The organism is Desulfatibacillum aliphaticivorans DSM 15576 (genome assembly GCF_000429905.1).
GTDB classification, from domain to species: domain Bacteria; phylum Desulfobacterota; class Desulfobacteria; order Desulfobacterales; family Desulfatibacillaceae; genus Desulfatibacillum; species Desulfatibacillum aliphaticivorans.
The window spans coordinates 57,271-114,941 of sequence record NZ_AUCT01000006.1 but is presented as its reverse complement, the minus strand read 5'-3'; the positions used below and the strand labels follow the sequence as shown (position 1 = coordinate 114,941).

Annotated in this window: 44 protein-coding genes (2 of these 44 only partly in view); 25 read left to right on the top strand and 19 right to left on the bottom strand. The window is 54.8% G+C overall.

Annotated features, from left to right (window positions below; genetic code table 11):
- Positions 1-273 carry the 3' end of an MMPL family transporter gene (locus tag G491_RS29745; protein ID WP_051327081.1) on the top strand. Its footprint begins 2,925 nt before the window's first position, so the window shows 273 of its 3,198 coding nt (coding positions 2,926-3,198); its start codon lies beyond the left edge, outside the window; it ends in the stop codon at positions 271-273.
- A 24-nt stretch (positions 274-297) separates the two neighbouring features.
- On the opposite strand, the gene G491_RS0106750 is transcribed toward G491_RS29745, so the two are convergent.
- Entirely contained in the window at positions 298-666 is a 369-nt protein-coding gene (locus G491_RS0106750) for a hypothetical protein (protein ID WP_028314033.1), read from the bottom strand.
- A 2-nt stretch (positions 667-668) separates the two neighbouring features.
- Positions 669-2,354, bottom strand: coding sequence for a GmrSD restriction endonuclease domain-containing protein (locus G491_RS0106745; RefSeq protein ID WP_028314032.1), 1,686 nt, complete (start codon positions 2,352-2,354; stop codon positions 669-671).
- A 275-nt stretch (positions 2,355-2,629) separates the two neighbouring features.
- Here G491_RS0106745 and G491_RS36510 point away from each other — a divergent pair, with 275 nt between their 5' ends.
- A complete protein-coding gene (locus G491_RS36510) occupies positions 2,630-2,752 on the top strand; it encodes a hypothetical protein (RefSeq protein ID WP_282705979.1) in 123 nt (40 codons plus the stop codon).
- 162 nt (positions 2,753-2,914) lie between these two features.
- Here the strand turns inward: G491_RS36510 and G491_RS29740 are convergent, their stop codons facing one another.
- Positions 2,915-3,724 carry a DAPG hydrolase family protein gene (locus G491_RS29740; protein WP_028314030.1) on the bottom strand — a complete coding sequence of 270 codons (810 nt, stop codon included), beginning with the start codon at positions 3,722-3,724 and terminating at the stop codon, positions 2,915-2,917.
- 666 nt (positions 3,725-4,390) lie between these two features.
- Here G491_RS29740 and G491_RS0106730 point away from each other — a divergent pair.
- On the top strand, positions 4,391-4,801 hold the full coding sequence (locus G491_RS0106730; RefSeq protein ID WP_028314029.1) for a DUF4405 domain-containing protein: 411 nt from the start codon (positions 4,391-4,393) through the stop codon (positions 4,799-4,801).
- 17 nt (positions 4,802-4,818) lie between these two features.
- Here G491_RS0106730 and G491_RS0106725 read toward each other — a convergent pair whose 3' ends face one another.
- The 3 genes from G491_RS0106725 to G491_RS0106715 are packed head-to-tail and all read right to left on the bottom strand — an operon-like array spanning position 4,819 to position 8,968.
- On the bottom strand, positions 4,819-5,919 hold the full coding sequence (locus G491_RS0106725; protein WP_028314028.1) for an aminopeptidase P family protein: 1,101 nt from the start codon (positions 5,917-5,919) through the stop codon (positions 4,819-4,821).
- The gene (locus G491_RS0106720; protein ID WP_028314027.1) at positions 5,903-6,700 is read right to left on the bottom strand and encodes a ParA family protein; all 798 of its coding nucleotides are present in this window, start codon (positions 6,698-6,700) and stop codon (positions 5,903-5,905) included. Before G491_RS0106720 ends, G491_RS0106725 begins: the two co-directional genes overlap by 17 nt.
- A gap of 42 nt (positions 6,701-6,742) precedes the next feature.
- On the bottom strand, positions 6,743-8,968 hold the full coding sequence (locus G491_RS0106715; protein ID WP_028314026.1) for a dynamin family protein: 2,226 nt from the start codon (positions 8,966-8,968) through the stop codon (positions 6,743-6,745).
- A 244-nt stretch (positions 8,969-9,212) separates the two neighbouring features.
- On the opposite strand from G491_RS0106715, the gene G491_RS35365 reads away from it, so the two are divergent.
- The gene (locus G491_RS35365) at positions 9,213-9,452 is read left to right on the top strand and encodes a hypothetical protein (RefSeq protein WP_157468061.1); all 240 of its coding nucleotides are present in this window, start codon (positions 9,213-9,215) and stop codon (positions 9,450-9,452) included.
- Here G491_RS35365 and G491_RS0106710 read toward each other — a convergent pair.
- Positions 9,418-10,587, bottom strand: a complete 1,170-nt coding sequence (locus tag G491_RS0106710; protein WP_028314025.1) for a M24 family metallopeptidase — start codon at positions 10,585-10,587, stop codon at positions 9,418-9,420. The two genes, G491_RS35365 and G491_RS0106710, sit on opposite strands and share 35 nt — an antisense overlap.
- A gap of 244 nt (positions 10,588-10,831) precedes the next feature.
- On the opposite strand from G491_RS0106710, the gene G491_RS0106705 reads away from it, so the two are divergent.
- From G491_RS0106705 to G491_RS0106690, 4 genes are all read left to right on the top strand, one after another.
- Positions 10,832-11,275, top strand: coding sequence for a zinc ribbon domain-containing protein (locus G491_RS0106705; protein ID WP_028314024.1), 444 nt, complete (start codon positions 10,832-10,834; stop codon positions 11,273-11,275).
- A 55-nt stretch (positions 11,276-11,330) separates the two neighbouring features.
- A complete protein-coding gene (locus tag G491_RS33480) occupies positions 11,331-13,235 on the top strand; it encodes a cache domain-containing protein (protein ID WP_051327080.1) in 1,905 nt (634 codons plus the stop codon).
- Positions 13,236-13,786: 551 nt separating this feature from the next.
- The gene (locus G491_RS0106695) at positions 13,787-13,987 is read left to right on the top strand and encodes a cold-shock protein (RefSeq protein ID WP_012609648.1); all 201 of its coding nucleotides are present in this window, start codon (positions 13,787-13,789) and stop codon (positions 13,985-13,987) included.
- Between the two features lie 300 nt (positions 13,988-14,287).
- Complete coding sequence (locus G491_RS0106690; protein ID WP_012609647.1) at positions 14,288-14,488, top strand: cold-shock protein; 201 nt, start codon at positions 14,288-14,290, stop codon at positions 14,486-14,488.
- Positions 14,489-14,654: 166 nt separating this feature from the next.
- On the opposite strand, the gene G491_RS0106685 is transcribed toward G491_RS0106690, so the two are convergent.
- Entirely contained in the window at positions 14,655-15,428 is a 774-nt protein-coding gene (locus G491_RS0106685) for an RsmE family RNA methyltransferase (RefSeq protein WP_035218026.1), read from the bottom strand.
- 279 nt (positions 15,429-15,707) lie between these two features.
- On the opposite strand from G491_RS0106685, the gene G491_RS0106680 reads away from it, so the two are divergent.
- The 12 genes from G491_RS0106680 to G491_RS29725 all read left to right on the top strand — a co-directional run bounded on the left by G491_RS0106680 (position 15,708) and on the right by G491_RS29725 (position 31,147).
- The gene (locus tag G491_RS0106680; RefSeq protein ID WP_012609645.1) at positions 15,708-16,076 is read left to right on the top strand and encodes a hypothetical protein; all 369 of its coding nucleotides are present in this window, start codon (positions 15,708-15,710) and stop codon (positions 16,074-16,076) included.
- A gap of 131 nt (positions 16,077-16,207) precedes the next feature.
- The gene (locus G491_RS0106675; protein ID WP_028314022.1) at positions 16,208-18,874 is read left to right on the top strand and encodes a valine--tRNA ligase; all 2,667 of its coding nucleotides are present in this window, start codon (positions 16,208-16,210) and stop codon (positions 18,872-18,874) included.
- Positions 18,858-19,748 carry a carboxylating nicotinate-nucleotide diphosphorylase gene (gene nadC / locus G491_RS0106670; RefSeq protein ID WP_211239135.1) on the top strand — a complete coding sequence of 297 codons (891 nt, stop codon included), beginning with the start codon at positions 18,858-18,860 and terminating at the stop codon, positions 19,746-19,748. The genes G491_RS0106675 and nadC overlap by 17 nt, the downstream gene beginning before the upstream one ends.
- Positions 19,749-19,834: 86 nt before the next feature.
- Positions 19,835-21,892, top strand: a complete 2,058-nt coding sequence (locus tag G491_RS0106665; protein WP_028314020.1) for a protein kinase family protein — start codon at positions 19,835-19,837, stop codon at positions 21,890-21,892.
- 275 nt (positions 21,893-22,167) lie between these two features.
- Positions 22,168-22,341 carry a hypothetical protein gene (locus tag G491_RS35360; protein ID WP_157468058.1) on the top strand — a complete coding sequence of 58 codons (174 nt, stop codon included), beginning with the start codon at positions 22,168-22,170 and terminating at the stop codon, positions 22,339-22,341.
- Between the two features lie 350 nt (positions 22,342-22,691).
- Positions 22,692-23,978, top strand: a complete 1,287-nt coding sequence (locus G491_RS0106655) for a thiolase family protein (protein WP_028314019.1) — start codon at positions 22,692-22,694, stop codon at positions 23,976-23,978.
- 68 nt (positions 23,979-24,046) lie between these two features.
- Positions 24,047-24,247: a hypothetical protein gene (locus tag G491_RS29730; protein WP_012609638.1), complete on the top strand. Its 201-nt coding sequence runs from the start codon at positions 24,047-24,049 to the stop codon at positions 24,245-24,247.
- 160 nt (positions 24,248-24,407) lie between these two features.
- On the top strand, positions 24,408-25,121 hold the full coding sequence (locus tag G491_RS0106645) for a toxin-antitoxin system YwqK family antitoxin (RefSeq protein WP_028314018.1): 714 nt from the start codon (positions 24,408-24,410) through the stop codon (positions 25,119-25,121).
- Between the two features lie 4 nt (positions 25,122-25,125).
- Entirely contained in the window at positions 25,126-26,196 is a 1,071-nt protein-coding gene (locus tag G491_RS0106640; protein WP_028314017.1) for an AI-2E family transporter, read from the top strand.
- Positions 26,197-26,867: 671 nt separating this feature from the next.
- Complete coding sequence (gyrA, locus tag G491_RS0106635; protein ID WP_028314016.1) at positions 26,868-29,303, top strand: DNA gyrase subunit A; 2,436 nt, start codon at positions 26,868-26,870, stop codon at positions 29,301-29,303.
- Positions 29,304-29,310: 7 nt separating this feature from the next.
- Positions 29,311-30,357, top strand: a complete 1,047-nt coding sequence (locus tag G491_RS0106630; protein WP_051327079.1) for an NAD(P)H-dependent glycerol-3-phosphate dehydrogenase — start codon at positions 29,311-29,313, stop codon at positions 30,355-30,357.
- Positions 30,350-31,147: a JAB domain-containing protein gene (locus G491_RS29725; RefSeq protein WP_051327078.1), complete on the top strand. Its 798-nt coding sequence runs from the start codon at positions 30,350-30,352 to the stop codon at positions 31,145-31,147. The genes G491_RS0106630 and G491_RS29725 overlap by 8 nt, the downstream gene beginning before the upstream one ends.
- Before the next feature lie 14 nt (positions 31,148-31,161).
- Here the strand turns inward: G491_RS29725 and G491_RS0106620 are convergent, their stop codons facing one another.
- The 9 genes from G491_RS0106620 to G491_RS0106580 all read right to left on the bottom strand — a co-directional run bounded on the left by G491_RS0106620 (position 31,162) and on the right by G491_RS0106580 (position 50,565).
- Positions 31,162-31,989 carry an ankyrin repeat domain-containing protein gene (locus G491_RS0106620; protein WP_028314014.1) on the bottom strand — a complete coding sequence of 276 codons (828 nt, stop codon included), beginning with the start codon at positions 31,987-31,989 and terminating at the stop codon, positions 31,162-31,164.
- 89 nt (positions 31,990-32,078) lie between these two features.
- Positions 32,079-33,140 carry a LysM peptidoglycan-binding domain-containing protein gene (locus tag G491_RS0106615; RefSeq protein ID WP_028314013.1) on the bottom strand — a complete coding sequence of 354 codons (1,062 nt, stop codon included), beginning with the start codon at positions 33,138-33,140 and terminating at the stop codon, positions 32,079-32,081.
- A 91-nt stretch (positions 33,141-33,231) separates the two neighbouring features.
- Entirely contained in the window at positions 33,232-44,235 is an 11,004-nt protein-coding gene (locus G491_RS0106610; protein WP_169829400.1) for a beta strand repeat-containing protein, read from the bottom strand.
- Positions 44,236-44,360: 125 nt separating this feature from the next.
- The gene (locus G491_RS0106605; protein WP_084511368.1) at positions 44,361-46,895 is read right to left on the bottom strand and encodes a type IV pilus secretin PilQ; all 2,535 of its coding nucleotides are present in this window, start codon (positions 46,893-46,895) and stop codon (positions 44,361-44,363) included.
- A 1-nt stretch (position 46,896) separates the two neighbouring features.
- A complete protein-coding gene (locus G491_RS0106600; RefSeq protein ID WP_028314010.1) occupies positions 46,897-47,886 on the bottom strand; it encodes a pilus assembly protein PilP in 990 nt (329 codons plus the stop codon).
- Between the two features lie 28 nt (positions 47,887-47,914).
- Positions 47,915-48,562: a type IV pilus inner membrane component PilO gene (locus G491_RS29720; protein ID WP_051327077.1), complete on the bottom strand. Its 648-nt coding sequence runs from the start codon at positions 48,560-48,562 to the stop codon at positions 47,915-47,917.
- Positions 48,563-48,611: 49 nt separating this feature from the next.
- Positions 48,612-49,310 (bottom strand): PilN domain-containing protein, encoded by a 699-nt coding sequence (locus G491_RS0106590; protein ID WP_028314009.1) that lies wholly within the window; start codon positions 49,308-49,310, stop codon positions 48,612-48,614.
- On the bottom strand, positions 49,307-50,362 hold the full coding sequence (pilM, locus tag G491_RS0106585; protein WP_012609624.1) for a type IV pilus biogenesis protein PilM: 1,056 nt from the start codon (positions 50,360-50,362) through the stop codon (positions 49,307-49,309). The genes G491_RS0106590 and pilM overlap by 4 nt, the downstream gene beginning before the upstream one ends.
- 5 nt (positions 50,363-50,367) lie before the next feature.
- Positions 50,368-50,565 carry a helix-turn-helix transcriptional regulator gene (locus G491_RS0106580; protein ID WP_028314008.1) on the bottom strand — a complete coding sequence of 66 codons (198 nt, stop codon included), beginning with the start codon at positions 50,563-50,565 and terminating at the stop codon, positions 50,368-50,370.
- Between the two features lie 431 nt (positions 50,566-50,996).
- Between G491_RS0106580 and rfbB the strand changes: the two genes are divergently transcribed.
- Complete coding sequence (rfbB, locus tag G491_RS0106575) at positions 50,997-52,064, top strand: dTDP-glucose 4,6-dehydratase (protein ID WP_028314007.1); 1,068 nt, start codon at positions 50,997-50,999, stop codon at positions 52,062-52,064.
- Between the two features lie 63 nt (positions 52,065-52,127).
- On the opposite strand, the gene G491_RS0106570 is transcribed toward rfbB, so the two are convergent.
- Together G491_RS0106570 and G491_RS0106565 are read right to left on the bottom strand one after the other, a co-directional pair.
- Positions 52,128-53,186 (bottom strand): methyl-accepting chemotaxis protein, encoded by a 1,059-nt coding sequence (locus G491_RS0106570; RefSeq protein ID WP_282705980.1) that lies wholly within the window; start codon positions 53,184-53,186, stop codon positions 52,128-52,130.
- Between the two features lie 15 nt (positions 53,187-53,201).
- Positions 53,202-53,927 carry a cache domain-containing protein gene (locus G491_RS0106565; protein WP_169829399.1) on the bottom strand — a complete coding sequence of 242 codons (726 nt, stop codon included), beginning with the start codon at positions 53,925-53,927 and terminating at the stop codon, positions 53,202-53,204.
- Between the two features lie 578 nt (positions 53,928-54,505).
- Between G491_RS0106565 and G491_RS0106560 the strand changes: the two genes are divergently transcribed.
- The 4 genes in view from G491_RS0106560 to G491_RS0106545 are tightly spaced (at most 20 nt apart) and all read left to right on the top strand, a layout consistent with a single transcriptional unit that may run on beyond the window.
- Positions 54,506-55,483 carry a TRAP transporter substrate-binding protein gene (locus G491_RS0106560; protein ID WP_051327076.1) on the top strand — a complete coding sequence of 326 codons (978 nt, stop codon included), beginning with the start codon at positions 54,506-54,508 and terminating at the stop codon, positions 55,481-55,483.
- Positions 55,484-55,485: 2 nt separating this feature from the next.
- Positions 55,486-55,986: a TRAP transporter small permease gene (locus tag G491_RS0106555; protein WP_028314003.1), complete on the top strand. Its 501-nt coding sequence runs from the start codon at positions 55,486-55,488 to the stop codon at positions 55,984-55,986.
- Positions 55,976-57,253: a TRAP transporter large permease gene (locus tag G491_RS0106550; RefSeq protein ID WP_012609618.1), complete on the top strand. Its 1,278-nt coding sequence runs from the start codon at positions 55,976-55,978 to the stop codon at positions 57,251-57,253. Before G491_RS0106555 ends, G491_RS0106550 begins: the two co-directional genes overlap by 11 nt.
- A gap of 20 nt (positions 57,254-57,273) precedes the next feature.
- On the top strand, positions 57,274-57,671 hold the 5' portion of the coding sequence (locus G491_RS0106545; RefSeq protein ID WP_028314002.1) for a nucleoside deaminase. 112 nt of this gene lie beyond the right edge of the window; only the first 398 of its 510 coding nucleotides appear in the window; its start codon is at positions 57,274-57,276; the stop codon falls past the right edge of the window.

The following is a 57,671-nucleotide window of genomic DNA, read 5'->3' as shown; positions in this document are numbered from 1 at the left end:
GCGGTCCTGGCCCGCCTGGACGACCGCCAATTCGGCGTGCTGGTCTCGGACCGGGACGAATGCACCCTGGAAGACGCGTGCCAGGATATGTTCACGGCGGTGAAGGAGGCCTGCGAGGCCGGAGTCTCGGGCTGGCGCCCGGGCGTTGCCATGGGGTTTGTCGTGTCCGGCGATACAGGGGCGGGCTCGGGCGGCGGCATGCTGTTCAAGGCCCTGGACGCCCTGAAATCCGGCAAGGCCAACGGCGGCAAGCCGTTTATTCAAAGAGTGTGAGCCACATTTTGATATAGCCGGGCTTTAGTCCCAAATTGCCATAATAATCGTAAAAATTATGAATCCACACACAAAACCGCTGATCGTGAAAGTGGAAGCCAATTTTGCAAAGGTTGAAGACAACAACACATCACCAATGCTAAAATGCAGTTCACCGCTAAATAGGGACCTCCACACCGAACTCCAGATCCGCTCATCGTTAGCATTGAAAAAAAAGCCTCTGACTAACAAGGAGGAAAGGATCGCCGAAGGAAGAAAACACACAAATATAAAAATGGTGTAATAAGCGCCTCTATGTTTGCCAGCCATGTTCCCCCCAACATGAGTTATGGTATTTGAAAATTTATGCGACAGGATAGGAGACCAACCTGCCTGAACCATGCTGCGTCCCATGCCTACCCCTTGGCGGAAGGAACTATGAGATTCGAAAACTTGGCAGCAATGAGTTTTTTTCTCTCCTCAATGAAATTCTCAAACTGATCCATTTCCCACAAAGCGGAGTTTTTGGGTATCAGATGCCTGTCTAAATATGCATCATCCTTATCTGCGAACCAATCCTTGGGAAGAGTATCCCACTTCCCTCCCGGTCCGTTTTCATCCCGGCTCAAGAGCATGCAGTTCGCAAGTTGATTTCGATCCGGTTCATAGTACTTCATCCGCATCCTTCCGGTTTCCGGATTCACTTCTTTTACCGCCTTGAGTGCACACTGAGGAAAAATATGATCCACCTGAAGCATATTGTTTTGGTAAGCTGGCGTATAGTTAATTCCCTGATACCAGATATTAAACAGCAAATGGATGGTTTTGGAGCCGTATCCCATTTGCCAAAACCGGTCTTCAGTCAATTCCAGACTTCGACCCTGGGAACGAATCAATGCGAAGATTTCATCAAGATCAAAGGCTTGAGATATTTTGATTCTCTTATCCAAAGCATCCAAAAGCCGGTCAGCCTGTCCGCTGAAAGCCCCAACCAGTGAACAACGCAAAAGGTAGGCGTCGATGCCCTTGGCCGTTTTCCATGCTTTAGGAAAATGATACCGTAAAATAACAAGCGGCATCAAAACGAGGTAACTGGGAAGAGCCTTGTCACACTGAATGAAGGTCTTGCCTCTAACAAAGTCCAAGACATCCATGACTGCATCTGCAATCCGACTCCATTTTTCCTCAATTTCTTCCCTAACCCCCTCTCTCCGAAACTTGCTAACCTCATACCTTGCCCCTTGCCCCAATAACAGGAGGCAGGTTTTAAGGATAAAATCCCGGTCAAAAGCAAATCCATGCCTGTTTAAGGTCTCCAGCAGGTCTTCCATGGACTTGTCCGCAACTTCCCAACTTGCAGTAAGTAGAGAAAACAATAAGTCAGATTTACCCAGCACCGTCCCGCCTGAGTTGGCGCGAATGAAGACCTCCACGACATCGTCTTCTTTGTAGAGGTCTGGATTATCAATACTATCCAATTCCTGATAGGTAATGGCCTCATCCATTTTAAACGTTTTATCCACAAGGTCCAGGTGATCCTCTATCTTGTCAAGCTCCTGGCTATCAAGTTCCCGCCCGGCCGCATCTTCCAAGTCTTTGAGGATCACTCTTTTCTTTCTTTCTGTGAAAACAAGGGTTTTAAAATTAACCCATGGAAAAGCAATGGCATCGGGCTCAATAAACTTAAATTCATATTTGATGTCATCCGGCGCAGCAATTTCACCGCTTAAAATATTCAGGCAAAGCTCCTTACTATTAAAACTTCCGCAAAGACCAATGAAAAGGCTTTGCAATCGTTGCTGTCCGTCCAAGACCAGACACTTTTTCGCCTCGTCTTCATTGACATAAAAAATGCTCAGACGAGGACGAAGCGAATCCTGCCAGTTATCGATGAACTTTCTACGGCGAATTTTATTTGTTGTTTTCCAAACCAACAAAGTGCTGATGGGATATTCACGTAAAATTGAATCAAAAAGCCGGCAAATCTGATCCTCCCCCCACACAAAGGGCCTCTGGATATTGGGAAGCCAGAACCCTCCGTCTTCTTCCTTGTTATTCAAAAAACCAACGATCTTTCGAATGGTTTGCCTTCGATTTTTCATTCACTCGCTCCTTTTTTGCTCCTTATAGCCCCACCCGTTGCATTCCGCCCAGTGAGCTAATCATCTTTTTTTAAATCAATACGTTGAATTTTACGCGCGCCGATTTTAAGAAGGATTGAAACATTGGATATCATAATTCATTTTTAACAGCAAGAAAAATGAAATTTTATGATTATATGATGTACATAATTGCGTTTAAATCAATCAGTTTGACAAAAAAAGAACAACATCCTTTGGTCTATCCCAAGGGAGAACTTGCTTTCCCGGGCGTTGCCATGGGCTTCGTTGTGTCCGGCGATTCAGGGGCGGGCTCGGGCGGCGGCATGCTGTTCAAGGCCCTGGACGCCCTGAAATCCGGCAAGGCCAGCGGCGGCAAACCCTTTATTCAAAAAATTTAGGAGGTTGAACGCGAGTTACTCTGTCTTTTGGGCAGGCACGGGGGCCTGCCGCTACATATTTATTTATCTATTTCGGTTTATGAAACAATGTAGGCGCGCCCTTCTGTTTGCGCCTTCCAGGCATGCAAGACAAGGGAAAACTTAGGTTCCATCAGGGTCCCGTCAGGCATAGGCCCTGTATAACTCAGGCAGGATTTCCGCCAGATTGTTGTATTCCTGGGCGCAGTGCATGGCCATGGATCGGCCGATATTTTTAGGGATGGCGATCTTCCTGATTAACTTGGTGTTGGCCAGCCTGTTAACGGGCGAATTTTCATTATCGCCGTATACCAGGATTTTCTTGCCGATCCAGAACCGGCTGCGCATTTCCACGCCCTCGTCCACATTCCGCACAAAATGGCACATCAAGGTGTGCTGCTTGACATGCTTGCTTTTGGAGCCCACAAGCCCGCAAAAGACCGTTGCAACGCCCGCTTTTTCAAAGCGAGACTCGTCAAAGCCAAAATCGGAAGGCCGCACAAACTTGATGGACAAGGTCTCGGCGCCAGCGCCAACGTCTTCCCTGGGAAAATTGGCGGTATTCCAGTATCGTTCCGCGTACGGACCGCTTCGTTTGGAGTATTCTTCAAGGTCCGCGTCCAGGCTGACGCTGAAATGGGCCTGGGGGAACCAGATTTTGTAGCGCAGGGATTGCATGGGATGCCACCAGAACCACCAATCCAGCATATCGCCCGTCACCTTGGGCATTTCCGTTTTTACGGCCACATAGACGCTGCCGTCCGGCATGTTGCAGAAGCCGGTTTCTATATCCAGATAACCCGGACTCAGCAGGGCGTTGATATCCTCCAAAGGCAATACCAAAGCATGAGAATGCGGCCCTTTTTCGATTGCCCGAAGGGTTTCCGCGGGAATCCCGGCTGGCTTGCGCCTGAAATATTCAGCGTAGGGCTCCTTTTGCTCGGAAGTGCTCATTTTTTACTCTGCTGCCGCCATTGGTTGGCTTCCTGATTTACCGTCGGAGTTATGAGAAGAAATCCTTTGATGGATACCATATTCCTTAATTTTTCAAAAGACGATAGCTGACTATGAGATAATGACGCAATGCAGCCTTAAAGCTAGCAGCGCTTTGTATCGAGTGGCCCAGGCAGCGCTGTTTGCCGCCGTGTCGCTTTAGCAACACAAGGCGCGGCCGGGAAAAATTGCAGGAATCGGGGATGGTCGGCGGCGGATGGCGCCGGTTAGAAACTCGTTCCCATGCTTCGCGTGGGAATGCATATATAACTATTTGAAATTTAATAGTTATTTTTGTTCTGTAAATTTTATCTGTTTTAGATACGCTTTCCTTTCGCCAACAATCCATGGAATCCACAACCTGACGGGTCGAACTACATGCGCTGGCGCGCACTGGCAGGATACTGCTCTGCCAGTGCTACCCTTGATCGGTAAGGGCGCAATAATGTCTTAAGATGATACATTTTACACGGACCGCCGGCCTTCATTGGTTTCCAACGAATCTTCCAGGCTGCTCTACATACGGTCACGCTTTTTCTTTACAATTATCATACAGACAAGGCCGATCAGGTGTGGTACGAAAATCCCCGGTTAAATTTGCGGGAGACATTTGAAGGAGGCAAAAAAATGAAAAAAACGGAATATCGCAAGCTGGTATCTACATGCATGACCTTCGCCTTTGCGGGCGTGGGATTGACCGGGCTCATCGCCGTGTTTGGATTTCGGGGAAAATGGATGGACATCCACCTGATGTTCGGCCTGTTTTTCCTGGTCGCGGCGGGATTGCACGTGCAAATCAACTGGCCGATTCTGATGAAGCATCTGCAGTCCGGCCCCAAGGACGCAAATACCATGCTCACGCCCATGACCATTGCCGCGGTCATCTCCGTAATCATGCTTCTGATCGGTCTGATGAGCACGCCGTCCAAGGCGTTCCGGGATTTTGACGATCGACCCCATTACGGGCAGGCGGAAAAATCGAACCTGGCCCAGTCCGGGACTTGGAAGCTGGGCCAGGGTTATAGAAGATCCAATTAGGTTGGAATCCGAATGGCTCAGGGCGTCCAGAACTGCCCGATGCTGTTCAGCACCTGCACGCCGTCTTCGGTGACGGCAACCATATTTTCCAGGCGAACCCCTCCCCAGTGGGGAATGTAAATTCCCGGCTCCACGGTGAAAACCATGCCGGGTTGGAGTTCCACACTGGCCAGGGGGCTCACCCTGGGGGCCTCATGTACAGCCAGGCCCACGCCGTGCCCCAGGCCGTGGCCGAACTTTCCGCCGTAGCCCGCTTCTTCGATGTGCTTGCGGGCGATGTTGTCCACATCCCGGGAGTTGATCCCCGGCCTCACCGCCTGGGTCGCCATGGTCTGCGCTTCCAGAACGGTTTGAAAAATCTTTTTCATCTCGTCGTCCTTGGGAACTCCCAGGACCGTGGTGCGGGAGATGTCCGAGCAATACCCGTCTTTTTTGCATCCCCAGTCAAAAAGCAAAAACTCCCCTTCACGGACTTCCCGGTCCGATACCCCGTGGTGAGGCAAGGCGCTGTTGGGGCCTGACGCCACAATGCTGGGAAAGGCCAGGCTGTCGCCGCCTGCGCTTCGCATGGCTTTTTCCAATTCCCAGGCCAGGGCTTTTTCGGTCATCCCAGGCTCGATCTTGGGCATGAGGCCGGCCAGCGCCTGCTCGGAAATGGCCAGGGCTTTCTGCATGGCGTCGATTTCCGACTGATCCTTGATGACCCGTATCTGCTCCACAAAGTCCGAAGAGGGAACCATGGTCGCCTGGAATTGGGCGTCGTCCAGGGATTCTACTATTTTCTGATAAATCAGGTAAGACAGGCGCACCTGTTCAAAGCCCAGCTTTTTGGTTTCGAACATGCCCAAAATTTCGGGCATGGCCTTGGCCAGCCCTTTTTCATAGGTGTATACCTGACAGTGGGGGCACTCGTTTTCGGCCTGGGTGGTGTAGCGGGAGTCCGTCGCCAGCAGGACTTTATCCTGGTTGACGAACAGGCAGCCGGAGGACTCGTCGAACTGAGAGTCCTCTCCGGTAAAGCCGGAAAGATAGCGCCTGTTTTCTTCGACCATCACCATAAAAGTATCAAAAGGCTGGTCGGCCAACAGTTTTCTTAAAGTTTCAATTCTTTTTTCCATTGCCGCGTTTTAACAACTCCTTGGCGAGATTAGTGTAGTCCAGGGCTCCATAACTCCTTGAACGGAAAAAGACAACCGGTTTTTGCTTCCAGGCGCTTTCCGCTATGGTGGCGTTGGACCGGATGACTGTGTCGAATATCTTGCCTTCAAAACGTTCATCAGCTTGCAGCAATTCCATAATGCCCCGGCTGACCCGGGTGCGCGGATCGTAAAAAGTGGGAACCAGCCCGGTGATATTAAGGTCCGGGTTGATGTTTTCGCGAACCAGTTCGATGGTGTCCAGAAGATCGTCCAGGGCTTTTAAGGCGTAAGGATGGGTCTGGCAGGGGATGAGCACCTCCTTGGCGAAGGTGAACACGTTGATGGTCAAAAGCGACAGGCTGGGCGGCGTGTCCAACAGGATGAAGTCGTAATCCTTTTCCAGGGGGCGCAGGCGTTTAAGCCGATTTTCCCGGCCCGGCTGATCCATCAGCTCCGCCTCGGCGCCCGCCAAATCCACGTGGGACGGCACAAGGCCAAGGCCAGCCCATTTCGTGGCGACCACCGCGTCCGCCGGGTCCAGGTCGTCGTCGCCCACCATAACCTCGTAGGTGGTGAGTGCATCCTCGTCCAGTTCCACGCCCAATCCGTGGGTGGCGTTGAACTGGGGATCCATGTCCACGATCAAAACCTTTTTGTCCTGCTTGGAAAGGGCCGCTCCCAGGTTGATGACCGTCGCCGTTTTGCCCACACCGCCCTTTTCGTTGACTACTGCAATGACTCGAGCCTGCTGTGCACTCATATTCGACCCCCTCGTGATAGAAAGTTAAACATTATGTTTAAATTACAGGCCTGTCAGCTTGCCGGCCGAGGCCAGTTTATCGGCGATTTCCTTTCTTCGCGTCTCCATGGAAGCGAGAATCTCCCGGGCCTGCTCTTTAGCGGCCTGGGTTTCGTTCACCAGCCCTGCGCTTTGGTCCATGCCTTCCACAAAAATCTTCAGACGGTCCGAAAGGTCTTCCTGCAGGGTGACGGCGGAAAGATCCAGGAGTTTAAACATGTACTGAAACTTCAGGTTCTCCCTGAAATCCATGAAATGCTCCTCCAAGGATTTCCGGGTTTCCTCCTTCATCCGAGCCAGAGCGTGGGCAATGGCTTTGGAATCGTTCCGATCCAGAGGCTTGGACTCCTTGTTGAAAATCCGCTTGAGAAAAGACCCGGCGCTGTAGGCGCTTTTCCGCATGATCGCCTCGGTCCTCACCCGGGCCGAATACCGCATGGCCGCAGTCAGACCGGGAACCTGCAAGCCCGCCAGCCTGCGAACCCGGCTTACGTCCAATTGATCCGGGGCGCTCATTTTCTGGTCAGCCAAAACAATGCCCATTTCCCCCAGGGTTTTCTCATACCGGCTCAGGGCGCCGTCCACCATGGTTCCATAGGGGCGGGCGATGTCGTTCACCAACCGGCCGATCTTTGCCTCCTCGTCCTTGACGAACCTGGCCACGGCCGGGTTCAACTGCTCGGCCATATGCCGGTCCACGGCGCGCTTCAAATCCGAAAAGACCGAGTACACGGCGTTGGTGAAGCTGCCGGGCGAAGTTTCCGGCAGGGGAGCCTGATACTGATTGATAAACTCCCACAAATCCGTGACGGCGGGCCCCATGTTGGGATCGAAAAACCGGTCCACGTCCTGCCCCACTTCCAGCCTGGCCTGACGCAGGGCGCCGTCCAGGGTGTTTTTCACCATGGCCCGAATCCGGTCCACGCCTTCCTTTTCAACAGCCATCTGGCGCACCAGCTCTTCGGCCCGGCCAGCGTCCTGGGATACGAAATCCCTGGTGATATTGATCCAGTCCCCTACTCCGGAAGCCATCATGGACGCCCGGTCCACGTGGCTTTTCAAAAGCAGGGCCATGCGGTCGTGGGTAAGCCTTTGGTCCAGGATATCCAAAAAGCGCTTGCTTTCGTAGTCGGAAAACTTGCGCATGTCCGAGTCCAGCTCCCACTGATTCAGTCGGGCCAGGTCCTTGTCGTTCAACTCGTCCTTAATGCCGGAAAACAGGTTGAACAATGAAGAAAAGCAAAAGACCTCGGGATCGGGCCGCAACAGGGCGATTTCGCCCGTGATGCGCTCCAGCAAAGACCGCAGGTCGGCCACGCTTTCGTGCTCGGAAAAATCGCAATTGATGACAAAATAGATGTTGGAGGCCAACCCCATTTTTTTAATGAGCGACAAAAACCGTATGTCCGCCTGACGCACGCCGGTCCGGCTGGAAATCACGTAAATGATGAAATGGGTTTTTAAAAGGTAGTCCTCGATCATGGCCAGATGCAGGGGATTGGGGGAGTCGCTTCCCTGGCAGTCCGCCACTTCCACCTGATCCTCCACGCCCTGGCCCGCGGGCAGGCTGAGGCACACGTCCTTAAGGTATACGGCCAGGGGCTCGTGGCCCACAAAATCCTTGTGGGAGGCGAATTCCCCGGCGCCGAACTCCTTGGACGCAGAAGGAGCGTCCATGAGGTCCTTTATTCTGTCAAAACCCTGGAGATACGAGGAGATGAGCACCGCGTTCATGTTGATGGTTCCCTGGGTGATCAACTGCTCGTCGCCTAAAAGCTCCAAGGCGTGGCCCAGCTTTTCCCGGTCCGTCTGGCGGCGAATGTCGATCTTGCCGTCTGCGCCGCGCCAATCAAAGGAGGGAAACAACACCATGGCCTGCTCGATCTCCGCGTTCACCTCGTCCCAGGTCTTCAGGTACAAGGTGGCGGCAAGGTCCTGACCGTGCCTGATCCGCGTGACAATGCACGTGACCACCCCGGCGCCGCGCTTGACGTAATCGCCGCCGAAAAAAGAGTTTACAAAGGTGCTTTTCCCCGACTTGATGGAACCCACCACAGCCACCCGAAGCACGCCTTCGGCCATCTGGGCTTTCATGGCGTCCAGGGTCTGCCGCCAGCTTTCAAAAGGATTGGTGGATACGCCCGGCAAAGTGACCGCTGTTTCAAACAGCGCGTCCAGATCTCGCCCGGCTTCGACAAGGGCCTGTTTTGCAGTATCAAAAGAATCCATGGAAGCTCTTTCCACAACCTCTTAAAATCAAAATTTAAGGATCAGGGCCGCCGGAAAAATGAATTCCATCCGATGACGTCTCCCCATATCCTCGATTAACATATAAATATGGCATGAATAAGGATCTTTAGCAAGGGCGGCAAAGGAAAAACCGGACGCACAAAACGGAAAAAAACCGCGTTAATGGGGCGCCATTTTTTTACCCATCCTGGCCTCATCAAGCGGCTTGCGCCTCGGGGCCGTTTTGACGACAGTACTGTGCCTTTTCACACTTTTCCTGTTTTATTTCAGCTCTATATCCCAGAGAGACGAGGAAGAACAGTCTTTTGAAGAATCCCGCCTGAAAACCCTGGTGGACCTGAGCGCCATGACCGAAGCGCCTTTGGACGAGATAGTCAAATTTGTTCTGGACGAGGCGGTTCGCCTGAGCAAAAGCCGGATAAAAATGACTAAATGTCCACCACGGTCATGGCCAAAGGCGTAGCGCTGAGCATTTCCCCGCCCGTTGACGTCACCCGGATGGGGCATTCCAGGCGCATGCCGCCGACTCCGGGCACGGTGATGGACAAAAAGCCCACTTCCACGACATTTTCCTCCAAGACGATTTCCGTATAGGGCTCAGCGTTGCCGATGGGCGGATACCACTCATGGCCCAGCACGCCCAGGCCATGGCCGAAAAACGGCACCGTGTACTGGATGTATCCGTCCTTAGTCAGGCTGTCGTTTACGGCGTGCCAAACCGTTCCGATGGTGTTTCCGGCTTTTAAATTGGTTACCAGGGTTTCGGCGGCCCGCAGATAGGCGTCGGCCAGCTTTTGCTGCTCAGGATTAGGCTTTCCCAAAAGGTAGTTATGGGAGAGGTCGGACATGAAAGTGCGGTACGTGGGGTGGAAATCCACGATCATGTTGTCCCCGGCCTGGAGGATTTTGTCCGTAGGCTGAGTGGTGCCGCACATATGGTAGCAGGAGCGGTAGCCCGAAGCCGCCTCGGTGGAGCCGGTCACGGCCCAATGGTATTCGCTGCCAAGCCTGCGAAGCTCCATTTCTCCGATTCCCACGGCTTCGGCTTCGGTCATGCCTACGCAAAGCGCCTTGCGGACTTCTTCAATGGCGCTGTCCGCCATGGCCGTGGCCTGACGCATCAGGACGATTTCCTCGGGATCTTTTACGTATCCGGCCTTGTCCACCACGTCCAGGGCGTTCACAAAGGTCGCTTCGGGCAGGCCTTCCTTGAACAGGTCGTACTCGGTGGAGGTCAAATAGCCTGTGTTTCCCCTGGGGGAATGGCCCAGTTCCACCCCCAGGACGCCTTTTTCCAGGCCCAGTTCCTTGATTTTATAGACCACCATGTCAGGCATATCCATGCCGGGAATGGGGGCGTAGGCGATGATCTCGTCCAGCCAGGACTCCGCCTTGACCCGCTCCTGATCGATCATGAAATTAATCAGGCCCACATATCCGTCTCGGGTGACGATCACGGCGCCCCTCCAGGGCGCGAAGGCTCCTGCGGTAAAAGTAACGCTCACCATGCGGGTGCCTATTAGTGCGTCAATGCCCAGGGCCTGCATTTGCTCGATCATTCTTTTGATGCGGTTGGAATAGTTGACCTGAATATTCATGATAATACTCCTTGTGCAATGGGGGAGAAAGGATGGATCCAAGACCTTGGGCCTTATTACCATCTTCCATCTCGCCAGGCAATATTTTGCTCCTAATCTAAAATGGGGCTTTTATTTCCGTCCTCATTTAATGGAACATGGCTGAACCGGTCCCTTTGGCGCCTTTTTTGAATTTTGGTTTTCTTGCCATGCAAAAACGGCCATGGTATAAATTTATCCAAATTTACTAAAGGAGCAGTCCCCGATGAACGAAAACGACGTAGTGGCCTGCCTTGCCAATGTATTAATGATTGCGGGCTCGGACAACAAGTTCACGCTTCAAGAGCAGGAAATTGTGGAAAGGGTGCGCCTGGAATTGGGCGCGGATGATGCTTTGCTGGAACAGGCTGTCGCTCTGGTTCACGGCGGGAATTATCAAATCACGCCGGCCGGGCGGTTTTCGGACCAGGTGCGAAACCTGGAGGACATGCTATTGGTTTCCATGGCCGACAACACCCTGGCTACGGAGGAAAAAAAGGAAATCCTCCACTTCGCCCAACAGTTGAAACTTACCCAGGATCAAATCAACAGGATGCTCGCCCAAACGAAAGCATTGCTTAAGGGCGTCGGCCGCCGCTGCAATGCATGCGGGACGTCTCTTGATCCTTCCGACAATTTTTGCACCGAATGCGGAGCGAAGATACAATAATCGACAAAACAGGCATTCCAGGCAGGTCGGAACAGGAGCAGGTGGCCCCAGGTTAATGAACGATACATTCAATCATACTTCCGCCCAGATGATCTTTCGAAAAAAACCCGTCTTCAAGGTCATAATCCTTTCCCTCATCCTTCTTGCCGCATTTATAGGCCTGTTCGACTATGTGAGCAGGCAACATGTAAAGGTAATCGAAAGCCAGCGCCTGGACCAAATGAAGCAGCTGGTGGAAATCGCCCGGAACGCCGTCGAGCCCATCGCCGCCAGATGCCGTTCAGGAGATATTTCCCGCGAGGCGGGCATTGCGGAAATCAGGAACCTTGTCCGCCGAATGACCTTTACGGAATGCCATGGAAACAATTATGTCTTCATGAGCGCCTATGACGGGACCATGCTGGTTCAGCCCTTTGAGCCGAGCAAAGAGATGACCAACCAGTGGGATCTGAAAGACAGCCATGGCGTGTACATCATCCGGGAGTTGGTCAAAACGGCCAAAAACAAACCGGAAGGCGGTTTTCTCCGCTATTTTTATATGCCGCCGGGCAGCGACGCGCCTGAAGAAAAAATCTCGTTTGTTATGGGCGTCAAAGAACTGGAATGCTACATAGGCGTCGGCCGGTACATGGAGGACATCCGAAAGGAGCAAGCGGATTTCCGATGGAAGACGCTTATCCTGGAAACCATGCTGGTTTTGCTTCTGCTGGCCCTGTGCCTTATGGCCGTCAGTGAAATTGTCGTAAAAAACCGACTTCTTGTAAATGAAGTGCATATCCGCCAGAATTCGGAAAAGGAACTCAGGACGCTCAAGAACTATCTGGGAGACATCATCAACTCCATGCCGTCGGTGCTCATTGGAGTGGACGGAACAGGCAAGGTGACTCAGTGGAACCAGCATGCTGAAAAGGTCACCGGCGTCAAAGAGGAAGAGGCGCTTGGACGGGATCTTAAAAAAGTATACCCCGCCGACTCCGCCCTCTGGGAAAAAATTTCAGACAGCATCCACAATCGGGAAATCGTCCAACACAGAGAGAAGAAATTCCAGGGAGACAACCAGTTTGAATATGAAGATTTCACCATATACCCCTTGATTTCCGAAGGTATGGAAGGCGCCGTCATTCGCGTCGATAACGTAACCTCAAAAGTTCAACTGGAGGAGTTGGTCGTTCAATCGGAAAAAATGCTCTCCGTCGGAGGCCTCGCAGCGGGCATGGCGCATGAAATCAACAATCCTCTTGCCGGCATGATGCAAATGGCGGAGGTCGTGTCCACCCGCTTGACAGGGAAAGACGTCCCGGCAAACCGGCAAGCTGCGGAACGCGCCGGAACCACCATGGAAGCCATACACCAATTTATGGAGGACCGGGGCATTCCGAAAATGATCGAGGCCATACAATCCTCCGGGGTGAGGGCCGCCAAAATCGTGGAAAATATGCTGAGCTTCGCCCGGAAGGGAAGCGCTCAGACGACTCACGAGGACCTGGCGGAGCTCCTGGATTCCACCCTGGAGCTGGCCTTGACGGATTACGACTTAAAGAAAAGATATGATTTTCGTTCCATAAAAATCCTTAAGGAGTACGATCCTGGAGTTCCTCCCGTTCCTTGCGACAGGCCCCAAATTCAGCAGGTGCTGCTTAATGTGCTTCAAAACGCCGCCTACGCCATGCAGGACGCTCAGGACTCCGGCAAGCAGCCGAAAATTATTTTGCGGCTCAGCAAGCAAGGCGGCATGGCCTGTGTGGAGATCCAGGACAACGGACCCGGCATGGACGAAGCGGTCTGCAAACGGGTTTTTGAGCCGTTTTTCACCACCAAACCCACGGGCATAGGAACGGGGCTGGGGTTGTCCGTTTCGTATTTCATCATCACGGAAGCCCATCAGGGACGCATGGAAGTCAGCTCACAACCCGGGCTAGGCGCCAGGTTCACCATCCGCCTGCCGTTATCCGTCATGTAAGATGTGCAAGCTCAAAGACCATAGTCTCTGAAAAAGGGCTGTTTCAATCGTTCGAAAAATGCAGCCAAATCCAAATAAATGCTGAATAAGCGATTATAAATATCTTCTGTTGGTTGCAAAAAATTCGTACACGGACGACTGCGGAGGCTTTGAAATGCCGGAAACAGGAAAGCAGAACGGATTTTATGAACTATATTGACGTTTGGCGTTATACGCCTTGCCCCGCTCTGGGTTTCGCGTCCGCTTTCGCAGGCCGCGGTCGGTATGAGGGGGTGGTTTTTTCACGATTGTGTATTCAGGGAATGCTATTATATCCGAGACATAGAAACGGACTTCCTTATTCATTTTTTTTCACGAAAAAGTATTAAACTCCCATTTTTCAGCATTTTTTTTCTTGACTTCATATCGGCTCTCAACTAATGTGAACTATACCCCATGCAAAAAAGCAACGCAGGGCTGGTTTCAACTTAGGAGTCGTGTATTTTTTTAAAAATGCACCCTTCGAGTTCGAAACTGTATTTTATTATCACTATCAGTAGGAGGTCAGTACTTTGGCAAACGGAACAGTAAAATGGTTTAATGACTCCAAGGGTTATGGTTTTATCGAACGTGAAGAAGGTGGGGATGTGTTTGTTCATTATTCCGCCATTTCCGGCTCAGGCTTCAAAACCCTTGCAGAAGGGGATCGTGTTAGCTTTGACGTAGAAGAAGGCCAAAAAGGCCCTGCAGCAGCTAACGTAATCAAGCTGTAACCAAAGACCAGTCGGCCCATGGGCCTGAGAAATAAGGCGCCTCCTTTCCCGGGAGGCGCCCTCTTTCCGATTAAGCCGCAACGGCTTCCGATTGATGTGCTCAAACCTGCAAACATTTCCGGACTTGATGTTTGCCCGACCTATATGACGTTTTCCAGACGCCGCCCACTCCCCTGGTTCCAAAAGGCTTGCATCCGGATGCTCCAAGTGAACGAGGCGCACATCTGGCCATGGTCCGACGATTTTCAATCACGAAAACCAGTTTTCGTGCAATCAACAAGTAATCAGGAGGTTAGTCCCGTGGCAAACGGAACGGTAAAGTGGTTTAATGACGCAAAGGGTTATGGTTTTATTGAGCAAGAAGAAGGCGGAGACGTCTTTGTGCACTACACCGCTATAACAGGAAAAGGCTTTAGAACGCTGGCGGAAGGCGACAGGGTTTCCTTTGACGTGGAGCAAGGTCAAAAAGGGCCTGCGGCGACCAACGTCATTAAATCCTGATCATTCCCGGTAGGCGCGGCAACCCAGCGGCACACACGCCGGAGCAGGCGAAAGGCGACCTGTGCTTGTAACACGCCCGGACCCGATTTATACTCAAGCTGACAATTAGGGCCGAACCCGCGGCTGAAGACAAGAAACCCTTCAAGCCGATAGGAGCGGTGCGTCCTCAGGATCGGACGGCAAGCCTGGGCAGGCCCCCCAAGTCTCCAAAACCGGCCTGAATCAGCGCGCAAGAGGCCAAAGCCGCAGTCTCCGCCCTGAGTATGCGGGGCCCCAGGCCTGCGTGAACCATGCCGGACTCTTCCAGCCGGGCCGTCTCGTGGTCTTCAAATCCCCCTTCCGGGCCGATGACCACCAGCACGGACTTGGGGGGAGAGTCTAAACGGGATTGGAGCACCTGCTGAAAGGGCGTCCGGGATTTTTCCCAAAAAACCACGCCCAGATCGTATTCAGCGGAAATCGCACACAATTCTTCAAAGCTCACAGGCGCATGCACCTCCGGCAAACGCACCCTTTCGCACTGCTTGACCGCTTCTGCAGCGATCTTTTTCCAGCGATCGCGCCGGTCCTCGGGATCCTTGACCTTAGGCACGGATCGCGACGCGTAAAAGGGGCGCCAGCCGTGCATTCCAAGTTCGGTAACCCCCTTTAGCAGCTTGTCCATCTTGCTGGTCTTGATCATGGCCATGGCAAGGTCGATCTTTAGAGGGCTTTCCGTGGCGCCTAACCGCCTGTCCTGTATTTCCACCTCCATGTCCCTGGCCCCCGCGGACAATATCACCCCCATATATTCCAGGCCGCTGTTGTCCAGGAGAACGACGGGATCCCCCTTCGCCAGCCTGAGGACTTTTTTGGCATGCTTTGCGTCCTGGCCCGTAATGAAAGCCCTGTCGCCCGTTATCTGCTCCGGCTCTATATAAAAGCGTCTGGTTTCCGCCATGGCGTTTTCTCCTGTTTTTCCAAGGCAATCATTGACATCACGTAAAATTTATAATTAAAAGGACGACTCGTCGTCCAAAGCCGTGGACGGCGGTCCGCCGGCCTTCGGATGCGCCCGTGCTCGATTTATATTTCCTTAATAACATAAGGGAATTAGAGCATCAAGGGAAAGGCAGGATCGGGTCGTATAGGGCGTTAATTGGCTTGACACAGACTGTTCTTCTTGCTAAGGTTCCGAAAATTGTTGTCATATCCGCCAAGAACCTACGGAGAGAGGCCTATGGAAGACAGCTACGCCCCTTCTAAGGACAATCGCACCACAAACGACGACTCAAACGGATCCGGAGCTTTCGGCGCTGCAGGCGACGACGACCTTATGGGCGCTATCGGCATCGACCTGGAATCGGACCTGTCCAATTCGGACGACGTCCTTTTGAGCGACCCCGAAGGAATCATGGAATCGGAAGCATTCGACTCCTCTGATTTGGATTCGGATGATTACGGGTATTTGGACCCTTATACTGTAGGCGCTAATGTAGCCGCCGCAGTACGTCAGCTTGTATCCCAAAAGATAGATCGCATAATCACGGTCGCTGTGGAACAGGCTGTAGCCAAGGAATTAAGAAGGCTTCAACAGAAGCGTGACTAACGCTTTTTAAATTCCTACTAGTTTCATGGACTGGGGATTGAGCGATTGATCCCCTTTTTCACGTTTAAGGGCAGCTAATATATTAGCAAATTCAAAGCATTAGCTGCAAATTGCAGGAGACTGAACACATCATGGATTCCAAACTCGATAAAGGCTATGAGCCCCACGACGTGGAGGCGCACTGGTACGCATTCTGGGAGTCGGAAGGACTTTTCGCCGCCAAGGAAGAAGGCGGAGACAACACATACTCCATCGTCATTCCTCCGCCCAACGTAACCGGCGTACTCCACATGGGCCATGCACTGAACGTTACCTTGCAGGATATTCTGTGCCGGTACCGCCGCTCAAAAGGAGACAACGTCCTGTGGATGCCGGGAACCGACCATGCAGGCATCGCCACCCAGAACGTGGTGGAGCGGCAGCTGGCCTCGGAAGGCACGGACAGGCATCAGGTAGGCAGGGAGGCCTTTATCGAAAGAGTATGGGAATGGCGCAAGCAATACGGCGGCGCCATCATCAACCAGCTCAAGCGCCTGGGCGCCTCCTGCGACTGGGACCGGGAGCGGTTCACCATGGACGAAGGCCTGTCCAGGGCCGTCCGCAAGGTTTTCGTTGACCTTTACGACCAGGGCCTGATCTACCGGGGCGATTATATTATTAACTGGTGCCCCCGGTGCCACACCGCCCTGGCCGACCTGGAAGTGGAACACGAACAAACTGACGGCAAGCTCTACCAAATCCTGTATCCCTTCGTGGATCAGGAGGGCGGGCTGATCGTGGCCACCACCCGGCCCGAAACCATGCTGGGCGACACGGCCGTGGCCATCAACCCGGAAGACGAACGCTACGCCGACCTGACCGCCGAAAAGGTCATGCTGCCCATCATGAACCGGGAAATCCCCATCGTGCGGGACTCCTACGTGGACCTGAAGTTCGGAACCGGCGCCCTGAAGGTCACTCCGGCCCACGACGTAAACGACTTTGAAATCGGCCTGCGCCACGACCTGCCAAGGGTCAAGGTCATCGGGGAAGACGGCTGCATGACCGCCGAAGCCGGCGAGTTCGAAGGCATGGAGCGCTTCGAGTGCCGCAAGGCCATCGTGGCCAAATTGGACGAAATGGGGCTTTTGAAAAAGGTCGAGTCCCACGACCACGGCGTGGGCCAGTGCTACCGCTGCAAGACCACGGTGGAGCCCAACCTGAGCAAGCAGTGGTTCGTAAAGGCCGGCCCCCTGGCTGAAAAAGCCATCAAAGCCGTGGAAACCAAAAAGACCCGGATCGTGCCCGAAGTGTGGGAAAAAACCTATTTTGAATGGCTGTACAACATCCGGGACTGGTGCATTTCCCGCCAGATTTGGTGGGGACACAGAATTCCGGCCTGGACCTGCCAGGACTGCGGCGAAATCATGGTCCGCATGGAAGATCCGGACAAGTGCACCTGCGGATCCACCAATCTGGAGCAGGAATCCGACGTGCTGGACACCTGGTTCAGCTCGGCGCTGTGGCCTTTCTCCACCATGGGCTGGCCGGATCAGACCCAACTGCTTAAAGCCTATTATCCCACGTCGGTGCTTATCACGGGATTCGACATCCTGTTTTTCTGGGTCGCCCGCATGATGATGATGGGCCTCCAATTTATGGATGACGTGCCCTTCAAGGACGTGTACATCCACGCCCTGGTCCGGGACGAAGAAGGCAAGAAAATGAGCAAGTCCAAGGGGAACGTTATCGATCCCCTGGAAGTCATTGAATCCCAGGGCACGGACGCATTCCGCTTCACCCTGGCTTCTTTTGCGGCCATGGGCCGGGACATCAAGCTGTCGGTCAAGCGGATTGAAGGCTACAGGCACTTCATCAATAAATTGTGGAACGCCGCCCGCTTCACCTTGACCAACGTGGAAAACAACCCGGACGCCGCCGCCAAGGCCTCCAAGTCCACGGCCATTCCGGACCGCTGGATTCTTTCCCGCCTGAACCAGGTCATCCTGCAGGTGGAGGAAAGCCTGGAAGCCTATCAGTTCAACGAAGCCGCCAACATTCTTTATAAGTTCGTGTGGCATGAGTTCTGCGACTGGTATCTGGAAGCCATCAAGCCCATCTTGTACAGAGAGGGCGCGCAAGAGGACCGCAACGCCACCGTGGCGACCCTGCAAAGGGTGTTGAAGGACGCCATCGTGCTGCTGCATCCCTTCATCCCCTTTGTGACCGAGGAAATCTGGCATCATATGCCGGGGGCCGAAGGCTCCATCATGAAAGCCCCCTACCCCGCCGCTGTTGACGAAGCCGTCGGCCTGGGTCCGGATAAGGAGGCGGAAAGGGAAATGGAGCTGGTCATGGCGGTCGTCACCGCGGTGAGGAATATCCGCGGCGAGATGAACATTCCGCCCAACCAGGCCCTGGCCGCCATTATCGAGCCCACCGACGATTTCGCCAAGGAAGCCCTGGCTCGGGAAAGCGGCCTGGTGTCCAACCTGGCGCGGCTGTCCTCCCTGGAAGTGGGAGGCAAAAGGCCCAAGGGCGCGGCTACGGCGGTTGTGGACGGAGCCTCCGTGTACGTCCTTTTGGAAGGCGTCATCGACCTGGACAAGGAAGAGGCCCGTCTGGAAAAGGAAATCGCCAAACTCACCAAGGAATTGGTGAAGCTGGACAAAAAGCTCAATAACGAGGATTTCCTGGCCAAGGCGCCCGACAACGTCGTTGAAAAGGTCCGCGGACAGCAGTCTGAAATGACGGAAAAACGGGAACACCTGGAATCGAACCTGGAAAAGGTGCGCGAAATTCATGGCGACCAAGGATAACAATTCCGCTCCGGCCCCGGACGCATGGCGTCCGGGGCTGGAAGTCTCCGGCATTGTCAAAAGGCTTGTAGCCCTCGCCCTGGAAGAGGACTTGGCCACAGGAGACATCACCACCGATCCCATCGTGCCGCCGGATCGCAAGGGCGAAGCCGTTATCAAAGCCAAGGAAAACCTCCTGGTGGCGGGCATGGACATGGTGCGCATTGTCTTCGACGCCGTAGACCCGGAAATCAAGATCGAAGTCCTGACTCCCGACGGCGTCCGCGCCAGGCCCGGGGATATTATGGCCAGGCTTTCGGGCAGGCTGCGCCCCCTGCTGTGGGGCGAAAGGACCGCCCTCAACTTTCTCCAAAGGCTTTGCGGAATCGCCACCCACACCCATGCCCACGTGCAGGAGGCCAAGGGCCTGGACGTGAAACTGGTGGACACCAGAAAAACCACCCCGGGCTGGAGGCTGTTGGAAAAATACGCCGTGAGAGTCGGCGGCGCATCCAACCACCGTATGGGGCTTTTTGACGGCGTGCTGATCAAAGACAACCACATCGTGGCGGCGGGCGGGATCACCCAGGCGGTAGGCCTGGCTCGTAAAGGCGCTCCTCATATGGTTCGCATCGAGGTGGAGGCGGCTTCCATGAATGAAGTGCGGGAAGCGCTTGACGCAAAAGCGGACGTAATTATGTTGGATAATATGAACCCGGACCAAATCAGTCAGGCCGTGCAATTGATAGCGGGAAAGGCCCTGGTGGAGGTTTCCGGAGGCATAAAAAAAGAGACCATCCGCACGATGGCCCGGACAGGCGTCAACATCCTGTCGTGCGGGGCTCTGACCCACGGCGCACGAGCTGTGGACATCAGCATGAAAATTACGGTATAAAGTTACAAGAGACCGCTTACGAGCTACCCTGACCCGGGATTGCGCCGTCCTTCAACGCCGGCGCCTGAAAAAAAGTCGAGTGATCCATGTTCCAGGTCGAAAAGACAAAAACCATCATTCTTGAAGAAGATAACAACACGTCTTCTCCCAAGCAATCGGACAAGCCTCGTCCTGAAACCACTAAACTCGATGTCGTCAATTTCTTTTTGAACCTGTACAGAAAGCAGATAGGCGCCCCGCCGTCCTGCATGGGAAAATACACGGTTCTCGACTCGGACGCCCACGGCCCGGAATCCCTGTATGAACTCAAGGTAAGAATCGGAGAAGACGTCCACACCCGGCGCATGACCATCACGCCCCTGGGCGAGGACACGGGCAGCCGCAGCAAGTGCTTTTTCGTCATCTACGACGTGCACATGGTCCTCAAAATCCCTCCCATGGAGCAGAACAATCTTCAGGAATATATCGAAAGCATACGCCGGGACGCCAAAATCGTGGACCGCCTGGCGCCAAGAGAATGCATCGTCCCCAAAGTTTCCGTTATCCTGAAAATGATCCGCACCTTTGACGACACGGAAGACCTTTCCCCCATGCAGCTTGAGGAGGTCTACATCAAATGGCTCATGGAGGATCCCCGGACTCAGGAATTCCTGAAAATCAACGGGTCTTTCGTCTATTTTATGGATCTGGCGAAATATTACTTCCTGGGAGGCATCGTGGCTAAAATGCAGGGCGACAAAGACAAAAACGCCCAGGAAATTTTAGGCCACCATGATCTGATTTGGGAAATCGACGATTTTGAAGGCCGTTACGGATACCAGTTCGCATCCCTTTGCGAAGACCTCCAGCACCTATACGGCAAATGCCGCACCGCTGCCAGCGCCGTCCTGATCCGGCATAAGCTGGCCAATGCGGTCCAGGATTACCGGATACGCAACTGGTTTCTCATTCATCTGGCGGCAAGAACCGTCAAGGCGGAGGATGCGGACGGCAATGCCAAAATTCTGGACGATCTGAACAAAGCCCTGCAGGAATTGATGGAGGAAGAGGCTTCCACGGTCAACGCTTACCGGAAAATGATCAAGGAATACATCAGGGAAAAAATGTTTTTCCGGAACAAGCCCCAGATGGAAACCATCATCATCAACCTCCTGGAGCTTCTCGCTTGGCTCCGCACCTCCAAGGTGTCCATCAGGGACTTGAAGCCGGACAACCTGCTGGTGGCCGGCAACCCCGACAATTACCCTTATTTTTTAACCAACGCCGGGGAATATAATATCGGCCTCATCGACGTGGAAACCGCCGCTGATTTTTCGGGCGGCGAGCCCGGCTCCATGGAGCAGCCGCTTTTGGGAGGCACTCCCAATTACGCGACTCCAAGCCACCTTTTCGCCAATGAAATCATTGCACTGGCCTGGGGCGACGTGGGCCGCATGCTCCATTACCAGGATTGGCAAGCCACCTTGGGCATGATCTATCGCGTCGCCACGGGCAAAACCTTGTTTCCCAAAACAGGCAAGATCCTGCCCAAGCTGCCCAAGATGTTCAGCCAGGCGCCCAAGGGAAAAACCCCTCTCGACCTGATCAAGGAAACAAGCAAACTGTTCTGGCAGTCGGCCATGGCGGAGTTTGACGCCAAACGCCAGCAAAAAGAAGAGGCGCTGCGCACCCTGAAGGTGACATTAGACGAAACCGCCGTGGTCATGCTGCAGGAAGAGCTCGCTATTGAAAGCGAAGTTGTGCTTGGAGCTCTGAAAACAAGGATACTCAATCAAAAAATTTACACCAGCAAAGACGCCAAGAAAAAACTTTTCGCCGCTTCAGCCAAAAGCCTGAATCAGCAAAAAGTACGGCTTGCAAATACTCCGGACGGCAATGCAGCTCAAACCAGGGTCAAGCGCCAGGCGCTTAAGCTATTCGGTGATCTGGAGCGAATGAAAAACCACCTCGCTCGTCTGGCATGGGCCCAGAAGCAGCTTGCCAAGCCGACGCCTACCTTTTCGGTTTTTGAGATTATGGGCATCCTGTTTGACGCTCTCATCGTCACCATGCATAAGCCGGACTGGCCGGACCTTACGGGCGGCGACGTAGGCGCCTTCGGCCTGACTGGCAAAGACGCCACCTACGAGCATGCAAGCATATAGTCCCCGCCCCAACCAACCCTTCTGGAAGGTTTATTGCATAATTTTCGGTCTGTTTGCGACGCATGTTTGACGTCAATAAGCCCGGTTCGATAGTCTTGTCCGCAGGATTTTCCGTAAAATATCGCTGGTTGGATCAACCTGTCATCATGAGGCCGCTATGCAAAAGTTAAACTCCTATCCACTGGATTAATTGCCGTCCTGATGATCTCCGCCTTGCTGTTTCCATCGCCCGCGGCCTTGGCCGGGACGGCGCCCAAAACAAACAACGGCGTCAAATGGCGCATCGGCTATCTGGAAGGCGGACCCTGGCCCGCAATGTAAAAAGCCCGTATCTGGAATTTGCGGAGGATGCTTTCTGGTCCTCAAATTGGGAGGAAGGCGTTCATTTTCTGCCCAAACCATTCACCAAGGCTGAGTTGGCGGCCAAAGTGCGGGAAGCCCTGGAATAAGGCCGCTTATCCGCATCCAAATCATATCCTGTCAATATTTGCGGACGGCTCCTGTGTGAAGGCGCTTTCGCGCTTTTAGCAGGATTATCGCCCCTATGCCGATCATCTGGCTAAGCCCTCGTTCATCATCGAACAATACAAAATCCACCCATTATTGCCTTGATTCCTGGAATTCTAACTTGCCTTTGGCCCTGAAATATGGCAAACGTTAACATTTAATAAGCCGCCCGAATTGACCGGCCTTATTAGGCTGCAGGTACCCGGGCGTGAAGGTTTGGTTTAATTTCTAAAAATTTTGTAATAATCAGCCATGCTCCAGGCTTTCGAGCTGGTTCCAGGAGGTTGTCAACATGAAAGAAGCGGTAATCGTCAGCGGCGCACGGACCGCCATCGGATCTTTTGGCGGTGTATTGAAAAGCGTCCCCGTTATTCAACTGGGAAGCACGGTCATGAAAGAAACCCTTAAAAGGGTCAACCTCAGGCCGGTCGTCAGCGAAGCTATGCTTTCCGCCGCCCCGGACGCCCTCAAAGATCAGGGCGTCATTGAACTGGAAGAAAAGGGCATGGATTGGGACGACTCCGCCCAGCCCGTCGCCATTGACGAAGTCATCATGGGCAACGTGCTCACCTCCGGCCAGGGCCAGAATCCGGCTCGCCAGGCAATGGTTCAGGCGGGCATCTGCAAGGAAACCCCGGCTTTCACCGTAAACAAGGTTTGCGCTTCCGGCCTCAAGGCCATCGCCCTGGGCGCCGCTTCCATCATGACCGGACAGGCCGACGTTATCCTGGCCGGCGGCCAGGAAAGCATGAGCAACGTGCCCATGGCCCTGCCCCTGGCCCGTTGGGGATACCGCATGGCCATCTCCGGCAAAGGCGAAATCGACGACCTCATGGTCCTGGACGGCCTGTACGAAATCTTCTACGGCTACCACATGGGCGTCACCGCCGAGAACATCGCCAGCAAATACGGCATCACCCGCGAAGAACAGGACGCCTTGGGCGTGCTTTCCCATAATCGGGCCAGAAAAGCCATCACCGAAGGCCTGTTCAAGGACGAAATCGTCCCGGTCTCCTTCATGGAGCGCCGTAAGGAAGTGGTCGTGGACACTGACGAACGCCCCATGGACACCAGCATGGAGAAAATGGCCAAGCTGCGTCCCGCGTTCATCAAAGACGGTACGGTCACGGCCGGCAACGCCTCCGGCATCAACGACGGCGCCGCCTCCGTGCTTCTCATGAGCGCGGAAAAGGCTCAGGAACTGGGCCTGGAGCCCCTGGCGAAAATCAAGGCCTTCGCCTCCGCCGGCATGGACCCGGCCTACATGGGCCTCGGCCCCATCCCGGCGGTCCGCAAGGTGCTGAAAGCCACGGGCATGAGCATTGACGATTTGCAGATGCTGGAAGTGAACGAAGCCTTCGCCTCCCAGGCCATCGCCTGCCTGCGCGAACTGGGCATCGACACGGAAAAGCCCAACGAACTGGGCAGCGGCATCTCCCTGGGCCACCCCATCGGCTGCACAGGCGCCCGCCAGATGGTCACCGCCATTCATCACATGGAGCGTAAAGGCTACAACACCGGCCTCATCACCATGTGCATCGGCGGCGGCATGGGCATGGCCATGATTATTGAAAAATAATTCTAAAAACAATCCCGGGGCGCACGCCGCCCCGGGCCTTGAATCTTTTGATACTCAGGAGAAAGAGCATGAAAAAGAATTTCTTTGAACGCGTGACCAGGCCCCGGGCACTCGGCATCCTTATTTTCACCGGCGTTCCGGCGATCATCGGCGGCGGCCTGATCTGGTGGGCGACCGGCCATTCCTACAACCTGGTGGTTCCTTACGAAATCGCCTTGTATGCGATTTCTTTGACCATCGCATCCAAAGCGCCGGACCTGGAACACTGATCTTTTAATTCTTTTTCCGGGAATCAGTTCGGATATTTATTGAGGGCGGCATATATGGCCTGAAGCCGGTTTGCTGCCCTTTATATTGGGCGTAAAAGAAAAATGCCACTGACTGTTTTGGCTATTTTTCCGTTAGCGCCTGCCTTCTAATTGATTCCAAATGATTATGATGAATTCTTACGAAAAAATTATCCGTTGGCCCCTGTCGCTCCGCTTTTGGGAGACGGGCCGGGAGTACGCCAAAGGGCGTATTGAGGACGGCCTGCGCCAGGGCATGTGGACCTTTTGGTACCGCTCGGGCGCCAAGCAGATGGAAGGCGAGTACAAAGACGGCGTGCAGGTCGGCCTTTGGATCAAATGGTGGCCCAACGGACAAGTAGCCACCCAAGGCGCCTTTAAAGACGGTTGGATGCACGGCGAGTGGAACGACTGGTTCGACAACGGCCAAAAAGCCATGCTAAGCCATTGGGATATGGGCCGTAAAACCGGAGTCACCACCATCTGGGACCGGTTCGGCAACGAGGTGAAATCCCAAAAGCACCGGGCGGGCCGGGAGCCCCGGAATTACTACCCGCTCATGAGCAACCGGGACGCCTCTTTCGCCTTAGCCACCGCCCAGAAAATGGGCATGCGAAACGCCTGGACGAGGATGGTCGGCAAAAAAGTCGCCGCCTATCTGGAACCCTGGCAATGCACGGTCTGGCTCATGCTTTTTCTGCCCGGCTACGCCCTGTTAAAGCCTAAAATGGGATTGATCGCCATTCCGGTCAGCCTTGTGGGGGCGGCGCTTATTTCCATTGGCGTGGTCCTGGCGACCGCGTATCATGACAGCATAACCCGCCCGGACATCGGATTGGGCAAGCCAAAGGATTAGGGCCATGGAACAGGACCGGAAAAGCCACCAGATGATACTCATTTTTTTCCTGGCCCTGTACATCATTTCCATAGGATTCATGGGGTGGCTGCTCAGGCCCTTTTTCTCCATCCTGGTGCTGGCCTTCGTGGTCACAGGCGTGTTTACCCCCATTTATCGCCTTTTGCTCAAAAAAATGAAGCCGGGCGCCGCCTCCGGCCTGACCTGCGTTATCATTTTCCTGGTGCTGTTCATCCCCACCCTGCTTTTTGCGGGCATTGTGGTGTCCGAAGCCGTGGGCTTTCTCGACATGGTCAACAAAGCCGCCCTGCCGGACCAGATCAGGACGTTCATCAACAACAGCACCCTGCTTGAGACCATCAACCAGCACATAGACGATTACGGGATTGTGATTTCCGGCGCAGAAATCACGCAAGCCGCCTCCCAGATCGGCCAGTTTGTGGGCGGATTTCTCCTGGACTCCGGCAAGGCCGTCGTATCCAATGTTCTCAACTTTGTGCTTAACTTCCTCTTTATGGTCCTGATAATATTCTTTATATTGATAGACGGCGGCAAGCTGGTGGACTATTTGGTGGACATGTCCCCCCTGCCCCAGGATCAGGACGAGAAGCTGGTGGCCAAATTCAAGGATATGTCCGGCGCCGTCATTTTGGGCAACGGCGTGTGCGGATTGGCCCAGGGGATATTGGGCGGCGCGGTTTTCGCCCTGTTCGGCCTGCCCTCTCCGTTTTTATGGGGCGTGGTCATGGGCATCCTGGCCTTTTTGCCCATTGTGGGAATCGGCGTGGTCTTCCTGCCTGCGGCGATCATTATGTTTATCCAAGGAAAAATCGCCACGGGCGTATTCTTCATTATCTTTTACTCGATTCTGTCCTTTTCCGTGGAATACGTCATCAAACCCAAGCTTGTGGGAGACAGGGTCCAGATGCACCCCCTGCTGGTCTTTTTGGCCATCATGGGCGGCCTGAAAATCTTCGGCATCCTGGGCGTCATCTACGGCCCCCTCATCGTCACCTTCTTCCTCACCCTGGCCGACATCTACCGCGCCAGCTACAAAGCCATTGTGGAAGCATAAAGCCCTGACGTAGCATGCAATGCCAGAAATAGCAGGTGCCGGGGGCCTGTCACTACATTCCGATTTATGCGCACCATGCTAGGGTGGCCCAGGCAAGGCAGTTTTTGCCTGGGTCCGTCAGGACAAAAGGTGCGGCCTCGTTGGTCATTTAAAACCAATGAGTTGGGGCGGAAGACGGCGTTATTTAAAGCCAACAAAAAACTTCCCCCGGGGCCATACGCCCGCCAGGCGTTCCAGGTTTCCAATTTCTTTTGGGGGCGCGCCTTTTGTTGCTACGCAACCCCGGCAGGATACTGCTCTGCGGGGCTACCCAAATAAGTATACAGGACAAGCCGTGACGCCGCTTGGCGCCGAAATCCTATGCTTTTTGGGATTGTTTAGCGACTCGCTCAAATATTATCCGGGGAGATAAAAATTCGGCTGATCCATCCCAAGACGAACCATTGAAAAAACCTAAATGCAAGGTCTGATGAAGCCCCTGAAAACCCAAAAAATACCGGCCGTTATGAAGCAGTTCTTTCATGGCGAAAATCCCTTAAAAGCCTTGACTATCGTGGATTTGTCGACTAAAAGTATATATTTCCTCGTACAGGAATCAGGTCTAAAAAAGAGGCCGGAAAATCCTTCCGGCCTCTCTTGTCGAGACAATCTTTCCACTTACAGGAGTAACCATGGATTTGGGAGAAAACATGCTCGAAATAAGCATCGAGAGCGAGATGAAAAAATCGTATCTCGATTACGCCATGAGCGTGATTATAGGCCGCGCCCTGCCGGACGTGCGGGACGGCCTAAAACCGGTTCATCGGCGTGTGCTTTTCACCATGCATGAACTAAAAAACGATTATAACAAGCCGTATAAGAAATCCGCCCGCGTCGTCGGCGACGTCATGGGTAAGTATCACCCCCACGGCGATGCGGCGATATACGATACCATGGTGCGTATGGCCCAGGATTTTTCCCTGCGCTATCCACTGGTTGACGGCCAGGGCAACTTCGGGTCCATTGACGGAGACCCTGCAGCCGCCATGCGTTATACGGAAGTCCGGATGCAAAAGATGGCCCACGCCATTTTGGAGGATCTGGACAAGGAAACCGTGGATTTCATCCCCAATTACGATGAAACCATACAAGAACCCACGGTCCTGCCCACGCGGATTCCCAACCTGTTGGTGAACGGCTCGGCCGGCATCGCGGTTGGCATGGCCACCAATATTCCGCCCCACAACCTGGGGGAGATCACGGACGCCCTGTGCGCGCTCATAGAAAATCCCAAGCTGATGCCTGAGGAGCTGCTCCAATATGTTCCCGGGCCGGATTTTCCCACGGGCGGCATTATCTACGGCAGGGCCGGCATTCACAGCGCTTATTCCACGGGCCGGGGCATCATCAAGATTCGCGCCCGCATCATGGTGGAAAAGGACAACCGCACCGGCAAGGAAACCTTGGTGGTGACGGAGCTGCCCTACCAGGTGAACAAAGCCAGGGTGATTGAAAAAATCGCCCACCTCATGAAGGACAAGGTGATAGAAGGCCTGGCCTTTGTGCGGGACGAGTCCGACCGGGAGGGTATGCGCATTGCCATGGGCTTGAAAAAAGATGAGATGGCATCCATCATCATCAACAAGCTCTACAAGCACACCCAGTTGGAAAACTCCTTCGGCATCATCCTGCTTTCCATCGTCAATAACAGGCCCGAGCTGCTCAATCTCAAAGAAACGCTCCAGTACTTCATCGCCCACCGGAAGGTGGTGGTGATCCGCCGGACCAAATATGAGCTTGCCAAAGCCGAAGCCCGTGCACATATTTTGGAAGGCTACAAGATAGCCATCGATAATCTGGACGAGGTGGTGAAGCTCATCCGGGCCAGCAGCACGCCTTTGGAAGCCCGGGAAGGCCTCATGGCCAGATTTGACCTCACCCAGATTCAGGCCCAGGCCATTTTGGACATGCGCCTGCAAAAGCTCACCGGCCTGGAAATCGAAAAGGTGGAGGAAGAGTATCGGGAATTGATCAAAGCCATCGCCCGGTACAAGGAAATCCTGGCAAGCGACCAACTGGTGCTGGAGATCGTTCGAGACGAATTGCTGGAAGTCAGAACCGAATACGTGGACGAACGGCGGACGGAAATCGTGGACGACGAAGGGGAAATCACCATCGAAGACATGATCGTGGAAGAAGACATGGTGGTGACCATCTCCCATCGCGGCTACATCAAGCGCAATCCCCTGACCCTGTACCACAGCCAGCGCCGCGGCGGCAAAGGCAAGATTGGCATGGGCACCGGGGATGAAGACTTCGTCTCCCGTCTTTTCGTGGCTTCCACCCATCACACCCTGCTCTTTTTCACCAACCTGGGCAGGGTGTACTGGAGAAAGGTCTACGAAATTCCCCAGGCCGGAAGGGCCGCCAAGGGCAAGTTCATATCCAACCTGCTCAATCTTGCTCCTGACGAGCAATTGGCCACCGTGCTGGACGTGAAAGAGTTCGAGCCGGGATACAACATTATCATGGCCACCAAAGACGGCATCATCAAAAAGACCGATCTTCTGGCGTACAGCAATCCCAGGTCCAACGGAATCATCGCCCTGAGCCTCGGTGAAGGAGACCAGCTCATCGCAGCCCGCATAAGCGACGGCACCCAAAACGTATTTTTGGGCTCCGCCTTCGGCAAGTCCATTCGTTTCCACGAATCGGACGTGCGGGCCATGGGCCGCGTTTCCCGGGGCGTCAAGGGCATGACCCTCGCCGCCGGAGACCACCTTGTGGGCATGGAAGTGCTGACTCACGGCAAAACCCTGTTCTCGTGCACGGAAAACGGATTCGGAAAGCGCACGTCCCTGGACGAATACCCGCTGCAGAAGCGCGGCGGCAAGGGCGTGATCACCATCCGCACCCACGAGAGGAACGGGGCCGTGGTTTCCATCCTGGTCGTCTCCAACGACGATGACCTGATGCTCATGACCGATGCGGGTAAGATTATCCGTATGCCCATGGGGGACATCTCGGTGATCAGCAGGAACACCATGGGCGTGCGCCTCATGGGCATGGAGCCGGGAGAAAAGTTGATCGGCGCCCAGCGGCTGGCTGAAAAAGACGAGGAGAAATAACAATCGCATGGCATATACTCTCAACAAAAGCATAGACGAGTTGCAGGTTGCTGTTGTTGGCGGAGGAAGCTGGGGCACGGCCCTGGCCCAGTTACTGGCGTCCAAGGGCTATAAGACCTCCTTATGGGTTTTGGAGGAAGAAGTCGCCGAGTCCATAGCCAAGGAGCGGGAAAACAAGGTGTTTTTGCCGGACATCAAATTGTCCGAAAACATCACGCCTTCCCTGAATCTGGAAGAAGCCCTGAAAGACAAGGACATGATCGTCAGCGTGGTTCCCTCGGAATGGCTGAGGGAAACCGCGCTGAAAATGAAGCCCTTCATCAAGCCCGAAACCCTGGTGGTTTCCGCCACCAAGGGCATTGAAATCGGCACGCGCCTGACCATGTCCGGCATTCTGCGGGAAACCCTGACTCATGTTCCCCAGGAGAATATATGCGTTATTTCCGGGCCCAGCTTCGCCAAGGAAGTGGCTAGGGGCATGCCCACGGTGGTTACGGTGGCCGCCTCGGACCCGGACGTGGCGCTGACGGTCCAAGAGGCGTTCGCAACGCCTTATTTTAGGGTATACACCAATACGGACCTGTTGGGCGTGGAAGTGGGCGGAGCGGTGAAAAACGTCATGGCCATTGCATCCGGCATTTGCGAAGGCCTGGGTTTCGGCGCCAACACCCGGGCCGCGCTCATCACCCGAGGGTTGAACGAAATGCGCAGGCTGGGCCGCGCCATGGGCGCCAAGCAAAAAACCTTCAGCGGCCTCGCCGGCGTGGGGGACCTTGTTCTTACCTGCACCGCGGATCTCTCGCGCAATTACACCTTTGGCAAGAAAATCGGCCAGGGCATGAAAAGGAAGGAAATCCTCTCGAAAATGCGAATGGTGGCTGAAGGGGTGCGCTCCTCCAAGTCCGTCTACAATCTGTCCATCGAATTGGATGTGGAAATGCCCATTGTGGAGCAAACCTATAAGGTATTGTACGAAGACGAAGACCCGGCCAAGGCCTTGTTTAATCTCATGACCCGAAAGCTGCGCGACGAACACGACGACCAGTATGGCTAAATGGGAACAAGAGGGATCTCCACCTGAAACGCTAAACGAAGCAGTCCCCAAGCTGCGCGCGGTCAACCCCGGAGAGGGGCATCGAGGCAGGCTGCGGGAGCGCTTTTTACAAAATGGGCTGGACGGCTTTTTGGATTACGAAGTGGTTGAACTGCTTTTGACCCTGGCGACCCCCAGGAAGGACTGCAAGCAGCAGGCAAAAGCAGCCGTTGACCATGTTGGGTCCTTAAAAGCCGTCCTGGCCGCTGACACAGACGATCTGCAAAAGGTCAAAGCCTTGGCCCTGCAAATATCCTCGGCATTCTCCTCATGCGTGCGGTCGCCAAAAAGCACCTGGAGTCCGAAGCCGTTCTGGCCTCCTTGCAAGAGGCGGTCAGCTCATCGGAAGAGCTTTACAACCTGCTTAACTTTCAGTTCGAAAACAAAAAAAAACGAATGTTTTTTCATTGTGTACCTGGACGTCCAAAACCGCATCCTGAACATGGAAACCCCTTTTGAAGGCAGCCTGAATGCAAGCCATGTTTACACCAGGGAGTTGATAGACAAAGCCTTAAAAACCGGCGCCTCCGCCGTGTTGCTGGCCCATAACCACCCATCAGGCAACACAAAGCCTTCCAAAAACGACATACAACTGACCTACACCTTGTTCACGGCGTTCCGTTCCGTGGAGATTCACCTGCTGGAGCATTTGATCATAGGAAAACAAGGCGAGTACTACTCCTTTGCAGATCACGGTTACCTGGAACGCTTCGCCAGGGAATATGACGCCTCCAGAAAAAAATTCACCTAATCCGGAAAACGACCTTATTCTTGTATGGCTTTCCGCTCCTCCACGGCGCTCTGCTTTTCCTTCATGGACTCGACAAAGGGCGGCAGCAACGGGTGGGCGTAGCGGGCGAGAAACAGGTTGACGATATCGGTATGGCCCAACTGGCTGGCGAACTTGAGAGCGGTCATGCCTTGTTTATCCGGGATATGAAATTTGGCGTCCTTTTCCAGCAGCAGCTTGGCGATTTCATAATTCCCTTGTATCGAGGCGGCCATCAAGGCGTCCTGCTCCAAGCCCCCTCCCCTATTGTTGACGTTCGCTCCATATTCCAACAGCATCTTCACCATTTCCACCTGCCCGGCGTTGGCGGCGAAAAACAGCGGCGCCTGATTAAGCTCGTCGTTCAGGTTCGGGTCTGCGCCAGCCTCCAACAACAATTGTACGATCCTGGGATTTTTGGAAAAAACGCTAAAATACAAGGGCGTCTGGCCCCTAAGCCCTTGAGCGTTAACAGCCGCGCCGGAAGAAATCAAGGATTGCACAGCCTGTTCCATGCCTTTGACGGAGGCGATCATCAGCGGCGTTAAACCATGCCTTTGGGGCTGCACATTGACGTTTGCGCCTTTGTCAATGAGCGCAAGGGCGATTTCCTCCTGATCCGCCAAACAGGCCTGGAGCAGGGCCGAATCTCCCGCCTCGTTCGGAGATTCTATATTGCATCCGCTTTCAAGAAGCCGAAAGACTCCTTGCAAATCCCCGTTTCGAATGGCTGCGTCCATATCATCGCCGCAGGCCAAAACAGGGGATAATGCAGCCGTGATCAAAATCAGGCTATATAGAATGATGGTCAGATTGGTTTTCATGGCAGCCTAATTTGCATTTTGCAGATAAGATTAAAAAAGCCCTTTCCTGGGTCGGAAAGGGCTTTTGAAAATCATGGCGGAATCGCCTATTAGCGATCAATCAACTGTTGGGTCCTGAATACGGTTCCGACGTTGAAGTCCTCTTTGCTTTCGGTGATAAGCACCGTGGAGTTGTTGCTCTGGGCTATCAGCACGATTATCTTGCCCAAGGACTCCTGAAACAGGCCGTCATCCTCAAATAAGTCTGATTTGACATTCTGATCATGATAAAGCGAGTACATCTGGCCTTCTTCTAAGCCGTCATCCGTTCCTTTATTAACGAAAACCACGTCACCGGCTCCGAAAATCCCCGAGTTGTTTTCCTCCATCACAATCCTGCCTTCCATGCCGGGAACTCCAGGCTGAATGACTATGTTGGAAGGAAGGTGGCGATAAGGCATCAATTGATCGCCGACCATGATTGAGCGGTAGGTTTTTTCGATGACCGCTTTCATGGTTCCATTGGATATGTGGGTGCAGACAGCCTCGCCAAGAATCCAATGTTGCGTTCCAATGGTGGCTTTACGGAACTTTCCGTTAAAGGGATCCTTAACCTTGTCCAAAGGACGCCAGATGGTGAAACGATCACCTTCCGCATATTGGTCGTCCGTATTTAAGGAAACATAGATGGCGGCGCCTGTGCCAGCCATTTCCCTGCCGTCCTGGGTTTTCCTGATTTCCCCCAAGGAATCCAATTCCGGTTTTCTGATGAATCCGGCCTTTTCTATGGCTGGATACCAATAAGCCGGCGGAGGGGGAGGCGGTTCTTCCACCACCGGCTCCGGCTCGGGCTCCGGCTCGGGCGGAGGAGGCTCCTCCTTGGGAATGTAAGTCATACCGTCTTCCACATAAATATTGATGACCGTTCCGGGCTCAATCCAATGTGGATTCTTGATATGAGGATTTTGCTTCCATACTTCCGGCCACATGGCCGGAGTGTCGAAGAATTTTTCCGAGATATCCCACAGGGTGTCGCCTTCCTGGACCGTATACTCCAGCCCCTGGCGCCAACCGATATATTCCCCTTCGTCTTGGGAAAAGGCCTGTCCGCAGAACGCGAGGACGCAGGCCAGGATAACAACTACACCAATTTTAGTGGGGTTTATACTCATAAGCCGTTCCCTATGGATGAAAAACGATTAACTGCCGCATTTTGCTATGGAACCATCGGCCTCCCTTGCGGGAGACCGATGGGTTGCAGGTTTATCGATAGGTGTACGTAAGGGTTTCATTGCCGCCGTTACACCCTGGCGACTCCACAGGTTCGGAGTTGCACGAGGCGCTCTGCGTCAGAATGAATTCCACCTTCACGATAGGATCTCCGAAGTTGATCGTATAGATAAAGGGTACGTTGGTATCTTCATTCGTGGGATCCCGCCAGGTGCCGCCGGAGATCAAATCGTCACCGTAAGTTTTCAGGGTGATGGTGTCGATCTCTTTGTAGTCGCCTTCCTCCAGTTTGTACGTCCGCAACATCACTGTCGTGCCGACAATGGGCGGGTTGCCGTTGATATCCTGCACGTAGAAGGTGAATTCCACGGTTCTGGAAGAGCCGTAATCCGCCTTGACTATCGCCCAATCGGACGTCGTCGTGGGCGTGATTATGCTGGCGCCGCCGATGGTGTACAATGTCTCTGAGGCCTCATTATACGCCTGGAACCCTACCTCGCCGGAGAACAGGATGACCCTTCTGGTCATGATGGTGTTGTCCAGGCCGTTCTCGCTGGCGCCCCAGTACACATCGCCGGTGGAAAGATCCGTTGTGCCGGAAGTGGTCACGCCGTCCGCAGCCTTGTACAGATGGATGCCCTGGCCGCCTGCGAAAATCGCCTGCGGAGTTCCGGTATTGGGATCATTGGAAAGGGCGATGGTGTGTATGGCGAACAGAGTCTCGTCGTCCGGCGGATCGAATTGAGCCAAGCCGGTGGTTGCATCTCTCCAGTCGCCGACAGGCAAGCCCGTGAGCGGATCAATGTCCACAACCTTCAGGTTGCCGACTTCATGGTACACATCGGAACCTTCATAGTAGATGGTTGCTGCGTAAAGCAGTTCATTGTCCATGTCCACCACTATGTCGGTGACCGAGCTGCCGTCATCGCGCACCGTATTGAAGGTAAAGGTGTCGCCTACTTCAAAGTCAATGGCGCCCGGATTGAGGGTGAGTTTCAGATACGGGCATGTGTAAGCGCCTGCGCTGATATCCACGTCAGGCTGCGCGCCGCTTACCGTACCGACCAGGGAGAATATCCCGGCGCCCGCATTGGCGGTCTTGCATGTCAAGGTCCAGAACTCAGTCTCCGAGTCGTCCGTGACGCTCATGTCGCTCAAGGTTCCGTTGCCTACGTTATCCACGTCCGCTTCAGGCGAAGTGACCAACAAGGCGCGATCCAAACCGTCGGTGTAATTATTCCACGTTCCGGTTTCGGCTACGGTGTCATACACATAGATCCAAAGCCCTGCATCCTCGGTGCCGGCGTAGACAATTTCATCATTGCCGATCTTGGTTCCGTCCAGGGTCTTAATGGTGGATCCTTCGAAGGAATCTTTCAGGAAGTTCCAGGTCTGGCCGCCGTTGGCGGAACGATAAACTCCAGTCTGGGTTCCCGCGTAGATCACAGCAGTGGAGGCGCTTCCGTCCACCTTGATGATGTCCCGCACCCACTTGCCGTCGCGCACCTGAGGCCCTGCGTCGGTGCCGGTCACGTCGCTGCTGGTAACGGTAAAGGAGACCAGCGTGGACAGATGGTTGGCTACGTAGGTAATGCTGGTTAAACCAACATGGTACACGTTGAAATCCACCGAATCGCAGGCATGATATACGCGGTAAGTTATGTTGCCGTCCAACGAGGTAGTACTCATATTCGCATCCAGGCGAACCTGGGTTTGGTCGATGACCTCTACTATGGAATAGGTTCCAAGATCAGCTCCGGAGGCTATGATAAAGGCATCGCCTGCGTCAAATCCGTCGCTTACAAAGGTGGCGTCGCTGGAGCGGACAATCGCGGAGCCAGCCGTGGTCTGAAGGTCTTCCGCCGTGAACACAGGACCGCAAACCTGAGTCAATTCCCTATCCAGGGTAATCGAAGACTCCGTGAGATCCACAATGGTGTACACGCCGGCGTCCCAACCGGAGTTGATGGTCACGATGTCGCCGACCTCGTATCCGTCGGTCACAAAGGTTGAACCGGAGGAGTTGATGACCGCCGATCCGTAAACGGAGAATCCGTTGGTCACGTTCGACCAGTAAGAGTTGTCCGAGCCGGTGCTGTATCCGCTCTGCCTGTGGTAAGTCTTGTAAGATACGCTGTTTTCATTATGGAACAGCGTGTAGTTAAGGCCCGTCTCCTCCGCTACGGCGCCTGCGACATTCTCCTGCAGCAACAGGGTCTTTTCACTCAGCACGCCCAGGATGTAATAGGCGCCCGTGTGGGTTCCCGACTCGATGAGCAGGATGTCATTGGCTTTAAAGCCGTCGGTCAGGAAGCTTGCCGTATCCGAGTAGAAAACAACCTGATTGGACCCGTTTTTGCGGTAGATGCCGTTGTTGTTCTGATCGGGGTTAGCCTTTCCGTAAAACAGCATGTAATCCACATCATTGGCAGCGGTGGTCATATTGCTGTTCAACACCAGGGAAGAGGCGCTTGCCAGGCTGTTGACAGTGTATGCCCCGAGATCATTGCCGCTGGTGAGAGCGACGTAATATCCCGCTTCAATGACGTCGTACAGATCCGTATTGGGCAGGGTTATGGTAGCCGAGCCGGCAGCGGTCTGGGCGTCGTTGCCGGTAACGGGGTCTGCGTAGGTTGATGTAAATGCTTTGTCAAGGTAAACCGTGTTGTTGTCCACTACGGTGTTAATCATGTACATTCCGATGTCGTCGCCGGAAGTGATGATGAGTCTGTCGTTTGCTGCAAAGCCTTCATCAACAAACTTGGCGGTTGCGGAGGTGAACACCACCTGGCCGGAAACCTGCTGGCCGTCGCTGCCGTCCATCACATCCCCAACCGAAGTGGTGAAGTCAGCATCCAGGGTTAACTGGGTCTCGCTGTCCACATTCTGAATGGTATATGTTCCGGCATCGTTGCCGCCAAAGACAGTGATGGTGTCTCCGGCTTCAAAGCCTGACGCGTCAAAGGTTGCTTCGCCGTCCACCAACACTGCCGAGCCGGCCTGGACCGAAGCGCCGCCCGTGGTGACAGCCCCCGCGGAGGTGTCATGGTTCAAGGCGGTGTTCAACTGGATCTCCGTCTCGCTCACCACGCTGGCCACAGTGTAGGTTCCGGCGTCGTCGCCAGTAGAAATGACTACCGTGTCGCCCGCTCCGAACTCGTTGGTCTGGAAGGTGGCGGACGCGGAGGTCAGAATATCGGACCCGTTGGCCGTAACGCCGTCATCAGCGGAGAAAGACTTAATGGCTGAAGAGAGCCCCGCCTGCGCCCAGGTGATATTGGGTTCTGCAGAGCCGTCCAGGGTGTACCAAAGGCCGTTGCTCTGGGTGCCGACCCAGACCCAATCCGAGCCGCCGCCGTCGCAAAGCACCGAGGTGACTTCAGAGTTCTTGTTAAAACTTCCGAACACTTCCTCGGAATTATTGCTGTTCCATTCGTTGCCGCCGCTGAGGCTCCTGTACAAGGCGCCGTCTCCGTTGTAGCCCGTGGCTGCAAACACGGTGTTTGCATCGTCGGGGTCCACGCACACGTCGTTAACGTAGGGATCGAGCCATGCTCTTTGCCTGGTGCTTATGCCGCTCGGTATGGACACGTTAGTCCAGGATGCGCCTCCGTCATTAGACTTGTAGACGCCGCCGCCGTTAGTTCCGATGTACATATTGGTATCGGGGCTTGTGGGGCTGAATGCCATGGAGGTAACCTGGGTGGTTCTGCCGCCGTTGGTCGCCTCTGCAGTCACGGACACCCATCCCTGAGTGGGAGCGCTGGCTGTGGAAATCAGCGTGTCGCTGGCCTTGCCTTCACCATCGGTAAAAGCGCTGCCGCTGGCCAGCATGCCGCCGGTGCCGTAGGTGGCGAAGAAGATCGCCGAGCCTTCGGGAATGCGGTTATTGTATTTGTCGTTGGCGGTTACTTGCATCAAGTCTTCCAACTGGGTAATCTTGATGCCCGAAATATTGTTGTATTCGGGAGACATGTTCAAGCCTTCGCCAACGGGCGGTCCATTGGTGATGGTCACCTTGGAGGCCGAGATGTTCACGGTCCGGTCGTGGTGATAGGTTGCTTTCACGTTAACCGTTCCGGAAGCCCAGCCGCTCTGCAGGATGGTGCCCACCTGTCCGCTGGAGGTCAACGCCGTGGTGGGAATGACTTGCTCGCCGCCGCCTGCTCCATCGCCTATTGCAAAGTCGATAATGTATCCGTCAGCCACCAGGTCTCCCACGGAGTCCAGTACATTGAACACCAATTGCGAGGTGGTCTGGCCGCCGGTGCCTTTGATGTTGATAGAGGCCGGAAGCGGATAACCGCTCGCCAACTGCAGGAAGGCGGGGGGCGGCTGAATGTCTATGATTGCCGACCCAGTGACTTCCACGCCGGAGGTTGTCCACTTGGCGATTACCTCTACGGTTCCGCCCTTGGTCCCGCCGGTGAATATGCAGGAGTTGAACTCGTCAAAGTCCGGAGCAGAGGTGTTCCCCGTGGTATGGGACAACTGGCCCATGCTCAGATCGCTGAGGGTGAAGGTAACGGTTTGAGGTACAGTGATCACAGACCCGTCAGCTTTGGCCAGCAGGACGCGGATCTCCGTGGTTTCCTCGCCCGTGCCGAGCAGGGAGTTCTGCTCCACAGACACGCTAACGCTTCCAGGCTCGTATTCCACATCCACTTCTGCCGTCCTGCCGCCGCATTCCGCCTTGATCACAGCGGTTCCTGCATTGCTGTCGGCAGTCAGTTCCACCTGGGCGATGCCGCCGGAAGTGGTTGCGCTGGTTGCGGACAACTGTCCTCCGCCTGAGAAGATTTCAAAGTTGACGGTTGTTCCGTCCGGGGCCGCTCCGCCGCCTGACAAAGTAATGGTGGCGAAAATCGTAGCCGTGCTGGAACCGTCGGCCGGCAGGCTGGTGGGATCCACTTCCAGGCTCACGCTGGCGATGGAAGGTCCGGTCAGTTCAATAATGACGTTCCCGGAGTCTCCGCTGGTGGAGGAAGCGTACACCCTGACCTGTGCGCCGGGCACGGAGGCGGGCGCCGTATAGGTGACGCTGGCGATGCCGCCGACCGTTTGTCTGGTCAGGCTGTCCAGGCTGCCGCCGTCCTGAGTGACGGAAAAGGTTATGGTTTCGCCGTCAGCCACCGGGTTGTCGTTGGCGTCAAGCACGGTAGCCTTGATAAGGCTTTGACTTGCGCCATCGGCGGTCAGGCTGCTGGGCGTGGCCGAAACGCTCACCTTTGCGGGAGGTCCGGGTATAAAGGCTATGCTGATGCTGTCTCCAATGCCGCCGGCCACGGCGTTCACCGTGGCGGTTCCCAAATTGGTGGCCGAGTACAGAAGCACCTTGGCAACGCCGTTCACCGTGGTGACGTCATAGGAAGTCTGATTGGCCACAGGCGTTGTGGAGGTGGAGTCATTCAAGGTGCCGGCGCTGGTCGTGAAAGTCACGATGGTGCCGTCCGGCACGGCGTTTTCGTTATTATCCAAAACCGTTGCGGTAACCAGGGCGGAAGACGCCCCGTTAGCGACGATTTCCGAAACGCCGGAAGCTAATTCAACCGTTTCCACCGAGGCGGCAACCAGGGCGATATTCCCGGTGGCTGTCGTCCCATTGGAAGTCTTGGCGGTAACGACAGCCTGAGACCCGGCGGGCACGGAAGAAGGCGCCGTGAAGGTCACCGTTGCATAGCCCTGGGAATCGGTCTGGGCCGCCCCAGAGGACAAGGTTCCGTAATCCGCCGTAAAGCTGACCGTAACCCCGTCCACCAGGTTAAAATTGGCGTCCCTTGCCACAACCTCGACCACGGAGGTGGACTCGCCGTCGGCCGTCAGGTTGGAAGGCGTCAGGGACAAGGACAAAGTGCTGACCTGGCCCGCCACGTAGGTGACGTCCAGATCGCCGCAAACGCCCTGGATGCATGCCGTGATGTTATCCACGCCTGCGGTTGTGGGGCTGGTCAAGGTTACGGTAGCCTCTCCATTCACCGTATCCGCGGTCGCATCGGACAATGTTCCGCTTTGCGAAGTAAAGGTGACGGTCACGCCATCGGCCACCGTCGCCCCCGTGGAATCAAAAATCTCAGCGGTGATCATCGTCTCTGCTGTTCCGTTTGCAATCAGGGAGGTGCTGCCCGCAGTCACGAGCACGCTGCCGATGGTGCGGCTGGGCGAGTAGTAGCCGGACCAGGTGTCGTAAACGGGAACGGAGTTGCCGCTGGAATCCGCGCCGTAAGCCAGGGCGTAGATATAAACCATCTTGTTGCCGGCTGTATAGGTCGGGAACAGGATGGTGTTAACGGCAACGCCGGAAACCCCGCCGTTGCCTGTAATCTGGCTACCGCTAATGTTACCGTATTCAGCGTAGCCGATAATATAATTATCTGCGCTAACACCGGCGTCAATTTGTTTGTCCAAAACGATCGTGTTGGGAGGCGATACGCTGTAGATGGTGTAACCGCCATTATAATCCGAAGCCTCATCCCCGACGTAGAAAGTGTCGCCGGCGTTGACGTTGCTGACATCTTCCGCAACCACCACCTGGGAACGCGCGCCCGAATCGGACACGGTAAAGCCCGCGCCGCTGACCGTGATCTCGTCCAGGAGGCCGAAGTAGACCGCGGTTCCATTGGGGACCGGGCTGCCGAATTTATCGGTAACGACAGCATCCAACTGGCGTATGGAGTTCGCACCCGAGGAGCTATTGATCTCGTTATGGGGATAGAGGTTGACAACCGAAGGATTGCCGGCGCCGATCACGATGTCGGAGTAAGTGGCGACAGCAGACTGTCCGCCCTGGGTGCAGGTGACCTGGATGGACACAGGACCGGGGGAATAACCGGAGTTAAAGGTGGCGTAAGCGATGCCGCTGGAAGTGGATTTGAGGGAAGTGGCGCCCACGCCCTCATTTCCGTCGATGTTCTCCTGGTTATTGGGGCCGTTCAGGATTTTAAACTCGATATTATTCAGAATATAGGCCGTGAACGAAACTCCGGTTTCCGTTGAGCCAAAGGGATTGGCCCCGGTATTCAGCGTCACCTGATGCTCGCTGTCGACCGAGACGATCTCGTAGGAGCCTGCGTACTCGCCGGAACTGATGACCAGGTAGTCGCCGGCGTCGTATCCGCTGGTGATAAAGGATGCGGAAGCAGACTGGAAAGTTCTTTCCGTGGCGGAAATCAAACCGTCTCCCGCCGAGTAATTGTCCTGGATGGGGTCTCCGGTTTCATCATAAACCACGGCGGTGATGATGCAGCTTTCGGCCTTGCCCGAACCCGCAATAAACAGGGCGTCCGTATCCACGGAAAGCACAATCCGCGTAGGCAGGCCGGAAGATGCGCCCGTAGATCCGTAGGAAATCTGAACGCCGCGGTTGTCGGGCGCAGGCCTGGTGGGATCTTCGTAGCACAGGCCGTCCACGCACACGTTGACCGTACCGGTTTCAATGGTGCCGGTGTTGTTTCCAAGCACCCCGATCTTGGCCACGCCGTTGGCGGTCACTTCGGTTTTGGAAGCGACGACCGTGTAGTAACCGTCCTCGGGGCACAACGGATAATCGTCCCAAATCCATCCTCTATCGATGGAGAAGACCACTTCCGTGCCATCCGCCACAAGGTTATTTGTCCTGTCATACACCGTGGCGTACACCCTGGCCGTATCGCCGGGGCAGTAGTAGGTGTAGGAGGGGATGCTTGAAGGATTGGCGTACGCGTCGATCCGGTAAGGCGCGCCCGGAACAAAGGCCACGGTCATGCTATCCACCAGGGAGGAGGACGTAGCCGTGATAAATGCCGTGGTGCCTGCCGTGGTGCTGCTGGTCAGGGTGGCCTTGGCAATGCCGTTATAGGTTTCCGCAGTCACGGAGTTGCCGCCGCCGGACCCGGCTCCTATATAAGTCAAATCTCCTTGTGTGGTGACAAACGTCACTACCGTGCCGTCTTCTACGGGATTTCCCGCATTATCCGTGAGCTCGGCCCACAAGGAAATATTAGATGTTCCGTCGGCCACCAGTTCCGGCACGTCACCAGTGACTTGGGCGCCGTCAATATAAGCGGTGAGAATCAAGGACGAGATCACAAGGTCTTGCAGGACCATCGTTTTGTTGCCTGTGACGCCTTGCCCGCAGGTGGCGGTGATAAGGTAAGTCCCGCCCGTGCTGGAAGCGATATAGGTAACAGTTACGTAGCCGTTTTCGTCCGTGGTGTCGGCAACGGGGACTACGCTTCCGCCGCCGGCTTCCACGGAAAACTGCACCGTCGTGTCAGGCACCGGGTTGGCATTGGCGTCCAGCACCAATGCCGTCACGTTTGCTGTGCTCTCACCGTCGGCGACCATATTTGAGGTGGAAAGGGATACAGTGACGCTGGCCGGCGCTCCCGCCACAAAGTCCACGTCCACGGTGCCCGTTACGCCTCCCACGTCCGCCCGGACAGTGGTCGAGCCCACCAACTGAGCGCTGTAGAGTCTAACTGTTGCTATGCCGCCGCTGGTGACAGTGTTATAGGTAGCAGTTCCGCCGTTTCCTACCGTGGCGTCAAGAGTTCCGGAGGTGGTCGTAAACGTAACGGCCACTCCGTCCCCCATAAGATTATCGTATTGGTCGTAAACCGTGGCGGTAATCGTGGTGTGGGACGCGCCGTCCGCCACAATGGAATCGCTGGCCGCGGCGACGCTAACATTTGCAGGCTCCGTCTGCAAAACGTTGATGGTCACCGGAGTGTCGCCTTCCACGCTCTGATAGGTGGCTTGCACAGTGTAGCTTCCCGGATTGTCGGAAGGTACGCTGAAGTTGACGGAAGCCATGCCGTTGTTAGTGGTTGCGCTGGAAGAGGACAACACCGTTCCAATGGAGGCGTTATTGGGATCAAGCGCGTAGAAATAAATGGTCGTGCCGTCGGCGACCGGGTTGTGTCCGATAGCCGCCGGTCCGTAATTGTCCGTTACGGAGCATCTTATGGCGATTTCAGCCCCGCTGCCCTGATACGCAGTAATGGACGTGCGTTCAAAGGCGATGTGTGCGGGAGGACCGGGAATGTAGGTCAGGTTAATGTCTTCGGAAATGCTGTTGACGGTCGCTTCTACAGTTTCGGTTCCAACATAAAGGCTGGAGGTCAAAGTAACTGAAGCCTCTCCATTGGAATTGACGGTAGCAACGCCGCCGTTGGACAAGGTCCCGGAAAAAGACGTGAAATTCACCGTGGTCCCCTGCGGCACAAAGTTGCCGTACTTGTCGGTGACCGTGGCTGTAATGAGGCACGTGTCAAGGCCGCTTGCCGTCATCGTGGTTTTGCTGGCTTGCAGGGAGATGTTAGCCGCCTGAGCGGCGACCACGGTAATATCCACCTGATTGGAAACGATGGTTTCGGAATATTTTCCCAAAATCGAATAAACATCAGGATCCAGAGCGGAAGAGAACGTGGCCTCGACCACGCCGTCTGCTGTTTGCAGGCTGTCCGACGTAATGGGCGACGGAGTCACCGTTGCGTTGCTTGAATCCAGCACCGTAAAGTAGACGGTAGCGCCGTCTTCAACGATATTGCCGAACTGATCCTTGACAACCAAGGTCAAATCAGCGTTGTCCGTCCCGTAGGAGTCCAAGGTGATCGTGTCGGAAGACAAAGCCAGTTGGAAGGGGCTGCCCGGAACGAATGACAAGGTAAGGTCTGTGGCGTCCACGCCATTGCAGTCAGCGCCTACAGTCACTGTCGGCACGGTCTGGTTGGAGCTGGACAAGGTCACCTGGGCTTCACCGTCGGCGTCCGTCAGGGCCGAAGCGGCGCTGAGGGTTCCGGCGTCGGTGGTGAAATTGACGGTAGCGCCCACAACGGGCTTGTCGTATTCATCCGTCACTTCCACAGTCAGGGTGATGGCATTGCCGCCGACCTCAACCGACGAGGCGGAAGCGCTAAGCGTCACGCCGCTGGTAGCGCCCGTGATGGGATCGATCCAGCTGTAACTTCCGGAGGGAAGCACCGTGACCGTCGTTGCATCGGCGGTGTTTCCATTGGGATCAAGAACAACGACCTGCAAAGGATTGCCGTCAACCGGTTGGGGCACGTTATAAATGGTGATGGGATCTTGAGAACCCACTTCAATCACCTGGTCGCCGACCAGGATGAGATCGCCGGAAGAGGCGTTGATGTCATCGAGATTGACGCGCAGCGTGCCAGGTTTAACGCCGCTTTCGTCAAAAACGCCGTAAAGGCCGCCCTTGGTAATAGGCATGTTTCCAGCGACTGAATCGCCGATAGTGTATCCTGTATCTTTCCATGTGTGCGATTCCGGATCAAAATACAGAACCTTTTCAGTAGTCCAGTTGGCCGGGTTGGGCAGAGCCAGGGTTCCGGGGTTGCCGAGACTTCTCAACATGGCCGGAGAAACATGAACAAGCACGTAAGGCGCCTGAACGCCCAAGGTGGCGTTCAATCCAGTCGCCCTGTTGTCCACGTTGGGAAGGTCGCACGGCAGAGGCGCGTTGACGTCGTAATTCTCCACCCTGAAATCAGCCTTGTTCACGCTGGCGAGACCGGAAGCGCCAAGCAGCCTGTAGACGCCGCTGGTTTGGGCGACCATGGTTAGGGTGGCAAACTCTCCGTTCACAGTATTGGAATTGAGAGTAAAGGCCTCGGTAGCCAAATGCTCCACATAAGGCAAAGTGGCGCTGGGCATAAACAGGAAAAGCTCCATATCGGAGCTGCCGACCGTGAAGTTTTTATAGGATGTTCCGTAGGCGTCGTTGGTGGTGGCGACCACAATCGTGTGATCTCCAGCCTTCAAGTCTTCCGTTTCGAAACTCCCGTCGCTCCCATCCGCTTCCACAGGGTTGGAAAACAGCAGTGCCGTGGAGTTTGTAATATCCGCTCCAGTCGCGCCGTAAAAGGCGCCTGCTACTGTGGGATTCGTGACGGTAGTTCCGCCGCCGCCGTCATCGTCGCCGCCGCCCCCGCTGGAATCGGATTCGCCGCTCCCCCCCGGGCCGCAGGCAGTAAAGAATAGGAAAATGATCCCCAGCATAAGCAACAACGCTGAGCGAAGATTGAATTTCTTCATGGGAGTGTCCTCACATTCGGATTGGTGTATACCCTCATGAACCTCCAGCCCCTGGCAATGGCCCTGGATGTCCTGTAAATTTGCGTCATTTGAGTGCGCCATAACATGGTCCCGGCTTTTCATAGTTATTGGATTTCCTCCAACTCAACAATAGTAGGAGTAATGAACACCAACAATTCTTCCCGTTCCTCGGACTTTGTGGAATCCTTGAAAAGCCATCCGAGCACGGGAACATCGATCAATCCGGGCCATCCGTCCACATCATCCCTGAAAGTCGTCTTAATAATGCCGCCGATAACAACCGTGTCGCCGTCATTGACCAGCAATTCGGTGTCCACTTCTTTCGTGTTGAAGGATTGTTCCTCCGAAATAACCGCGCCTACGTCGTTCTTTTCCACGGTCATCTTCATGGAAACCCGGCGGTCCTGGGTCACGTGGGGCGTGACTTCCAACTGCAAGTCCACCGCCTTGTACACGATAACCGTATTGCCGTCCCCGTCAAACTGCTTGATGGGATAGTCGATGCCCTGTTTGATCGTGGCCGGCTTGTTATCCAAGGTCCTGATTTTGGGAGAGGAGACGATTTTGATTTCGCCCCTGCTCTCCGCCGCGTTCAAAGTAGCATTCAGCGATAGCGGCGTCAGGCCAAGCAAGCGGCTGAAGTTAAAGCCAAATGTATTGTTGCCGTAATCATCGGTCTCAGTAGGATAGTTGACCGACCAGTTGTATCCGTAAGTGCCGCCCAACACGTCATACCCGCGCTGGGGGCCGACCCCTTCCCTGGAATCCCCGGGTTGAATGCCGGATTCGCCGTTCCATGCAAGTCCGATGCTTCTGGAAAAGGTAGTCTGAGCCTCCACAACTCTTGCCTCTATTTGAACCTGGGCGGTAACTCTGTCCAGGCGGCTGACTATGTCTCTGGCTCGTTTGATTCTGTCCTTAATGTCGATCATTATAATGGTATTGGTTCTAATGTCAACGTCTACTGAACCGCGGTCAGGAGATTTAACTGCTTCCACATGCTTGATAAGATCGCTGGCGTCCGTGTAATTGACTGGTATAAACTCCGTCACCATTGGCTCCAGGGCCTGCTGCTGCAATTCATTTTGCATCTGCTGGTTCTTGGTTTCCGTGAGCGTTTTGATCCTGTCTATGTTGGCCTGCTCCCTGGCGCGTTCGGCCGCGGCCTCTTCATCCAGCACGGATTGAGGCGCAATCCGGATTACGTCCTTGATTTTCTGCATGCCCAACTGGTTCATCTTGAGCACCAAGTGCAGAACCTGGTCCCAGGGCACGGGTTTTTCGAGGGTGAGGGTGACCTCCCCTTCCACGTCCCGGTCAATGGCAAAGTTCAAGCCGCTGACTTCTTTAAGAATTCTGAAAACATTCTTGATGTCGGTCTTGTAAAAATCCAAGGCGATTTTTTCGCCGGTGTAAACGATTTCGGTCTTGGCTGAGCCGGTCCGCAGTTCCTGGGAGATGGCGTCCATAAAGTCCAGAGACTGTTTCGGCCCTGCGCCTTCCTCAAAGCCCTCATAATCGGCCAGGTCTCCGCCCATCATGTCGTCGCCGGCCATGGCCGCCGCTTCGCCCGGTCCGGGCAAGGGCTCTTCCTGGCGCATAATGCTTTCCCACCTGGGCAAGGCCGCCTGGGCCAGGGGCCTGGGAGGAATGTCCGAGGCTTCCAGATGCAGCAATATGCCCTGGTCGGTCTGTTCCACGTGATAAGCCACCATCTGACGCAGTTCCACGGACACCGCCGTGTCTTTGGGGCCTCTGGCGTACGGGACGATCCGGTCCGCAGCGCTTTCAAAACGCGTGGTGATGAGGGGACGCTGCTGCTCCTTGGGAACCTGAACGCCGGGAAGCTCCACCACCAGGCGCTTTTCCGCCGGACGGGTCACCTTATACTGAATAGGCTGGGAGACCTCGATCTTGATGGAGGATCTGCCGGCGGGCTCTTGCAGGAAGTTGACCCCTGTAAGCCACACAGGCCCGGTGGGCGCAGGAACGGGCGCGGACACTACTTCCTTGAACTCAGCCGCCGCTTCAGGGCTGTCTTCAGCCCCGGTCCCACGGAAGGTTTCTTCCATGGTCTGAGATGCAGCTGCGCCTTCGGAAGCCTCGGCGGTTTGAACGGCCGCCGGCTCAGAGGCTGGGAGGACGTCTTCTTCCACAGGCTCCTCCCTGCCCAAAAGCACGTACAATGCGCCGTCTTCCTTCTTGATTTCGTACGGCAGCTCCCTGGACAGGCTGATTTCCACCCTGGCGGAAATCATCTGGCCGTCCGCCTGGGTAGCCATGACATTCTTCACCAGAGGAGAAGCAGGCTGGAGAGTGGCGGGAAGATTTGCAGCCAAGGCGGTTTCGGGAAAGTATAAGACCACCCCATTATTAAAGGGCGACTTAACCGCCGTGTACATCAAGTTGGCATTTCCCCGGATTAGGACGGAGGCCACATTTTCATCGCCTCCCACGGAGATTCCCGTAATTTCCCTTTGAGCCTCGGGAACCGCCGCAGTCTCCTCCACCGGAGCCGCAACCTCAGGCTCCTGAGGCTTTACCTGGTCCTGCTTCACCGAACATCCGTAAACGCCCGGAATTAATAGTGCAGCAACCAGTGCTCCCACAACGAGTTGTTTAAACCTTCTACGTCCCATGTTAAAAGTCCCCGGCTGTTTTCTGTAGGCTTAGCTGCCGCTTATTAATAATAATGTTGCCGAACATGTCTTCTTCTTCCACGTCAACCACCACTTTATTGTTCTGGAGGTCGATTTCGGACACCGTACCGCCTTCGTTGCCGATGTAGGTGCCCTTTCTGATTATAAACCCCTTAGCTCCGTCAGGGATCTGCACCAAGGCCAATGCTTCGCGCTTCATCCGCATGATGGCCACCAGATCCAGGGAGTTAAGAGGGTATTTCTCAATAGGCGTTGGAATGGGTCGAGGATTTTTGATCTTAGGCTTTGCAGTCACAGTCTGGGGGCCTTCAACCGGCGTGTCCACGATGGCGGGCTCCGGTTCCACGTCAGGCTTGTCAGTCAAGGGCCTGAAGGGATTGAGCTTGGCGCCCCTTACATATCTGTAGTTTTCTAATGCAGTAGCCACTTCAACACCCTCCTCTTCGGATTCCGGTTCCGCCCCGACGTCTTCTGCGCCGATCTTGATTTCGGGCATGGCGATAGGCTGTTCCGCTGGCGGCGTTTTTTCCTTTTGCGCAACAGGCGGAGGCGTTACAGGCTGTTCCGGGGCCGCTGCAACAGGCTCTTCCGGCTTCACCGGGGCTTCCTGGGGCTGCTCCGCAGGAGCGGGCTTTTGAGCTGCCGGCGGCCTGGGAGACACCTTCATGCTCACGCCGCCTTGCTCAGGCTGGGCCTGCGGAAGCGTATCAGACGGCCTGGCCACCTTCATGCTCACGCCTGAAGGAGCCGCTTGGACCGGCGGTTTCGAGACCTTCATGCTCACGCCGGATTGCTCCTCCACTGCGTTGACCGAAACGGCGTTGGCAAGAGGCTGGGAGGCCAAGTCCGGACGCGCCTCCACCTTCATGGATACGGAGGCGGGGCCGGGCGTAAATTCCGGCGTTGCAGCATGGACCGGGGTCAGAAGCAGGATCGCCCCTGCAGCAATAGCCGCTGCTCCGGGCGCCATGGGCTTCCCCGTCAGTCTCCCCTGCTCACTATTTTTTGTTTGTTTTCTTTTTGTTCGCATCTGTCGCCTCGGGCTCCAGGAACCTGTAAGTCACTGCCTGGCAAGTACACACCAGACGGCGCCATCCGCCGTTCTGCTCATTATTGGGTACAATATCGTATTTGTTGATATTAACGATGCGGGGCAGATGGGCCACTTTATCAAAAAAGGAGGCAATGCCGTGGTAATCGCCTTCCACAATCATTTCCACGGGCATTTCCACATATGAATCTTCAGGATATTCCACTTCAGATCTGGGCTGAAAAAGCGTCCACTCCAGCCCGGCTTCCTTTCCGGAAAGAGACATCCTGTCCAAAAGCTCCGGCACTTCCTTTTTCTTGGGCAGGGACTCGGCGGATTTGGCGAGCCTCTCCTCCGCCTTCTTGCGTTGCTCCCTGACCTTGGGCAGCTTGGCGGCTTTGGCCTGGGAAACGCGCACTTCATTCAGCTTGTTTTCAAGTTTGGTGGTAAGCTCGCTTTTTTGGGTCCAGTAGGGTTTAAATAAAAGGAAGGTGAAAAGTGCGCCAATCGCCAAAAACGCAGCGACGAATATCAGAATGCGCTGCGGTCTGCTTAATTGGCCGATCTTGTCGACAAATACCGTCAGTTGTGATGGAGCATCCTTGGATTTAGCCATGGTTTAACCTGCCTTTTAACCTATATATGGGACCCATAAACGGCCGATATTACTTCTTTTTATTAGGAGCCTTCTTCGCCGTATCTTCATCCTCGGCCCCCGGCATGATTCGCTGACAATGGATGTTAAACTGCTTGAAATTCAACAAAGCAGAGTCATCCGACGCCGACAGCTTCCTTAAAGTCACATCGGAAAAATAGGGAATTTCGGGCTGAGCTCCGTCGCCGGCCATTGCCAGGGACGGCCCCGAAGGAGCTTCCGTAAAGTTTTCAAGCCTGTCCATGAAGGCCGCCACGTCTTTAGTGTCCACCGCCACGCCTTCTATGTCCAAATCCTGCTTTCTTTCCGCAGTCTTGGATTTAAGAGCAACCAGCCAGACCCTCTGGTCCTTGGCCGCCAAAACGCCGGAAGACGGCGGAGAGATCAACTGGGTCAAATGGTCCAGGAGCTTGACCGCGTCAAAACGCGAACGCCGGAGCCCTTCGATGGTGGCTTCCCGTTTTTCCAGCATGGCGATCTCAGCCAATATGGCGTCCACTTCGGCGGCCTGCTTCTTATACTTGACAAGGTCCGCCTCGGCCTGGGCCAACTCGGATTCCAAATCAGCCACCTGGCCCATGAGAAACACGGCATAGAATGCGCAGCCGAAAATAAACAAAACAATGGCTGCCAAAAAGACTACGACCTGTCTTTTGACGTTCTCACTTTTCCGGGCGGCCCGAAAGGGCAGAAGGTTGACTCTGATCATTTGTCACCCGCTCTCCTTAACGCAAGACCCAGGGCGATGGTGGCCTGGGGTCCGATGCGCTTTAAATAGCCTGGATCAAACTGTTCGTCGCTCACATCCATGGCGGCGAAGGGATCCAGCAAAAAGACGTCTATCCCGGTCTCCGCCGCCAGCGTCTCTTTGAATCCTATGATTCCGCTGCTTCCGCCGCTCATGACGATTTTGCTCAAACGCTCGTCATTCATGGAATAGAAAAAATCAAAGGCAGGACGAATTTCCTCGCACCACCTGGCCGTAGCCAACGCGATGATGTCGTTCAATTCCTCCTTGTCCATCTTAGCGTGTTCGGGATCGGCCTTCCATTGCTCGGCTTCGTCGTAAGAGCAGCCGCCGCGCTTCATGATCTCCTGAGTGATCTGAGCGCCGCCCATGGCCACGTCCCGGATAAGCACCGAGTTCCGGTTTTTAATAATGTTGACCGAGGTCTTGGAGGCCCCCACATCCACCAGCGCGACGATCTCGTCGTCCACGTCCGAAAGCAGCTCGTAGATGTTCTGCACGGCAAAGGCGTCCACATCCATGACCACCGGATGCAGCCCCGCCATCTCCACCACGCTGACGTATTCGTCAACCAGGTCCTTTTTGGCCGCCACAAGAACCACATCCATATGGCCGTCCCTCTCCGAACTATTTCCCACAATGTGGAAGTCCAGATACACGTCCTGGATGTCGAAAGGCAGGTATTGCTCGGCTTCCACCGAGATGCTCTCCTGCATTTCCTCCTCCGTCATGGTCTTGACGGTGATGTTCTTGATGATGACCGAGTACCCGGCTATGGAAATGGCGGCGTTAAGCTGCTTAATGTTAAAGGCGCGGCACAGGTCCTTGATGGTCTCGGCCACCTTCTCGTGGTCCTTGATCACCCCGTCCTCAATTGCGCCTTCCGACAATTCCATCAACCCGAACTTGGCCAATACCCGGCTTTGCTTGCGCTCTTCTATCTCCGCAATTTTAATAGCCGCCGAGCCGATGTCCAGGCCAACCAGGCCTTCTTGCTTTTTAAAAAGTGCCATAGCTCTTACTCACCAAAAACCCTTAGTTTGTCCTTTGGTTGATAACCCAAGGCCTCAAGGATTTTCCTCTGGGTTTCCATCCGACACGGGTAGCCTTTTTCAATCCGGTCAACCGTGATGGGCGAAATCCCCGCCTTTCTCGCAAGTTCAGCCTTGCTTAAGAGCGCTGATTCACGAATTTCCTTTAGACAATTTTTAGCCATTGGAAAACTTTCCCCGGAGGTCTTGTGCCACCCACGTACTAGACCGCCTCCCTTTGGAAAACATCAGATACCCCCGATCCGTTATGAAAACTGAAGAACTCGTTTGTATCACAATGCTCAAGGAGTCTTCCAAGGTCAATGAATTTATATATAATTTAATATAAATTATGCATAATTATCCTATATTGTGCTTTATTATACTTATTCGGCCTAGATGTTGTGGACCGAAAACATATATATGAGCTATTTCACATTGTTGCGAGATCCAGGCCCGACGGGGGCCTTCACCAACCTCGTATATTCAAGGCTCTCCTGTCAGTAATCTACAACACGGCAAAGCCTTGAAAAAGCTCACACCTGCTGGTATTAGTGCTCTAATAACGCCTTTTCGATAACCCTCATTCCTTATAATAAGGACGGAGCGGCGGACTATGAACCGAAAAAAGATATTGCTTACCGGAGGCGCCGGATTCATCGGCTCCAACTTTATTTTACAGGCTCTCCGGGAAGATCCCCATTGTGGAATCTGCAACCTGGACGCCCTCACCTATGCGGGCTCCCCCCGGAACTTCCTGGGGCTGCCCCGGGATCAGGCCTCCAGGCACAAGCTGGTGCACGGAAATATTTGCGACGCCGCCCTTTTGGAAAGGTTGTTTCATGAGGACGATTTCGACGCCGTCGTCCATTTTGCGGCGGAATCCCATGTGGACCGATCCATCAAGGACGCGCTTTGCTTCGCCTCCACCAACGTTATGGGAACCTGCACCTTGCTGGAAGCGGCCAGACAAAACTGGGAAAGCCGCGGCCGCCCCCGTGATTTTCTGTTCATCCACGTTTCCACGGACGAGGTGTTCGGGTCCCTGGGGCCTGAAGGCTCTTTTTCTCAAGCCTCGCCCTACGACCCGTCCAGCCCCTACTCCGCATCCAAGGCGGCCTCGGACCACTTTGTAAGGGCGTACCACAGAACATACGGTCTGCCGTGCGTCGTCAGCAATTGCTCCAACAACTACGGTCCTTATCAATTTCCTGAAAAGTTGATTCCCTTAATGTTGATGCAAATTTTAGACCAGAAGCCCCTGCCTGTGTACGGGGACGGCCAAAACGTTCGGGATTGGCTTTTTGTGGAGGACCATTGCCGGGCCCTGATGCATATTTTGGAAAAAGGCGCCGCCGGGGAAACCTATATAATAGGAGGGGGGGAGGAGAAGACCAACCTGGAAGTGGTGCACCTCTTATGCGAACTGGCGGACCGGAAATTGAACAGGCCCGCATCGGAAGACAGCAAAAGGCTCATTTCCATGGTCAAGGACAGGCCGGGACATGACAGGCGCTACGCCATGGATTTTTCCGAGACCACGGCCAGGCTGGGCTGGAAGCCCGCCCACACCTTCAGGCAGGGCCTGGAGGCCACGGTGGATTGGTACTTGTCCAACCGGACATGGGTGGAGCAGGTTCGCTCCGGGGAATACCGGAATTGGGTGGAGTCCCACTATAAATAAAAACCGGGCGAGCTCCTTGAAAAGCCCGCCCGGCCTGCATTTTTCCCGCCAAAGGCTCCTGTGTTAATGCATGATCGCCCTTGCCGGAGGGCCTTCATCGATGATTTTAAACCGGAACACCATGTTCTGAAGCTGATCCGCCATGCTTGTGAGCATGGAAGCGTTGGCGATGAGGTTTTGATTGCCCTGGGCCATGTCACCGGCCGTGGTGTTCACTTCGGAAATTTTCCGCACGATGAGACTTGTGGATTCGGAGCAGGAGGACACGTTATCGTTTACGCGGTCCAGCGCCCGGGAGGTTTCCTGGATATCGTGGGCGATGCTGCTTGTGTGCCCGGCCTGCTCCCTTGTGGCTTTGACAATATCCTCCACAAAGCCGTCGATCCCCTTGATGACCATGGTTATGTTCTCCACCTCGTCGATGGCTTGATGGGAGGTGTCTTGAATTTGACGGATCTGGGACCGGATGTTGGCGCTGGCCTCGGCGGTCTGGGCGGAGAGGGCTTTCATCTCCCGGGCCACCACCTGGAAGCCCTTGCCCGCCTCCCCGGCTTTGGCGGCTTCAATGGCCGCGTTGATGGACAGCATGTTGACCTGGTCCGTCACTTCGGCGATGGCCTCGTTCACCTCGCCGATAAAAGCCGCCATCCGGCCCAGGTGCAGGATCTTTTCCGACGCATCCACGGCCTGCACAACGGCTTTTTTCGTGACTGCCATGGCGTCTTCGGTTTTTTTCTCGATGGCGGCCAGGGACTTGTTCATCTTGTTGGAATTGGCGGCGATCTGCCGCACCGTGTGAGCGGTCTCATTCAGGGAGACAGCGGCGTCTCCCAGGTTGATGTTCATGTCATTGACCGAGTTGGCCACCCAATGGGTTTCGGTGGAGGTCTGATCCGTGCCCGCCGCCAGGGAGTCGCTGACCACGCGCATCTCGCCGGAGGCGTTCTGCAGGTTGCGGGCGTGGGCCATGATTTCGCGAATCATGGCCTGGGTGTTCTCCACAAAGGTGTTGAAGGACATGGCCCACTGGCCGATTTCATCCTTGGACTCCACCTTGAGGCGTTTGGTGAGATCCGCCTCGCCCCGGGCGATTTCCCGCATCATGGCCGTGGCCCTTTTGATGGGGCTGACGATCTTTCACCAGACCAAGGTCCTGCTCAGGACGATGATAAGCAGGCCCATCAAGGCCATATAAATTACCTGGCTGCGCTTTTTACCGGAAAAAGAGGCTTCAACGTTTGAATCGATGCCCGCGGCGATTACGTCAATGTCGTCGATGGGCACGCCGGTGCACAAAATCCAGCCCCAATCCTTATACAGTTTGAAAAAGCCTTTTTTCGTCTGAACCCGGTCAGAGCCTTCCACGGCCTCCGTGTATATCAACGCCCCTGTCCCGTCCTCGCTGTTTTTAGCGGTTTCAATGATTTCCTTGATATACTCGCGCCCCGAAGCGTCCTTGAGGTCCAGGGCCACTGTCTCCTCCAACTCGGGATGCATGGGATTGACCCAAAACATGCCGTCCACGTCCACCACAAAAAAATAGTCGCGGCCCTTGGCTTCGGCGCCCTCGGCCCCTTCCGAGCCTTTGGAGGCTTCCACGTTCAGCGTCTTGGGCCCGTATCGCATTTCCCGAAGAGCATTCCGTGCGGTTTCGTAAAAATCCGCGGTTTCAATAACGCAAAAGGCATTGTTAACCAGGTTTTCCGCCTGCTTTTGCCGCTCATTCAGCAATAATCCGTGGATGGTTTGGATTTCGCTGTTTTTCGCCTGCATCAGGAAATGGCTGGACAGCCACCACGCCATAACAGCCATGGCGATTAATCCGGCCGCAAACAAGAAGTTAATCTTCCGTGAAATGTCCACTGTTCTCCCCTTCTCATACAGGTTAAAGGCCTTGATTTTTTGAATAATGAAAAAAACCCCAGCCCCAGGCATCAAGCCTTTTGCAGGCCGGGCATACTGCCTGCCCGACGCACTCGGTTTTTCGCCTGTCCCCACCCGGCGGACTCGGTTTAAAACGCGCTCCGCATTCGCTGTTTGTTTTGCTTCAACGCGATTCCACAAGTATTAGATTTATGTTTGATTTGTGTGTGGAGGCTGGAAATACGACGGCAATTTGGATTTGTAAGTATTTGATTTTGAGAACTATTTCCAATAAAAATGGACCTATTCCTTATCATCATTAAAAACTGTTTTTTAATGATGTAACATAATCTTTGTCCATTGATTCAGCTTGTACTATTTAAAAAGTATTCTTTCCGTATTTGCATTAAATAAAAGATTGAAGAATACATCCTTGTAGATCCTGCAAGGCGCCCTCCCCCCGCCTCAAAGACAATCTGTGCATGCACTGGCGCCGAAACTTATGCTATACTGGCGCTACCATCGTTAACGGCAAGCCGTTTAATTCGGCGCCCCCAGCAAACTCCATGGAGGATCTTATGAAAGCACGGATTGTTCTTCTGGCTGCGGTATTGACCATAGGCTTTTGCCTTCCCTTGCAGGCCGCGGAAAACATCAAGCTGGGCGTGGTGACCAAGCCCGGTTCCGCGCAAAACGTGGTCGCCGACAAATTCAAGGAGTTGCTGGAGGCCAAGTCAGGCGGCGATTGGACCGTGACGATTTACGATTCCGGGGTTTTGGGCAACGAAACGGAAATGCTGCAGCAAATCCAGATGAACACCCTCCATATCGGAATTATTACCGGCGGGCCGTTCGACACCTTCACGCCTATCGTGCGCGTCATCAACTATCCCTTTTTATTCAAAGACAACGCCCAGGCCGACGAAATCCTGGACGGCCCCCTGGGCCAGGAGATCCTGGACGGGCTGGAGCCCATGGGCTTTAAAGGCCTGTGTTTTTCGGAAAACGGGTTTCGGAACCTGACCAACAGCAAACGCGCCGTCAAAACGCCCGAGGATTTAAAGGGCCTGAAAATCCGGGTCATGAACTCGGCCTTGCATAAAACCATCTGGAGGGCCTTGGGCGCCAATCCCACGCCCATGGCGTGGCCTATCTATACCGAGTTGCAGCAGGGCGTGATCGACGGCCAGGAAAACCCCCTCTGGGTTATGGAAGTCTACAAATTCTATGAAATTCAAAAATACATGACCATGACCCGCCATGTGTACTCTCCGCACATCGACGTCGCCTCCCTGAAGTGGTGGCGGAACCTGGACGCCAAGGATCAGGCTCTGATCGCCGAGTGCATGAAAGGCGCCGCCAAGTTCCAGAGAAAAGACAACCGGGATAAGGACGCGGCCAGGATAAAGCTGCTCCAGGAAAAAGGCATGCAGATTGAAATGCATCCCGACGTGGACGCGTTCCGCCAAAAGGTCGCCAGCCTGGCCGGCAGCGACATGTTCAAAGACCCGGCGGTTCACGATTTGCTGGTAAAAATGCTGGAAGCCGTTAAATAGCCATGGCCGCCAAGTTCCTCAGGGTTTACCAAAGGCTGAGCCTGGGCCTGAACCAGGCGGTGGAGGGAGTCCTGTTCGCCCTGGGGCTCACCATGGCGATTATCGTGTGCACCCAGGTTTTTTTCCGGTACGTGGTGAACGACTCCCTGTTCTGGTCCGAGGAGGCGGCGCGGTATCTGCTGGTGTGGCTCACCTTTTTGGGCGCCACCTCCGCCTATTACCGGGGCGTGCATCCCAAAATCGAGAGCCTGACCAAACTGGCGCCGCCCAAGGTGCATCTGGCGGCCCGGGTGCTGGTGCATTTGATCTCTCTGGCCTTGTTCGCCGTGCTCATCGTCTACGGCGTCAAGTTCTCGTATTTTGTACGATTTCAGATTTCCCCGGCCCTGAACATTCCCAAATGGACGGTGACTGCGGTCATCCCCGTTTCCGGGGTGATTTTCTGCATCCACAACCTGCGCCTGCTTTTGGAGGAGTTCACGGGAGGCGCCAATGACCGCTGAAATCCTCATCATAACCATGCTGGCGCTTTTCGCCCTGGAAGCCCCCATCGCGGTGGCAATCATGGCCGCGTCCGTGCTGGCCATACTGGTTCAGGGCGGATTTCCCCTCATGGTTGTGGTGCAAAAAATGTTCGGCGGGGTCAATTCTTTCCCGCTTATGGCCGTGCCGCTGTTTATGTTCGCCGGGGTCATCATGGAAAAAGGGGATTCCAGCAAGCGCATCATCGACTTTGCCAACGCCCTGGTGGGCTGGCTGCCCGGCGGATTGGCCGCCGTAACCATAGTTTCGGCCATGTTTTTTGCGGGTATTTCCGGCTCGGCCGCGGCGGACGCCGCCGCCGTGGGCGCGGTGCTCATTCCGGCCATGAAAAAGTCGGGCTACGACTCGGATTTCGCAGCAGCCGTCCAGGCTTCGGGCGGGTCCATCGGAGTGATCATCCCGCCGTCCATCCCCATGATCATCTTTGGATTTCTCACCGGCGCGTCCGTGGGCAAGCTCTTCGCCGGAGGAATCATCCCGGGGGTGCTTATCGGCGCCAGCCTGATTATCGTGGCCTCGTTCATATCCAAAAAGAACGGCTACGGGGCGGCCAAAGTTTTTTCCTGGGCCGAAGTATGGGAAACCTTCAAGAAAGCCTTCCTGGCTTTGGGAACGCCCATTATCATCCTGGGCGGGATTTTGTTCGGCGTGTTTACAGCCACCGAGTCGGCGGCCGTAGCCGTGGCGTACTCCCTGTTTTTGGGCATGGCCGTGTACCGGAAAATCGGCCCCAAAGACCTGCCGCAACTGTTTATCAGGGCGGCCATTACGTCGTCCTTGGTGATGTTCATCATATCCACGGCGTCGGCCTTTTCGTGGATCGCTGCCATGGAAAACATTCCGGCCAAGCTGGCAGGCGGCCTGCTTTCCGTGTCGTCCAACCCGGTGATTCTGCTTTTGTGCGTCAACCTGGTGCTGTTGATCGCAGGGGCCTTTGTGGAAACCACGGCCGCGCTGATCCTGCTGGTCCCGACAATAGTCGCCATGCAGCCGGCTTTGGGCATTGACCTGGTGCACCTGGGCGTGATTATCGTCACCAACCTGGCTATCGGCATGCTCACCCCGCCCATGGGCATCTGCCTGATCGTTTCCGGGTCCATATCCAACGATCCCATTATGACGGTCTCCCGCAGGGTGCTGCCCTTTTTGGCCGTCTTGATTATCGACCTGCTGCTTATCAGCTTTTATTCGCCCCTGACCATGCGGATGGCGGCGTTGATTAAATAGAAATGGAGTAAACGTTGAAGATGGATCACATGCAATTCATGAACAAGGCCCTGGAACTGGCCCGACAAGCCCTGGAGGCGGGAGAGTTTCCCGTGGGATGCGTCCTGGTGCACGACGGCCGGGTGATCGCCCAAGGCGCAAGAGTCGGCGTGGCCGCCGGAGGAACCGGGGAATTGGAGCATGCGGAAATGGTGGCCATGGCCCGGTTCGAAAACATGGAAAACGCCCCGCCGCCCTCGGAAGTGACCATCTATTGCACCATGGAGCCCTGCCTCATGTGCTTCGGCGCGTTGATGATCCACGGCATCACGAAAATCGTTTACGCCTATGAAGACGCCATGGGAGGCGCAACCGCCCTGGACCGCTCCACGCTCCCGCCCCTGTACCGGGACGCCAAGGTGGAAATCACGCCCCACGT

Coding starts and splice junctions, on each gene's coding strand:
- G491_RS0106750 (WP_028314033.1), bottom strand. CDS start 666: ATGGGACGCAGCATGGTTCAGGCAGGTTGGTCTCCTATCCTGTCGCAT.
- G491_RS0106745 (WP_028314032.1), bottom strand. CDS start 2,354: ATGAAAAATCGAAGGCAAACCATTCGAAAGATCGTTGGTTTTTTGAAT.
- G491_RS36510 (WP_282705979.1), top strand. CDS start 2,630: ATGGGCTTCGTTGTGTCCGGCGATTCAGGGGCGGGCTCGGGCGGCGGC.
- G491_RS29740 (WP_028314030.1), bottom strand. CDS start 3,724: ATGAGCACTTCCGAGCAAAAGGAGCCCTACGCTGAATATTTCAGGCGC.
- G491_RS0106730 (WP_028314029.1), top strand. CDS start 4,391: ATGAAAAAAACGGAATATCGCAAGCTGGTATCTACATGCATGACCTTC.
- G491_RS0106725 (WP_028314028.1), bottom strand. CDS start 5,919: ATGGAAAAAAGAATTGAAACTTTAAGAAAACTGTTGGCCGACCAGCCT.
- G491_RS0106720 (WP_028314027.1), bottom strand. CDS start 6,700: ATGAGTGCACAGCAGGCTCGAGTCATTGCAGTAGTCAACGAAAAGGGC.
- G491_RS0106715 (WP_028314026.1), bottom strand. CDS start 8,968: ATGGATTCTTTTGATACTGCAAAACAGGCCCTTGTCGAAGCCGGGCGA.
- G491_RS0106710 (WP_028314025.1), bottom strand. CDS start 10,587: ATGAATATTCAGGTCAACTATTCCAACCGCATCAAAAGAATGATCGAG.
- G491_RS0106705 (WP_028314024.1), top strand. CDS start 10,832: ATGAACGAAAACGACGTAGTGGCCTGCCTTGCCAATGTATTAATGATT.
- G491_RS33480 (WP_051327080.1), top strand. CDS start 11,331: ATGAACGATACATTCAATCATACTTCCGCCCAGATGATCTTTCGAAAA.
- G491_RS0106685 (WP_035218026.1), bottom strand. CDS start 15,428: ATGGCGGAAACCAGACGCTTTTATATAGAGCCGGAGCAGATAACGGGC.
- G491_RS0106680 (WP_012609645.1), top strand. CDS start 15,708: ATGGAAGACAGCTACGCCCCTTCTAAGGACAATCGCACCACAAACGAC.
- G491_RS0106675 (WP_028314022.1), top strand. CDS start 16,208: ATGGATTCCAAACTCGATAAAGGCTATGAGCCCCACGACGTGGAGGCG.
- nadC (WP_211239135.1), top strand. CDS start 18,858: ATGGCGACCAAGGATAACAATTCCGCTCCGGCCCCGGACGCATGGCGT.
- G491_RS0106665 (WP_028314020.1), top strand. CDS start 19,835: ATGTTCCAGGTCGAAAAGACAAAAACCATCATTCTTGAAGAAGATAAC.
- G491_RS35360 (WP_157468058.1), top strand. CDS start 22,168: ATGGCGCATCGGCTATCTGGAAGGCGGACCCTGGCCCGCAATGTAAAA.
- G491_RS0106655 (WP_028314019.1), top strand. CDS start 22,692: ATGAAAGAAGCGGTAATCGTCAGCGGCGCACGGACCGCCATCGGATCT.
- G491_RS29730 (WP_012609638.1), top strand. CDS start 24,047: ATGAAAAAGAATTTCTTTGAACGCGTGACCAGGCCCCGGGCACTCGGC.
- G491_RS0106645 (WP_028314018.1), top strand. CDS start 24,408: ATGATTATGATGAATTCTTACGAAAAAATTATCCGTTGGCCCCTGTCG.
- G491_RS0106640 (WP_028314017.1), top strand. CDS start 25,126: ATGGAACAGGACCGGAAAAGCCACCAGATGATACTCATTTTTTTCCTG.
- gyrA (WP_028314016.1), top strand. CDS start 26,868: ATGGATTTGGGAGAAAACATGCTCGAAATAAGCATCGAGAGCGAGATG.
- G491_RS0106630 (WP_051327079.1), top strand. CDS start 29,311: ATGGCATATACTCTCAACAAAAGCATAGACGAGTTGCAGGTTGCTGTT.
- G491_RS29725 (WP_051327078.1), top strand. CDS start 30,350: ATGGCTAAATGGGAACAAGAGGGATCTCCACCTGAAACGCTAAACGAA.
- G491_RS0106620 (WP_028314014.1), bottom strand. CDS start 31,989: ATGAAAACCAATCTGACCATCATTCTATATAGCCTGATTTTGATCACG.
- G491_RS0106615 (WP_028314013.1), bottom strand. CDS start 33,140: ATGAGTATAAACCCCACTAAAATTGGTGTAGTTGTTATCCTGGCCTGC.
- G491_RS0106610 (WP_169829400.1), bottom strand. CDS start 44,235: ATGAAGAAATTCAATCTTCGCTCAGCGTTGTTGCTTATGCTGGGGATC.
- G491_RS0106605 (WP_084511368.1), bottom strand. CDS start 46,895: ATGGGACGTAGAAGGTTTAAACAACTCGTTGTGGGAGCACTGGTTGCT.
- G491_RS0106600 (WP_028314010.1), bottom strand. CDS start 47,886: ATGGCGCCCGGAGCAGCGGCTATTGCTGCAGGGGCGATCCTGCTTCTG.
- G491_RS29720 (WP_051327077.1), bottom strand. CDS start 48,562: ATGGCTAAATCCAAGGATGCTCCATCACAACTGACGGTATTTGTCGAC.
- G491_RS0106590 (WP_028314009.1), bottom strand. CDS start 49,310: ATGATCAGAGTCAACCTTCTGCCCTTTCGGGCCGCCCGGAAAAGTGAG.
- pilM (WP_012609624.1), bottom strand. CDS start 50,362: ATGGCACTTTTTAAAAAGCAAGAAGGCCTGGTTGGCCTGGACATCGGC.
- G491_RS0106580 (WP_028314008.1), bottom strand. CDS start 50,565: ATGGCTAAAAATTGTCTAAAGGAAATTCGTGAATCAGCGCTCTTAAGC.
- rfbB (WP_028314007.1), top strand. CDS start 50,997: ATGAACCGAAAAAAGATATTGCTTACCGGAGGCGCCGGATTCATCGGC.
- G491_RS0106560 (WP_051327076.1), top strand. CDS start 54,506: ATGAAAGCACGGATTGTTCTTCTGGCTGCGGTATTGACCATAGGCTTT.
- G491_RS0106555 (WP_028314003.1), top strand. CDS start 55,486: ATGGCCGCCAAGTTCCTCAGGGTTTACCAAAGGCTGAGCCTGGGCCTG.
- G491_RS0106550 (WP_012609618.1), top strand. CDS start 55,976: ATGACCGCTGAAATCCTCATCATAACCATGCTGGCGCTTTTCGCCCTG.